Consider the following 57,671-nt stretch of genomic DNA (forward strand, 5'->3'; position numbering starts at 1 on the left):
GCAGGCCGGCCGCCGCGGCGCCCAGTCCCGCGCCGGCCATCTTCGTGGCCACCGCGACCGCCAGCATCACGGCGAGGCCGCCGAGGTGTGCCGCGCGGAACGTCGACAGGTCGACCCGGGTGCCCGCGATCACGAAGTAGAGGGGGAGCAGGATGCGGGTGGCGGACTTCTCCAGGCCGTCCATCACCGCCACCCGCATCCGTTCCTCGCTGCCCTCCCTGGGCATCACCGCGCCGAACACGAACGCCCCGAACACGAAGTGGATGCCGAGCCATTCGGTGGCCGCGCAGGAGGCCATGAGTCCGGCGACGACGAGGACGACGGCGCCCGCCGTGTCCGCGGTGCCGTGGGCGCGGCGGCGCAGGAACCGGGCGGCCAGCGGGCGTACCACCCCGAGCAGCAGGACGAGATACACCGGCAGGAACGCCATCCGCCACGACTCGGCGTCGCTGAACAGGGCGGCGACGACGGCGAGGCAGGCCCAGGCGATCAGGTCGTTGACGCCGGCCGCGGCCATGGCGATCCGGCCGACGGGCGTCCGGTTCAGCCGCTGGTCGGCGAGGATGCGGGCCAGGACGGGGAACGCCGTGACGGACATCGCCACGCCGACGAACAGCACGAACCCGCGGGTGCCCGAGGGTCCGTGGGCGGCGGCGAAGGGCAGGGCGACCAGGATGCCGCCGGCCAGCGGCAGCAGGACCGAGCCGGTCGCGACGCTGAGGGCGGTGCGGCCGCTGCCGCGCAGGAACGCGGGGTCGGTCTCGTAGCCGATGACGCACATGAAGAGGGCGAGGCCGACGTTGGCGAGCGCCCCGAGGAGCGGTTGGACGTCGTCGTAGGGGACGGCGTCGCGCACGCCCCAGGTCGGGGAGAGCAGGGTCGAGCCGAGCAGGACGCCCGCGACGATCTCGCCGACGACAGCGGGCTGTCCGAGGCGGCGGGCGCCCGCCCCGCAGAGCCTGGCCACCGCGAGGACCAGGGCGAGCGCGAGGAAGAAGACGGCGGTGCGGTCGTCCATCAGAGACTCCCTCCGGCCGGGTCGCCGCCCAGAACGGCCCGGCCGACGAGGTCGCGCATCACCTCGCTCGGTCCGGCCGCGACGGTGGCGGCGCGGGCGTCGCGGTGGGCGCGGGCGGCCGTGGACGTCTGCGTGTAGCCGTGCGATCCCTGGAGCTGGAGCGAGGTGTCGGCGAGGCGGCAGGCCAGTTCGGTGGTGTGCAGTTTGGCCATGGAGCACTCCACGGACGGCAGTTCGCCCTGCTCGTAGAGCCACGCGGTGTGGTGCACGAGGTGGCGGGCGGCGGCGAGTTCGGTGGCAAGGTCGGCGACCCGGTGCACGAGGGCCTGCCGTTGGGCGAGGGGCTCGCCGCCGACGTTCCGGGCGCGCAGGAAGGCGCGCAGGTCGTCCAGGGTGTGGTCCATGCCGCCGAGGGCGAGGACGGCGGCGACGAGGCGTTCCAGTTGCAGGCCGCGCATCAGGTAGTAGAAGCCGTGGTCGAGGCGGCCGACGAGCCGGTCGGCGGGGACCCGTACCGCGTCGAGGGTGACGGTGGCGGTGCCCGCCGAGCGCCAGCCGAGGGTGGGGTGCGGGGTGCGGTGGACGCCGGGCAGGTGGGTGTCGACGAGCAGCAGGGAGAGGCCGGTGGCGCCGCGCGGGCCGCGGGTGGCGGGGGCGGTGCGGACCGCCGTCACGAGGAAGTCGGCGGTCATGCCGTTGCTGACCATGGCCTTGGTGCCGTCGACGACGAAGTGGCCGCCGTCCCTGACCGCCCTGGTGGCCAGGGACGACAGGTCGGATCCCGCGCCCGGTTCGGTGATGGCGAGGGCCGCGACGCGTTCGCCGCGCACGGCGGGCCCCAGATAGGCGCGGCACAGGTCGGGGCTACCGACCCGGCTGAGGTAGGGGGTGGCCATGTAGGCGTGGACGGCGACGGCGGCCCGCAGTCCGCCGTAGCCGGTGCGGCCGAGTTCTTCGAGGAGGACCACGGAGGTGAAGAAGTCGCGGTCGGTGCCGCCGACGGCGCGGGGGTGCGCGAGGCCCAGGTAGCCGCTTTCGCCGAGGAGTTTCCAGCAGGCGGCGGGCACCGTGTCCTGTTCCTCCCAGCGGGCCGCGTGCGGCAGCACCTCGGTGGCCAGGAACGCCCTGACCTCCGCGCGGAACGCGGCGTGGCCGTCGTCGAAGTAGGGGGATCTCACGCGCGGTCGCTCCCTCGTGGTCGTCGTGTCGCGGCGGGCGCGGTCTCGTCGTCGAGCAGGTGGAGCAGGTGGCCGGTCCCGTCCTCGGGCGAGAACGGGAAGAAGTGCCCGCCCTCGACGGGCCGGGCGCCAAAGCCGTGCGGGGCGAGGTGCCGCCAGGCGGCCACCGCGTCGGGGGGCGCGACGTCGTCGGTGGTGCCCCAGAACACGGTGGCGGGCACGGGCAGCGGGTCGGGCGCGGGGTGGTGCCAGGTCTCGGCGAGCCGGATGTCGGCGCGCAGCACGGGTTCCAGCAGTTCCATGAGGGCGGGGCGGGCGAGGACGGCCGCCGGGGTGGCGGCCAGCCGGCCGAGTTCCGCGAGGAACCGCTCCGGGGGCAGTGCGTGGATGGCGGGCAGGGCGCGCGGCACGTGGGGTGCGCGGCAGCCGGACAGCAGGACCTTCTCGGGCGGTCGGGCGAGCGGTCGGCGGACGGTCTCGTAGACGAGCATCGCGCCCATGCTGTGGCCGAACAGCACGTAGGGCGCGGGGACTTGGTCGTCGAGGGCGGCGGCGAGGTCCTGGGCGAGCGTGGGCCAGTGGCGGGCGGGCGGCTCCCGCAGCCGGCTCTCCCGCCCCGGCTCCCGCAGCCGGCTCTCCCGCCCCGGCAGCCGTACCGCGACGAGTTCGACGTCGGGGGCGAGCCGTTCGGCCCAGGGGCGGAAGACGGCGGCTCCGGCGCCGGCGTGCGGGACGCAGACGAGGCGGAGCCTGGCGTCCGGCCGGGGCAGCGGGCGGTGGAACCAGCGGCCGGGCGCCGGCCGTGCGGTGCCGTTCGTCGCCCGCTCCCCCGCGGGCCGTCCGCCGCTCACGGCCGGGTCGTCCGCTGGGGCGCGGCGCTCGCCTCGACGGCGTCGGCGAGGGCGCCGAAGGTGCTGTCGGTGAAGATGAGGTCGGGGGTGAGGGCGTCCTCGCCGAGTTCGTCCTCCAGGGTCGCCATCAGGCGTACGGCGGTGAGGGAGTCGCCGCCGAGGTCGAAGAAGTCGGCGTCGGGCCGTACCGCGTCAGGGCCGAAGATCTCCGCCCAGATCCGGGCGAGCACGGCCGCCCGGGGCGAACCGGTGGTGTCCCGCCCGGCCTGCCGGGGCTTCGGACGGCTGTCGGTGAGGGCGGTGACGAGCGTGTAGCGGCGGGGTGGTGGCGTCGACGGGAGCCGCCTTGCGGTCAGTTCGCGCAGTTCCTCCTCCAGGCGGCGCAGGGTCGGGCCGCCGCCGGGCAGGGTGACGGGGGCCGCGCCGGTGGCGGCGCCTGGGCGCCTGGCGTAGACGGTGTGGCAGGGGGTGCGGGTCAGCCGGGGGTCCTGGTCGGTGCGGGTCTCGTAGCCGTGGGCGCGGAGTCTGGCGAGGACGGCGGCGAGCCGGCCGTCGATGTCGTGGACCTCCATGACGATCCGCTCGACGCGCGGCCACACCGTGTCGTCGATGCCGTCGAGGACGTCGGCCTCGGCCTTCTCCACGTCGATCTTCAGCAGGTCGACGCGGTCGAGGGCGTGCGCGTGGACGACGGCGGTGAGCGTGGTCACCGGGACCCGGCGGGTGTGCGCGGCCATCCGGTCGGTCACCAGGCGGTCCAGGTGTCCCGCGGGTGGCGCGTCCGGGGCGGTCAGCAGGTAGCCGCGCAGTACGTCGAGGTCCTCGGCCGGGTCCGCGAACCGGCCGGACATGACGCTGTTGCCGGGGTAGAAGGTGAAGGCCGTCTCGCCCTCCTCGCGGCCGAGGGCGGTGCGCAGCACGGTGGCGTCCACGTCGTGCAGTTCGGCGTTGAGGGCGACGGCGTCGGCGAGTTCGGTGACGGGTTCGACGGCGATGACGCGGGCGCCCGGACTGTGCAGGGCGGCGCGCAGGGTGAACATGCCGATGTTGGCGCCGACGTCGACGACGACGGCCGCCTCGGGCAGCGCGATGCCGTACCTGAAGTAGGCGTTGTCGGTGAAGATCTCGCGGTGCAGGAACTCCGTCTCGCTGCGGTTGAGGCCCGCGACCCGCAGGGCGCCCGCGGGTTCGTGCCAGCCGAGGCCGCCGAGCCGGCCCGCCGCCTCCAGCCGGGCGGACCGGTGCAGCACCCGGGCCGTGCCGGGGTCGGCGACCAACTGGGCGTGGCCGCCCGCGCCTTCGGGGTCTGGGGTGACCGTGGCCGCGGCGACCGCGGGGTGTTCGGTGAGCACCTCGGCCAGGTGCGGGTCGATGTCGTTCATGTGCCCTTCCGGTCGGGGACGGTCACGGAGCGCAGAAACTCCTCGGCCAGCGAGACGAGTTCGCCGCCCGCGTCGAAGGCGGTGAGGTGGTCGCCCTCGGGCAGTGTGCGCAGGCCGGCCCGGGGCAGGTGGCGGGCGACGAAGGCGGAGCCCGCCGGATGGGCGGTGGCGTCCCGGTCGCTGGTGACGACGAGGGTCGGTTGCGGGGCGTCGAGCAGCCGCCGGCAGTCGGCGGTCATCAGGGCGCCGTTCAACAGGCCGTAGCGGTGCAGGAGTTCGGGGGTGGCGTAGGGGTGGATGAGGTAGTGGGCGATGTCCGGGCGCAGCGCCTGGAGGGCGGTGGGCCGGCTCATCAGCCGGTGCATGGCGGCGGCCTGCGGGCGGCCCCTGGCGACGAGGGCGAGCAGGGACGCGATGTCGTGCTGGTGGGCCGTCTTGGGTGCTTCCGCGCCGAGTTCCCAGTCGCCGTGCCAGAGGCTGAGGGAGCTGACGCGGTCGGAGCGGGCGGCAGCCGAGAGGGCGATCACCGCTCCCCCGCACAGGCCGAGCGCGTGGGCGTGCGGGATGCCGAATCCGTCGAGGACGGCGAGCACGTCGTCGCTCTGGGCTTCGAGGGTGTGCGCGGGGGGCCGGCCTAGCCCGCTGCCGTCGTCGGCGGCGAACAGGCCGCGGCTCTCCCAGGTCACCACCCGGTAGGCGCGGGACAGGGCGGCCAGCCACGGTGTCGCGAGTCCGACGGGCATCCCGCAGGCGCTGACGACGATCACGGCCGGGGCGTCCTCGGGGCCCGCGGCCCAGCAGCGCAGGGGGGTGCCGTCCCGGCCGGGCAGCACCACGGCGGGTCCGGGGAACGCGGCGCGCGCGGCTCTGGCCGCCCGGTGCGGCTCGCCGTCGGCGAGTTCACCGGGCGCGCGCAGCGCGAGCCGTCTGCCGACGGCGAGTTCGACGGCGGTGGCTCCCTCGACCGCCGGGAGGACCGTCACCCCGGGCAGGCCGAGTTCGTCGGCGATCTCGTCGAGCAACTCCTGTGTCCTGGGCAGCTGTTCGGGCGGGATGGGCACGGCGGGGGTCACCCTCACCCGGTGCGGCAGGGCGCGGGTGAGGGACGCCGTGTCCAGCAGGGCGTGGGCGAGGGCGGCCGGTGTGCCGTCGTCGGCCGCCGTTCCCCTCGGCCTCACCTGCCGACCGGGGGCTGGGTGACGAAGGGGTGGTCGCGGGTGGTGCGTTCGGCGGTCTTGTTGTGTCCGTAGGTGTCGGCGCCGCTGACCAGGACGGTGCCGTACCGGTCGAGGCTGACCCGGCCGCCGTACTCCTCGATGGCGTCGGTGCCGGGGTAGACCTCGACGGAGGTGGGCACGTAGCGGGAGGCGAAGCCCATGCGCATGTCGCGGGTGCGGCCCTCGTGCGGGTGCGAGGCGTGCATGAGGGTGGACCAGAACATGATGAACTGGCCGGCCCGCATCTCCATGGAGACGGCCTTCGACTCGTCGGGCTTCCAGTCGGGGTCGATCTGGAGTTCCCGGTAGTCGTAGCCGAAGAAGCCGCGCCTGACGCCGTCCTTGTCGACGTCGTTGTTGCGGTCGGGCGCGTAGTGCATCCGCTTGGTCTCGTCGTAGTACATGGTGCGGTGGGTGCCGGGGATGAACTGGAGGCAGCCCATCTCGGCGCTCGCCTCGGTGAAGGCGCACCAGACGGTGATGGTGCCGCCGAAGTCGGAGCCGCCCGGCCACTGGATCTGCGGGGTGCCCGAGGCGTTGGCGAAGGTGTCCGCCTGGTGCCAGTCGGTGCCCTCGTCGCCGGGGTGTTTGGGGAAGAACTCGGTGCGCCAGCACAGCACGTCGGGGCCGAGGACGGAGGCGACGCGGTGCACGATCTCCGGACGGGTGATGTGGTCGGCCAGGAAGGGGTGGTCGAGGTGGCGGTCGTAGTTGGAGATGTTGGTGGCGGCGGAGACGGCGGCGTCCTCGCTGTACACGGCGGAGCCGCGGTCCAGGAGTTCCAGCCGGGTGCGGCCCCAGCCCTTCTTGATCTCCTCGGGGCTGTACAGCGTGAAGGGGCCCGCGTAGCCGTCGCGGTGGAAGGCGGCGAGATCCTCGGGGCTGAGCGAGAAGTCGGGCTGTGCGGTCATGCGTCCCTCCGGGGTGGGTGGGGTGGGGCGGGCCTCTCGTGCGGCGCTCACCGGGGGCCGGCGGCCAGGGCGGTGTCGACGTGGCGGGCCAGGGCGGCGACGGTGGCGCCGTCGATCAGCACGGTGATGTCGAGGTCGGTGCCGAACGCGGCGTTGGTCCTGGCGAACATGCGCAGCAGGGAGAGCGAGGTGCCGCCGAGGTCGAAGAAGTCGGTGTCGGTGCCGAGGTCGGGCAGGTCGAGGACCTCGCGCCAGATCCCGGCGATCCGCGCCTCGGTGGGGGTGGGTCCCGCGGCGCCGTCCTGGTCGGGGACGGCGACGGCGACGGGGGCGTGCGCGGTCGCGGTCCGCGGGTCGGGGAGCCGGGCGCGGTCGGCCTTGCCGTTGCGGGTGAGCGGCAGTTCGGGCAGGACGACGTAGGCGGAGGGCCGCATGTGCGCGGGCAGCACGGCGGCGGCACGGTCGCCGAGCCGGGGCGCGAGGTCGGCGGCGGGGGTGTCGGAGGCGACGTAGGCGAGAACGCGTACGTCTCCGTCGACGCCGCCGCCCCCTCCCTCGCTCTCGCCGTAGTCGTGCGCGACGGCGACGGCCGCGGAGACGGCGGAGTCGGCGAGGAGCACCGCCTCGATCTCGCCCGGCTCGACCCGGTAGCCGCGGATCTTCAACTGGTCGTCGGTGCGGCCGAGGTAGCCGTAGCCGCCGTCGGGGAGGGCGACGACGCGGTCCCCCGTGCGGTAGCAGCGCCGGACCGTGCCGTCAGCCCCGACCAGTTCGAGGAAACGTTCCTTTTCCAGCTCGGGGCGGTTCAGATACCCGCGGGCCAGCCCGTCGCCCGACAGGTACAGCTCACCGGGGGTGCCGTCGGGGACCGGTACGCCGTCCTCGTCGAGCACCTGGAAGGCGAGGTCGTCCAGCGGCACGCCGATCGGGCTGCCGGGCGCCGCGCAGTCGGCGGCGGTGAGCGGGCGGTGCGAGGCGTGCACGGTGGCCTCGGTGATGCCGTACATGTTGACCAGGCGCGGCCGTTGGTCGCCGTGCCGGTCGAACCAGCCCCGCAGCGAGGCGGGTTCGAGCCGCTCGCCGCCGAACACCACCCACCGCAGCCCGTCCAGGGGCGGTCCGTCGACGGCGGCCAGCCGGGCGAACGCGGACGGGGTCTGGTTGAGGACCGTCACGCGCTCCTCGCGCAGCAGCCGGTGCAGGTCGCGCGGCACCCGGGCGACCGCCTGCGGCACCACGACGAGCCGGCCGCCGGACAGCAGCGCGCCCCAGAACTCCCAGACGGAGAAGTCGAAGGCGATGGAGTGGAACAGCGCCCAGACGTCGTTCTCGTCGAAGTCGAACAGGTCCCGGGTGGCGTCGAACAGCCCCACCACCTGCCGGTGTTCGACCTGGACGCCCTTGGGCAGACCGGTGGAGCCTGAGGTGTGGATGACGTAGGCCAGGTCGGCGGCGGAGGGGGCGGCGACGGGGGCGCGATCGGCGGCCGGGTGGGCGGCCCGGCCCTCCCGCACGTCCTGCCCCGGCGCACGCCCCGGGTCCGCCCCCGTCTCCTCGTCCAGCACGACGATGTCGACGCCCGTTCCGGTGAATCGTTTTGCCAGTTCGGTCGTCGTGACGACGCTGGTGACGTCGGCGTCCTCCAGCGTCCAGTCGATCCGCTCCTCGGGATAGCCCGGATCCAGGGGGACGTAGGCGGCACCCGACCTGATGAGGCCGAGCAGCCCGACGGGGAGCGCACCGGTGCGCGGGAGCAGCAGGCCCACCAGGGCACCGGGGCCGGCGCCCGTCTCCCGCAGCCGCCCGGCGACCGCCGCGGACCGGGCGTCGAGGGCCCGGTAGGTGAGGTCGCGGCCGTCGGCCGTCACCGCCACCCGGTCGGGGAACCGAGCGACGACTCCTTCGAATAGCTCAACGAGTGTGCGTTGCCCTGACTCCACTCTGAATCCATCCTGTTCGACGGAACGAAAGGTGACACCGCGGACCCCGCCGGGGCGGGCACGCGCCGGAATGCGATGCGTTTCGGACGGGCGCACCACAAAATGGGCCGGGCATCCCACACATTTCGCGGGACGGGCGCCTCGGCCACGGTTGCTCATCTTCATCGGGCGGTACCACCTGTGCAAGGGGGCACTGCAGTAATTCCCTGTACCGCCGAAGTGATCGGCAATTCGAGCCACCTGGTCCGTAATTCCCCGCCCGACCAACGAGGCCGGTTGGCGTCGCCGTTACGGGTGTGAAAAGCTGTAACTCCTGGTGGCCGAGTCATCGGGCGCGACGACGATTTCACGCCGATCGGGCCTCTCGTCGATTCTGGCGAAATCAGGACTGCATTTGTTTCGCGCCACCGGAACGGAAAGCGACTTCTTCACCTCCGCCGTGAAAGCGCCCGTTCTCACCGGAGCGGGCGTGTCGTGCCGGGCGTCCCGCGCGCTCCGTGTCTGATGGTGCTGGCCGAGACCGATTGGTACGAGGGGCACAGGCCCGGAGGATGGTGGGGCATGGCGGCCCGCGAGAAGTCAGAACAGGACGCCCGGCCACCGGTCGGCGTCCGTGCTCTGGAGGAGCTGCTCGCGTCGCAACGCCGCAGGATCGGCTGGTACACCGCCCGCGCCGACCACCGGGCCCGGGAGGCTTTCCCGACGCCGCCCGCCGAGGGCGGGGACGACCGCTCCGACGTGCCGGCCGAGGTGGCGGCCATCGCCACCCGTGACCTCCTGGACGCGCTGCCGATGGCCGCGCTGCTGGTCAGGGTCGTCTGCGACGACGAAGGCCGGATCGTCGACTACCACTACGTCACCCAGAACGAGGCGGCCGTGCGGTACGCGGACGCCGTCATCCCGCGCGAGGCGCGTCCCCCGTCGGCCGGCCGGCCGGTGCCGCTGTTCGACCGGTTCCCGAGCATGGCCGACACGGCGGTGCCCCGGATGCTGCGGGACGCGTTCGGCGGCGGCGGGCCGCAAGGACCCGAACCGGTCGAGTGGTACCTGCCGCTGCCCGACGGGCAGGCGGTGCGCATCCACAACGAGCTGACCGTCACCCGCTGCGGCGAGCATCTGCTGCTGTGCTGGGAACGCGGCCACCGCACCCTACTGGCGCGCGCCGCCCAGCAGTTGGCGCAGGTGTGCTGGGCGGAGTGGAACCTCGGCGACGACTCGGCGCAGGGCTCGGAGGGACTCCAGCACGTCCTCGGACTCGCAGACGACGCCCCCGTCCCCTCCCTGCCGCGGCTCGCCGCGATGACCGACACGGCCGGTCAGGACAGGCTCTGCCAAGTCCTGTACGACGTGTTCGAGCACCACCGTCGCGCCGCGTGCGACCTGCGGCTCGAAGCCAGCGGGCAGGTGCTGAGCTGTGTCGCCGAGCCGGTCCGCCTGCCGGGCGGGCCGGTGTGGAGCGTGCGCGCGGTGATGATGGACGTCACCGGTGACCGCAGGGCGCGCGAGCGGGCCGCGCTCGCCGAGCGGGACGCCCAGGCGCAGCGGGCCCAGGTGCACGCGCTCGCGGACATCTCCGGAGCGCTGCGGGACGCCGTACTGCCGCATTTCGAGGGCGAGTTGAGCCCCTTCGGGCTGGAGGCGGCGGCGGTGTACCGGCCGGACTCGGGCTCCGGGGTCGGGGGTGACTGGTTCAAGGTGCGGGTCCTGCCGAGCGACCGGGTCCTCATCGCGCTCGGTGACGCGCGCGGCCACGGGCTCCAGGCGGTCACCCTGATGGCGAAGCTGCGGTACGCGCTGGCCGGGCTGAGCTTCACCGGCCGGAAGGTGGAGCAGCTCACCACGTGGCTGAACAACGTCGCGTGCGACGACGGCCGGGAGTCGACGGCCACCGCCGTCATCGCCCGCTACCACCCCGAGCGGTGCCTGCTGCGCTGGACCTGCGCCGGGCATCCGCGTCCCGTGCTGCTGCGCGGCGGCGAGGCGCGCGTCCTGGACGAGGCGCCCGGCACCGGCGGGCCGCCGCTCGGGGTGGTTCCGGACCTGCGCTACCGGGCGACGGAGACGACGCTGCGCGAGGACGACATCGTCCTGCTGTACTCGGACGGGCTGGTCGAGCGGCGCACCCATGACGCGGACGCGGACACCGCACGGCTGGTCGAGGAGGTACGGCGGGCCGCGGAGCCCGGGGTCGGCGCGGGCCCGGCCGGTCTCGAGGAGTTCGCCCAGGACGTGGTGCGGGCCCTGACCGGACCGCACCAGACGGACGACGCGACACTCCTCGTCTTCCGGCATCTGCACGGCGAGCCGGTCCGGCCGCGCTGACGCACCGCGCGGCCGGGTCCCACGCCGCCGGGGTCAGGCGCCCTTCGTGCCGGTGACCGACACCGGGCCCCTGAAGGTGTTGGCGGTGCAGCCGGGTCCGGAGAGGGTGACGGCGGAGCGGGTGCCGACCACCGACAGCGCGCCGGTGAGCGAACTCCCGCAGATCTGGACGGTGTCGGCGCCGACGGTCTGCACCGCGCCGGTGATGTCCGAGCCGCGCACCACCAGGCTCGCGCCCGAGGTGACGAGGACGACCCCGGTGAGGCGGGCGTTGTCGAGGCAGGTCGTGCCCGACGTCACCAGCAGGGCGCCCGCGCGCTGCCCAGTGACCGTGCGGGTGCAGGCGGGGGTGGCGGGCACCCGGGAGCGGTAGTCGAGGGCGAAGGCGAGCTTGCCCGGCTTGCTGTCGCTCAACGGCAGCGACAGGTCCCCGAACTCGCCCTTCGTCTCCTTCTTCCCGGCGTTCCACTCGGCGAGCCTGCCCAGCTCGTCGGCGGTGCGGCCGCCCGCGACGACGGTGTCGCCGGGGAGGTCGGTCATCGCCTTCGAGGCGTCGCGCACGGCGTCGAGGGAGGACGACAGGGACGTCAGGTCGTACCGGGACAGGTCGATCCGGTCCCGCAGCCAGCCGCCCCAGAGGAATTCGAGGAACTCGGCCGAGCCGTTCGCCTGTTCGTAGCCGATGCCCCGGGTGAAGTAGACGAGGCTGCGGTAGGGGTCGTCGTGGAAGCGGGACAGGCCGAGCCGGGTGGGGAGTTGGGACACCGTGATGGCGTCGCCCTTCTCGTCCTTGAGCCACACCCAGTTCTCGGCCCGCATCCGCTTCCAGAAGTCGGCGGTGGAGAGCCGGCTGAGGTTGGCGCTCACCCGCAGCCTGATGGGCGTCTTCGGACCGCCGTCGGCCGCCTCCCAGAACGAGGTCAGCGAGTGGTGGCCGTCCGTCAGGTACAGCGTGCCGCCGGGTCCGACGACCACGGTCTTCATCTGGGCGAGGCTGTCCTCGGTCTCCTGCCCGACCGGGATCGCGCAGGTGAAGGAGGACGGGTCGGTCAGCGCGGCGCCCGCGTCGACGGAGGCGGCCACGCCCTGGCCGTTGGTCTCGCACCAGTCGTCGAACCGCTTGTTGAACTTGCCGCGGTCCTCGTCCTTGCTGCTGCCGTAGCGGCCGAGCTTGTAGAAGATCTGGTCGTAGCCGAGCGAGGGCTGGGTGGGCCTGAGCTGGTCGAGGGTGACGTCGATCAGGTCGCCCGCCCGCGCGGACGTGACACCGGACGCCGTGCCCGACTGGGCCGCCGCCGGGGTACCGGTGAGGATCTGGCCGATCAGCAGCGAGCAGGTCAGCACCCCCGCTCCGCGCGCCAGGCCGCGCCGCCCGGGGGCGCGGGAGGCGACGGCGGATCTGGCGGGCCGGACGCGGGCCGAGCCGGTCATGAACACTCCTACTGCGGTCGGGAGGGGCACGAGACGGGGTGCGGAAGGGGTGGTTCGCGCCTCGGTGTCCTCATCCAGCCAGCCGAACCGTCCGGGGAGGTGGCACCGAGATGACTCGTCGGTGTCTACCAGGCGAACGTGCCCGTGGCATCGAGCATTTCGACATGCCCGGACGGGACCAGGTGGTCACTCCGCGGAGCGGTCGGTGTCCACCGCGGACCGTCGTCCGGATCGGCGGGGTACGGCGCCGGGGGCTGTCCATGGCGCGATGGGCGCGGCGGCCACGGAGACGGCGGCGAGGAGCCGGGCACACCGCCGCCCTCCGCACCGCCCGCGCCCGGCCGACTCTAGGTGAATCCCTAATTGTGGCGCGGGCGTTGAACACTTTCGGCGGCGGGCATCGTCACCGTTTCTCCACCAGGGCCGGATTGACTTTCGGTCAGTCGGGAACGGATGGTCCGCGCGGTGGCGGGGCGCCGTTCGCGCTCGGGCCTCCCGTTCCGCCGCTTGTGCCCTTTCCGCGGAGGAGACGTGGTGATCGGCGCACCTCCCCTCCATCGACCCGTACATTCACCGTCCGTGACCGGCGCATAGGATCCTGGCCGCCCCATCCCCGCCCCCTCCCCCGATCCCAAGGCGCCCTCGTGTCCGCGATGTTCAGCACCGGTTCCCGGGACGGAGCCGCCCCGTGAGAATCAACCGCCGTCTGGCCCTGCTCGTCACCGCGCCGCTCACCGTGGCCGTCGCCTTCTCAGGACTGGCCCTGGCGCCCGCGACGAACCACGCGCTCCAGGCGCACCGGCTGACCGCGATGGTGACCGCGGCGGCCGTCGGGGCGGACCTCGCCGACCGGGTGCAGCGGGAACGGGCGGCGGCGACCGCGCTGGTCTCCGGGCAGGGCGACGCGGACGCCTTCCGGACCGCCTCGGCCGCGACCGACCGGCGCGTCACCGCGTTCCGGCAGCGGGCCGCCGGCCTCTCCGGGGTCCCCGGCAACGCGCGGCGCGCGCTGGACCGGGCCGCGCGCTCCCTCGGCGCGCTGTCGTCGCTGCGCGCCCAGGTCCGCTCCGGCAGCACCACCGTCTCCGCGCTCGCCTTCCGCTACCGCATCGTCGTCGCCGACCTGGGCGGCTACCGCGAGGGCATCGCGCAGGCCGACGGGGTCGACGCCGGTATCGCCGACCGCGTCCGGGCCGCCGCCGCGCTCTCCGAGGCCGCCGAGTACACCGCCCAGCAGCAGGTCACGGTCGCGCGGGCGCAGGCGTCCGGCGGCTTCACGCCCGCCTCCCGCCGCGCCTTCGACGCCGGCCGGCTCGGATACACCGAGTCGCTCGGTGTCCTGTACGACCTGGGGCCGGGGCAGTGGCGGACCTGGCTGGAACGCACCCTCTCCGGTCCGAAGGCGCTGACGGTACGGCGGTACGAGGACGCGATCGGCCGCTCCGGGACCCGCGCGGACGTCGAGGTCACCCCCGGGCAGTGGCAGCGGGCCTCGGCCGACCGGCAGACGCTGCTGCGCTCGGTGCAGCGGCGGGTCGACGCCGACGTCCTGGCGACGGTCTCCGACACCCGGACGGCGCTGGTCAGGACGGCCTTGATCGAGGCGCTCGTGGTGGTGCTCACCCTGGTGGGTGCCGTCGTCCTCACCGTCAGGATCGGCCGTGTGATGGTCCGGCGGCTGCGCGCCCTGCGCGACGCAGCGCACCAGGTCGCCCACACCGGGTTGCCCGCCGTGATGAGCGAGCTGTCCCGGCCCGGCGCGCTGCGCGGCGCCACCCCCGAAGAGGTCGCCGAGCGGACCGGCGCCCCGGTGGCGGCCACCGGCGGGGACGAGATCGGGGAGGTCGGCGAGGCGTTCAACGCCGTCCACCACGAGGCGGTCCGGCTCGCCGCCCAACAGGCCCACGCGCACGCGCAGTTCGCCGAGACGCTGGTCGGGGTGGCGCGCAGGGGCGCGCAGTTGACCAGTGTCATGGTGTCCGAGCTGGACACCGTGCAGCGGGACGAGGCCGATCCGCGGCGGATGCAGCATCTGTTCGCGCTCGACCATCTCGCCGTCCGTATGGAGCGCAACACCAACAACCTGCTGGTGCTGGGCGGTTACGGGAACGCCCGGGTGCGCCCGGCCGACGTCGACTGCGCCACCGTCGTGGTGGCCGCCGCCCAGCAGATCGAACGGTTCGAGCGGGTCTCCCTCGGACTGATCGAGCCCGATGTGGCGGTCACCGCGCGGGCCGTCCACGACGTGGCGCACATCCTGGCGGAACTCCTCGACAACGCGACCCGGTTCTCCCCGCCCGAGACCACCGTCGGGGTCACGGTGTGGCGGCTGCGGGACCGGGCGGTCGTGCAGGTCGTCGACGAGGGTGTGGGGATCTCGGCGGAGCGCCGGGCGGTGCGGAACGCCGCGCTGCGCGAGCCGCAGGCGGGCATCGGGGACGTCCGTTTCATGGGGCTGCACGTGGTGGCGCGGCTCGCCGCACGGCACGGCATCGTCGTCGAACTGCGGGACTCCGCGGGGCCCGGCACCATCGCGGAGGTCACCCTGCCGGCGAGCGTGCTGGCCACCGTCCCGGTCGAACTCCCGGCGCAGGGAGGGGACATGGCGGAGGGGGCGCGGACCGCTCCGCCCCGGCGCAGGGCCGTGCCCGAGCGGTCCGGGCGACGGCAGGGTGCGGACGCCGGGGCGGCGCCCGACCCGGGCGACGGTCCACGGGAGCGGCACAACGAGCCGTCCGCGAGCCCCGAGCCGTCCGCGAGCGCCGAGCCGGGCTCCCGGGTCGCCGGGGTGAGCGCGTCGGGGCTGCCGGTGCGCAGACGCGACGCGCCGCAGCGCTGGCCAGGCGCCGGGCGGGACACCCCGCAGCAGCGGCCGGGCGGCGCCCCGGCGCGCCAGGCGCCGCGCCGCCGGGACTCCCGGCAGGTCTCGGACGTGCTGGCCGCCTACACCTCGGGCGTCAGCCGCAGCGCGCGGCGGCGCGAGCGCACCGCCGCCGACGACACCGAACGGAGCGAGTGATGAACCCTTCCGACCTCAGCTGGATCCTGAGCGACTTCGCCGGCCGGGTGCCCGGGGTGACGCGGGCCATCGCCGTCTCCGTGGACGGTCTCGCCCTGGCCCACGCCGGGGTGGACCGGGACGAGGCGGACCGGCTGGCCGCCATCGCCTCCGGCGTCGTCAACCTGCTGTCGGCTGCGGCGCAGTTGACGGACACCGATCCCGTCGAGCACAGCCTGACCGCGACGGAGGGCGGCTACCTGTTCTCGATGGCCGTCTCCAGCGGTGCGTCGCTGCTGGTCACCACCACGAGGGACGCCGACATCGGCGAGGTCAGCTACATGATGTCCGAGCTGATCAACCAGGTCGGCGACGCCCTGTCCCCGCAGACCCGGGCGCCGCACGCGCCGTTCGCGCGCTGAGCGCGGAACCCCCGCCAGGACCGGCCCCGTCACCGCCCGCCCGGATGAGAGCCCCCATGTTCCTCGACCCGTCCCCTCGTTCCTCCCGCGCGCCGCGGCTGTTCGGCGCGGTGGCGCTGGCCCTCGCGCTGACCGCCGTCACCGGGTGCGGCGGTCCTGGCGACGGCCCTGACGACCCCCTGAAGGTCGGTCTCGTCGCGTCCCTCTCCGGCACCTACAAGCCGGTCGGCACCGAGCTTCGGGACGGCTTCGAGCTGTATCTGCGTACGCACGGCGGCGAGTTGGGCGGGCGTCCGGCCGAACTCGTCGTCGCGGACGAGGGCGACGGCCCGCAGGCCGCCGTGCCCGCCACCACGCGGCTCGTCGAGAAGGAGAAGGTCGACGTCCTGACGGGCTTCGTCAGCGGTGGTTCGGTCAACGCGGTGCTGCCCCTGGTCGAGCGGGCCGGGATCCCGTTCGTGGGGTCCAACGCCCGCCCGGCCGTCAAGGACCTGGACCGGGTGTGGACGACGAGCTTCCTCTCCGACGAGCCGGGCCGGGCCATCGCCCCGTACGTCGAGGAGGCGGTCGACGGCCCGGTCTACGCGATCGGCCCCGACTACCAGGGCGGCTACGACCAACTGCGCGGCTTCACGGACGAGTTCGAGCGGCTGGGCGGGAAACTCGCCAACCCGGGCGGCGGGACGACCTGGACGCCGTTCCCGAGGACCACCGACTTCCGGCCGTACTTCGCGCGGATCGCCCGCTCGGACGCCAAGGCCGTCTACTGCTTCTACGCGGGCCGGGCCGCGATCGACTTCGCCCGCCAGTACGCCCGTTCCGAGATCGCCGACCTGCCGCTGTACACGGCGTTCGTCACCGAGGGCAGTGTCCTCGACGCGCAGGGCGACGCGGCCAAGGGCATCTACTCGGTCCTCAACTACGCGGCCGACCTGGACAACGAGGCCAACCGGCGCTTCGTCGCCGACTGGACGGCGCGGCACGACGCGCAACCGACCACGTACGCGATGTCGTCGTACGACGCGGCGGCCGTGCTGGACAAGGCGGTCGCGGACGCGGCGGCGCGGGGCGCGGTGACCCCGGAGACCGTCAACCGGGCCATCGGCGGGCTCGGCCAGATCGACAGCCCGCGCGGGGCCTGGGAGTTCGGGCGCCGGGAGCACTCGCCGGTGCAGACCTGGTACCTGCGCCAGGTCCGCCCGGACGGGACCCGCCTCGCGAACGTCATGGTCGAGGACCTGGCGACGCTCGGCGACTGATTCCCACCGGACGGCTGCCCGCCAGGCGGTTCGGTGAGCTCCGGGCGGTCACGTGAACCCCTGAAACCCCGGGCGGTCCAGGCCGTCCGCCCGGCTCAGCGGCCCGTCAGGCGGTGTCCGCCGAAGCCGCTGGTGCGGTCCGAGCCGTTGTTCTGGGCCTGCCACCAGGTGTCGAACTCCGGCTGCTCCATGGCCGACCAGTCCGGGGTGTTCACGACCTGCGCGGCCCCCATCCGGCGGGCCAGCGCCACCATCGCGGAGCCGATCGGGTGGCGGGCGGTGTCGTAGGCGTCCAGGATCCGCTGCCAGTCGCCGCCCTCCTCCCAGGCCGCCTGGAGAGCGGTGGCGTCCTGGAGCGCCTTCACGCTGCCGGCGCCGAGGTGCGGCCGGGCGATGCTCGCGGCGTCCCCGATGAGCGCCGTCCGGCCGACGGTGTAGCTGGGGACGTCCAGGTCGTAGATGGGCTGGACGAAGGTGGCCTCCACCGGGGTCCCCAGCAGCTTGGCGGCCCAGTACGGCGGGAAGGTGTCGGCCACCAACTCCCGCAGGGACGACGTCAGTCGCGCGGTGACGCGGCCCGGTGGCAGCGAGGTCGGGGTGCGCGGGTCGAAGTGGAGTTCCTCGGCGCCGGTGGGCGTGGTGTAGAGGATCCAGTTGAGCCGGTGGCCGCCGACGCCGTCCGGGATGCGGTACGCCATGCAGTGTCCGCCGGGGAAGACGATGTTGTGCGCGTCGAGCCCGTCCGAGGGCAGGTCGGCGACCTCGGGCGAGGTGCCGCGCCAGCCGATGTAGCCGGCGTAACTCGCCGTCGCCTCCGGGTACATGGCGGCGCGGACGACGGAGCGGTAGCCGTCGGCGCCGATCACGAGGTCGAAGCGCTCGCGGTGTCCGTCGCCGAGCCGCAGGGTGACACCGTCGGCGTCGGGCTCCACACCGGTGATGACGGCGCCCGAGCGGTAGTCGACGCGGTCGGGCACCCGGTGCCGCAACTCGCCCCACAGGGAGCCCCAGTTGTAGGCGCGGAACGGGAACGGCTGCTCGCCGACGGGCCGCCCGTGCCGTGCGTCGCCGTCCCGCACGCTCCACACGCGGCGGTTCAGGGGCGCCCAGGGCATCTCGGAGGTCAGATAGCCGGCGTCGCGCAGTTCGGCGAAGCGGTCCTCGTGCAGGCCGATCCCCACGCCCCGGTCGCGGAGCCCGGCCTGGGCGCGCTCGAAGACGGTGATCCGGTCGGCTCCGCCGCGCGCCGCGGCCAGCGCCGCCGCGCACCCCGCGATGCTGCCGCCGACGACCGCTATGGTGCCTCCGCTCACGTGCAACTCTCCGCTTCGCCGGTCCTGTTGGCTGTTCCCGCCCCGGTGCGCGCCTGGGTGACCTGCGGTGGGGGGCGGTAGGGATGCTACCGAGGAGAGCGTTGCGGAGGAGTAGGGCATCTCCTAGAAGGCACGGGGAAGAGAAGGTCTGTACCTGGAGCCGGAGCCGGTGCCGATAGGTCCGTACCTGCCTCTTGACGCCGGCCCGCTTCCCTTCCTAGAAACGGAGGGAAGCATTCCCCCCACGGAAGGCCGACCCATGAACTCCGCACGCCTGTTGCGCAGATGTCTCTTCACCACCCTGTCCGTCGCGCTCGTCGCCAGTGCCGCCGTGGCCCCCACCCACGCGGCACCCCGGTCGGCGGCGGCCGTCACCTTCTCCGACACCTTCGACGGAGCCGCCGGATCAGGCGTCGACCCCGCCAAGTGGCAGACCGAGACCGGCGACAACGTCGACAACCACGAGCGGCAGTACTACACGCAGGGAACCGACAACGCGCGCCTCGACGGCCAGGGGCACCTGGTGATCGAGGCCCGCCGCGAGAACCCGGGCAACTACCAGTGCTGGTACGGGAGCTGCGAGTACACCTCGGCGCGGCTGAACACCTCGGGCAGGTTCACCGCCACCTACGGGCATGTCGAGGCCCGCATGAAGATCCCGCGCGGCCAGGGGATCTGGCCCGCGTTCTGGATGCTCGGCCAGGACATCGGCGACGTCGGCTGGCCCGAGTCGGGTGAGATCGACGTGATGGAGAACGTCGGCTTCGAGCCGTCGACGGTCCACGGCACCCTGCACGGGCCCGGCTACTCGGGTTCGGGAGGGATCGGCGCCGCGTACACGCTGCCGAACGGGCAGGCGTTCGCCGACGACTTCCACACCTTCGCGGTGGACTGGGCGCCGGACAGCATCACCTGGTCCGTGGACGGCACCGTCTACCAGACCCGCACCCCGGCCGACCTCGGCGGCAACCGGTGGGTCTTCGACAAGCCGTTCTTCCTGATCATGAACCTCGCGGTCGGCGGCTACTGGCCCGGCGACCCCGACGGATCGACGTCCTTCCCGCAGCAGTTGGTGGTCGACGAGGTGACGGTCACGACCAGCGGCTGACGCCGCCTCCGGGCACTGCCGCGTCCGGGTCCCGGGCGCGGCAGCACCCGGTCACAGCGGGTCGGCGGGCAGCGAGCGGTAGGTGTCGGCGAGCCGGCTCAGCACCGGGTGGACGGCCGGGTACGCGCGTTCGTCGATCCGTACCACGGGCCGCACCCCGGTGACCGCGTTCGTCGCGAACACCGCCTCGCAGTCGCCGAGTTCGGAGACCGACACCAGGTCGGTGACATCGTCGCCCGCCCGCCGCAGGAGCTGCCGGGTGGTGCCGGCCAGGATGTCGCCGCCCGGCCACACCACCTCGCCGTCGCGCACCAGGCCGATGTTCCAGGTCCCGCCCTCGAGGACCGCGCCGTCGGCGCCGGTGAGCAGGACGTCGTCGTAGCCGTCCCGCGCGGCCCGGCGGCGCAGCCGCAGGGTGGCGGCGAGGCCGACGGACTTGACCTCGGGCAGGTCCCTGAGGTGGACGGCGGTCCGCACCCGCAGCGGTCCCGGGTCGGCGGCCGGGGCCGGCCGCGCGGTGACCAGGACCCGGGGGTGGGCGTCGGCGGCCATGGTGGCGAGGCCGAGCGCCGGGTCGAAGACCGTGACCCGGACGACCCGGCGGCCGCGTTCCGGGGCGGCGCGGCGGGCCAGGGCGCGGACCCGGTCGGGGTCGAGCGGGGTGCCGAAGAGGAGCCGGCAGTCGCGGATCAGCCGCTCCAGGTGGAGGTCGAGTCCGCGGACGGCGCCGTCCTCGACCAACAGGGTCGTGAAATGGCCGTAGTTGGTGACTGCCAGGGCGATCAGGTCGTCGGGGGCGGCTGGTTCGCCGTCCAGCTCGATCATGGCGTCACCGTCAGGGGGAGGGCCGCCGGGTGCGGTGTGGACCGGGGCGGGCGGCGTGAGCGGGCGGGGCGGTGCGGCGGCCTGGCCCTCGAAGGCGTCGGCGTGAGGGCATCGTCTCACTTGATGAAGTCCTCGACGACCCGGGGCGGCCAGGTGCCGACCTTGAGGACGCCCATCGAGTAGGCGCGGGAGACGAGGGCGGCCCGGTTGGGGACCTTCAGGGCGCGCAGCAGCCCGGTGACGTGGTACTCGACGCCCTGCCTGCTGAGGTAGAGGCGGGAGGCGAGGGGGATGGTGGAGACGCCGGCGGCTATGCCTTCGAGGATGCGGGCGTCGATCTCGCTGAGGAGCCGCTTGCGCGGCGCGACGGCTGCCGCCGCCTCGGCCTTCTCGCCCGCGGCGGACATCACCACGAGGATGGCGGCGACGTCGGGGGTGTGGGCGCCGCGCACGGCCATGGCGCTCAGCGGCAGCATGGACGCGGCGCTCTCCTGGCCGACGGCGATGACCTCGGTGGCGAACCGGTGGCGCTTGCCCTCCAGCATCCGCGCGAACTGCCGCAGCAGCGGCTGCTGGACGCTGGGGTGGACGAGGTCGCAGAAGTGCTTGCCGCAGAGGTCGGCCGCGGGGCCGCCGAAGCGGCTGTCGAACTCCCGGTTCACCTGCTGGATGGTGAGGGCGGGATCGAGACAGGCGACGTAGGCGTCGGGCCGGTCGAAGTCCTCGGTGAGACCGGCGACCTGTTCCGGTGAACCGGCGGGTGCCGGGGTCTGCGCGCGGTCCATGAGCGTGGTGTGGGGGGTGGGCGTCAAGGAACTCGGAACCCTTCTTCAAGAGCACTAACGGTGGCGGGAAGCAGGGATCCCACGAGCGGGACAGAGCCCTGCCATGAGCCTTGTCGAAAAAGGCGGTGCGTTGAAGCAGATGATTTGGATATTACGAAGGCGGGGAAGCACGGGTCAACGCGGGTCGGGCCTGACCTGCCAATCCTGTGGTATCTCCTTCGGTAGGTACGGTCCCGTACCGAAGGGGTTCGGTAGGGAGGGGTTCGGTGTTCGGTACCGCACCCCTCCACCAGTTCACGACCAGCAGAAACACCCCGCAGTCGACGAAATCACCCATCCCGCGGGAGTGAAAGCGCTTGCGCCCGGTCGGCCGCGCCGTACGGTCCCGCAAAGAGATGACAGAAGTTCAGGTATTCCCCGCCGGGCGGCCCGCCGTCACAGCGAGGAACCGCAAACGGAAACGCCCGGACGCCCCCCGTAATATTCCGGGAGAAAGTCCGGGCGTCTTCCTCGTGTATTACTTGGGGGCATCCCCGATTTCCGTGCCGGATACCAGCCCGATGAGTTCACGGCGGCCCGCGATGCCCACTTTCCGGTAGACATGCGTGAGGTGCTTCTCGACGGCGCGCGAGCTGACCCGCAGCTCCCCCGCGATCTCCTGGTTGGTCAGCCCCCGGCAGGCGAGACCGGCCACCCGCCGCTCGGTCGGGGTGAGCAGATGGTGCGGGAAGGCCACCGGGGTGTGCCGGTCCCCGGTGCCGCCGACGGCGCGCTCGGCGAGGAAGGGCGCTCCGCAGGCGGTCGCCAGGGTGGCGGCCTCCCGGGCCAGCGCCTCCGACTCGGGCCCGCCGCCCAGGCGTTCGGAGAGCGACAGCAGCGCGCGGGCCAGTTCGAGCTGGTTGGCGGAGACCCGCAGCACGGTGACCGCCTCGCGCAGCAGGGCGATGCCGCGGCCGCCGTCCTCCAGGCGTCCGAGCAGCCGCATGGCGCGGCCGACGCCGACGGGCGCTCCCCACTGCTCGGCGCGGGCCAGCTCCTCCTCGGCGAGGGCGCGGGCGGTGCGGTGGTCGCCGAGCCTGCGGTGGACGCCGACGGCCCAGGAACGCCAGGGGAAGAGGACCGGGTTGTGCCAGCCGGCCGCCTCCAGTTGGCGGCCGCAGGACCTGAGGGAGTCGAGGGCGCCGGTGTGGTCGCCTGCGGCGATCTCGCGGGTGGCTTCGAGCAGGCGGAGGATGCCGGTGAGGGTGAGGCCCTGCGGGCGGATGCGGCTCGCGCGGCGCAGCACCCGTTCGGCGAGGGCGGGGTCGCGGGACTCCAGGGCGACGATGGCGTGGGTCATCGTCGCGACGGTGCCCAGGGTGTGGTGGTCGGACTCGGTCATGCCGAGGGCGGTCTCGGACTGTTCGCGGGCCTGGGCGAGCCGGCCGCGGCCGAGGTGGACGAGGGCCTGTTCGATGTGGGCGAGGGCGTTGGCGGGGGCGGTGCGCCGGGTGTGGGCGCGGTGTTCGACGGCGAGCCAGGAGTCGACGGCCTCCACCGAGTCGGCGGCGATCATCGTGATGATGACCAGGGGCAGGGTGGAGTGGATGCGCGCGGAGGTGGCGGGTTCCCGGTCGAGGACGCGTTCGGCGAGCCGTACCACCTCGTCGGCGGGCATCCGGCAGCCGAGGGTGACGGCGCCGAGCAGGGCGATGGTCAACTCCCGTTCGGCGGCGGTGTCCAGGGGCGGTTCGGGGCCGAGTTCCCGCAACCGGTCGGCGGCCGCGGCGAGTACGGCGGGGTCCTCGTGGCCGCAGTGGCGCAGTCTGGCCTCAAGGCGCAGCGCGAGGTCGCGGTCGGCGCCGGTGAGCAGGTCGGCGGGGCCGAGTCCTTCGGCGGCCTGTCTGAGCAGTTCGACGACGGTGAGCAGGGCGGGGCCGAGCGGGGTGGGTGAGATGCGCAGCGCGGCGACGGCGCGGTCGCGGGGTTCGGGCAGCAGGGTCATCGCCTGGGCGATGTGCCGTTCACAGGCGAGGGGGTCGAACCCCCTTTCTGCGGTGGCGAGTTCGACGAGGAGGCGGGCGCGTCCCACGCCGTCGGCGGGGCTGTCGAGCAGGGCGCGCTGGAGGTAGCGGGCGGCGGCGTCGGGGGCGCCGCGGCGCAGCGCGGTGTCGGCGGCGGCGCGCAGGACGTCGACGGCCCACGGCTGGTGGCGGGTGACGACGGCCATGAGCTGGGCGGCGACCTGTTCGGCGGGGGCGCCTGCGGAGTAGAGGAGGGCGGCGGCCTCGTCGTGCAGCCGTTCCCGCTGGACCATGGTGAGGGTGGACTCGGCGGCGTCGCGGACGGCGCGGTGGACGAAGCGGGGTTCGTGGGCGGTGCGCGGTCCGTGGGCGGCGGCGAGCATGCCGAGGGCGCCGAGGGCGCGCAGGGCTCCCGAGTAGCCGATTGCGTCGAGTCCGGCGAGCCGGGCGAGCGCCTCGGGGGTGCCCTGTTCGCCGAGGACGGCGATGGCGGCGGCGAGGTCGCGGACCGCGGGCGGCTGGGTGCGCAGGATGCTGGCGATGCGTTCGCGCAGTTGGGAGGGGGCCAACCCGCGTGCCACGGCGGCGTGTTCGGCGAAGGGGCGGCGGCCGAGGACCTCGGTGCCGATGAGGGTCGACATGAGGAACAGGGGGTTGCCCGCGGAGACTTCGTGGCAGGCGACGACGAACTCCTCGTCGCCGGGCTCCCCGAAGCGTTCGCGGACCAGGGCGTGGGCGGCGGTGAGGCTGAGGGAGGCGGGCCGCAGGGTCTGGGTGGCGGCGTCGCGGACCTCGCGGATCAGGGTGTGGTGGGTGCGGGGGTCGCCGTCGCGCAGGGCGCAGACGATGACGGCCCGCAGTCCGTGCAGCCGTTTGGCGAGGTAGGTGAGCCAGCGCAGGGAGGGCACGTCGGACCACTGGAGGTCGTCGACGAGGATGAGCAGCCGGTTCTCGGTGCTGACGTTGGCGATCAGCGAGAAGAGTCCGTGCAGGACGGCCTCGGTGGCGGCGATGGCCTGGTCGGCGCCGGGTGAGGCGGCGTCGTCGGCGAGGACGTGCCGGGCGAAGGAGGCGTGGGCGTCCATCCAGCGGTCCCTGGCGTCCTCGGGCGAGTCGCTCAGCAGCGTCTCGAAGAGTTGCCGTACGACGCCGAACGCGAAGTCCTGTTCCATGGAGGCGGCGTTGGCCCGCAGCACCCGGATGTCGTCGTGGCCGTCGGCGAGTCCGGACAGCCGCTGAAGCAGGGCGGTGCGGCCGATCCCGAGCGGTCCGGTGAGCAGGACCAGGGAGGACCGTCCGTCGGTGGCGGCGCCCAGGGCGGCGTCGACCAGGGCGATCTCGGTGTTGCGCTCCAGCAGCATATGGTCAGCTGCCCTCCGATCCTTGGGCCAGTGCGCGCAGTTCCTCACGTCCGCGGATGCGGAGTTTGCGGTAGACACCGCTCAGGCGCAGTTCGACGGTGCGGGTGGTGACCGAGAGGATCGTGGCGATCTCCCGGTTGCCGAGGCCGCGGGTGGCGAGGACCGCCGCCTCGCGTTCGGCGTCGCTGAGGCCGCGCCAGGCGGCCGGGACCCGGGTGTCCTGGCGCGGGGTCGGGTGGGGCGCGGTGGTTGCCTGGTGGCGGGCGGTGGCGTCCCTGGCGGAGGTGTCGGTGCGCAGGGTGGCGGCGATGTCCCCGGGCAGAATCGAACCGGCGGCGTTGAGGGAGACCACCGATCGGCGGTCGGCCTCGTCGCGTTCGGCGGAGGCCAGTTCGATGACGGCGCGGGTGTAGTCGGTGCGGGCGGGGGCCTCGCTGAGGGTGGCGACGGCGGCCCGCAGGTGTTCGACGCGCTGGTCGGCGACCACCATGGCGAGGCCGAGTTCGGCCCGCCCGAGCGGGCTGCTCGCGCCCCAGCGGCGGGCCAGGCTCAGCTCCTCGCGGGCCAGCCGCTGCGCCTCGTCGCCCGCGCCGAGGATGTGGGCGGTCTCGGCGGCGAACGAACGCCAGGGCACCTCGGCGGGGTTGACGCAGCCGAAGCGCAGCAGCCAGCGGCCGGCCGCGCGGAAGTACTCCCTTGCCTGGTACGGCTCGTCGCGGACGTGGGCCAACGCCCCCTGGGCGAACAGCAGGTAGGCGGTGGTGGCGCACTCCTGGGCGAGGCGCGGCACCGGCCGGGCGACGGTCTCGGCGGCGCGGTCGATGTGGCCGCGCTGGATGTCGGAGATGACGCTCAGCGCGATCCAGTACGGCATGAACAGCGGATGGCGTCCGGCGGGCGGCAGTTCGACCTCGGCGGCGGCCAGGTCGCGGGAGGCGGCGTCGGGGCGGCCGTGTCTGATGTGCAGGTCGGCGCGGACGGAGAGGATGTGCGCGACGGCGAGGGAGGAGCGCTCGCGGTGGGCCTCGGAGAGCATCTCGGCGAGGTGGCTCTCGACCTCGTCGCCGTCGTCGGTGAGGAGCAGCGCGCGGCAGGCGAAGAGGCGGGGCACCACGAGCGGCGGGCGGCCCGCCGGGTCGGGGGCGAGGGCGGCCCGGCCGAGTCTGCGGGCCTCGTCGATGTGGGCGCCGGCCACGGCGTGCTGCCAGGCCCGCAGTCCGGCGACTGCGGGGCTGTGCGAGTGGTCGGGGAGCGCGGGGGTGGGGAGGATGTCGAGTTCGGTGCCGTCGTGGCGCAGGCAGTCGCCGATCCTCAACAGGGCGGCCATCTCGTGCTGTTCGGCCACCGTGGGGCCGGTGCCCTGGCCGGCTCCCGCGGGTGTGTCGGTGGTGCAGTGGGCGGCGGCGTGGGTGCCGGGCGACTTGGGGGGTGTGAGGGGGGCCGCGTCCGGGCGGCCCCGGTGCGGGCGTCTGCTCGGGACGCCGTCGCCGGGGAGTGCGGAGAGGTCGCCGGACTCGGCGAGGGCGAGGCGGGCGGAGCGGGTGTCGCCGCCGAGGAGGCACAGGTCGACGGCGCGGGAGCGCAGCCCGGTGCCGGGGGTGCGGATCAGGCCGTGCAGCCGGCGTTCGGCGGCGGCGGGCACGGAGAGCATCTCCACGGAGGCCAGTTGGTACTCGACGCGGGCCCGGGTCTCGGCGTCCAGGGGTTCGTCGAGGGCGCGGGCGAGGTAGCCGGCCGCGCGGTCGCGGTCTCCGCCGCGCAGGGCTGCGGTGTAGCCGCGGCGCAGGGTGTCGACGGCCCAGGGCGCGCCGACCGGGCGGGCCAGCATCAGCAGGTCGGCGATGCCCTGGTCGTCGGCGGCGACCCGCTGGGCGAGCCGGGCGGCGCGGGCGTGGAGGTCGGCGCGGTCGGCGGCGGGCATCTCTTCGAGGACGCGGGCCCGGACAACGCTGTCAGGGATGTAGGGGGCGCCGTCCTTCAGGGTGGTGAGGCCGCTGGCCTGGAGCGCGGCGCGCAGCCGGGCCTCGGGTACGGCGTGCGGTCCCGCGAGTCCGCAGACCAGCGGGAAGTCGAGGAGGTCGCCGCAGACGGCGAGGGCGCGCAGGGCGTCGACGGCGGCGGGGTCGCGCAGTTCGCTGAGCGCCTTGGCGGCGTGGTCGCCGACCACTTCGGCGGTGAGGGCGCGCAGCTGTCCGACGGACTCGGCGAGCGGGCGGTGCCCCTCGCGGGTGAAACGTTCCAGGGCGTCGTGCAGGACGGCCGGGTTGCCGCGGGTGGCGTCGGCGACGGCGGCGGTGAAGGCGGGGGCGCCCGGGGTGCCGCAGACCGCGCGGACGGCGTCGGCGGTGCCGCTCGCGGTGAGCGGCGGCAGGGCGAGTTCGATGGTGCTGACGACGCTGGTGAGGGAGGTGCCGACGCTCCACTCGGGGCGGGTGATGGCGGCGCCCGTGCTGCTGGTGAGCAGCGCGAGCGGGACCCGGGGCAGCCGTCTGACCAGGGCTTCGAGCCAGCGCAGTGAGGCGACGTCGAGCCACTGGACGTCCTGCACCACGAGGAGGGTGGGGCGGTCGCGGGCGGCGGTGAGGAGTCCGCCGAGGCCGGGCAGTCCGCCGGACTGGTCCTGGGAGAGGAAGAGGCGCGGGGCGAGGTCGCGGTCCTCGCCGGTGAGGAGCTGGGCGACGACGCCGTAGCGGAGTTGGTCCTCGGCGGGGGTGGCGCGGGCCGTCAGGACGCGCAGGCCGGCGCTCGTCGCCTGTTCGGCGGCCCAGCGCAGCAGGGCGTTCTGTCCGAGTCCGGGTTCTCCGGTCACGGTGACCACGGCGGGGCGCGCGGACCGGAGCTCGCCGATCATGGCCGAGAGCACAGCCTGCTCGCGGTCGCGCTCCAGGAGCGGGAACTCGGGGGACGGCATAGAGGTGATCATATATTTCCGCGAGAACACGGGAGCTACATGTAACCTGTTGTTCTTTTTGTTGGCTTTTCTCCTTTCTGTTGTGCGATGTCGACGGAGCGCGCGGCGCTCAGGGTCCCGAGGCGGACAGAACGGGCGGCGGCGGTCCGCCCGTGCGCAGGGCCTCCGTCAGGTCGGCCCGCCGGTTCACCCCCAACTTCCGGTACACGCTGGTCAGATGGAGCTCGATCGTACGCACCGTCACGAAGAGGGACTCCGCGACCTCCCGGTTGCCCGCCCCCGCGGCGACCAGACCGGCCACCGTGCGCTCGGTGCCGGTCAGCATGTCGAGCGGGGACGCGGTGATCTCCCGCATCCGGCCGCCGGCCGCCACCAGGTCCTCCCTGGCCTGCCGGGCGAGGGCCACACAGCCGCTGCGCCGGGCGAGCCCGACGGCCTCCCGCAGATGGTCGCGCGCCTCCCGCACCGCTCCGCCGGCCAGCACCGCCCGCCCGAGCAGCAGCAGCGCCCGCGCGTGCTGGACGCGCGCGGGTGAGGACTCCAGCAGGGCGACCGCCTCGCGCAGCGGCCCCGCCCCGGCGGGCCCCGGTGCGGCGGCGCCGCGCGCCAGCAGGGCGTACCCGTGGGCGCGCGGGGTGTCCCAGCGGGCGGCGAGCCGGGCGCCGTGCTCGGCGGCCTCGCGCGCCTCGGCGGTCCTGCCGAGTCCGCCGAGCAGACAGGCGGCCTCCAGCCACCAGGGCGCGAAGACGGGGTTGCCGAGCCCGGCCGAGGCCAGCGAGTCGCCGCAGCCGCGGAACGTGTCGAGGGCGCCGTCCAGGTCGCCCCGTGCGGCCCGTACCCGGCCCCGCGCCATCAGGTACCAGTGGTACTCCCAGGCGAAGCGGTCCAGGTGGGGCCGTTTGATCGCGGCGAGGGCCTCCTCGGCGCGGGCCACCTCGCCGCGTTCGGTGAGGGCCGCCGCGTAGGCGGTGTGCGGCATGGTGGTGCTGTCGCCCCAGCGTTCCTGCCCGAGGATCTCCAGCGAGGTCTGGGCGTCCGCGAGCGCGTCCGCGACCTCGCCGTTCTCCAGGCGGTACAGGGAGCGGGTGGAGAGCGCCAGGACGTACGTCCAGACCGCGGCGGAGTCCCGGCTGCCGCGCAGCACCGTCTCCAGGGCGTCGTCGGCGGCCTGGTTCTCGTCGGCGAGGGACAGCGCGAGGGAGGCGGGCAGCAGCGACCACGCGCCGAGCGGGACACCGGGGGCGCGCAGCGCGCGGCGGGCCCGCCGTACGCTCTCGGCGGCCGGCCGGCCGTCGACGGCGCCGAGCACGCTCAGCATGGCGAGCTGCTGCCGTTCGGCGGGGGTGTCGCCGGGCGGCGGGGTGAGGTCCCTGGTGCGGCGCAGCACCTCGGGGAGGGTGGACTTCTCGTCGGCGCCGACGATCAGCAGGGCCGACTCGGCGAGGGTGCGCAGTTCGCGGTCGGCGGGCTCGGGGTCGGCGCCGAGCCCCGCGTCGAGGTCGGCGAGCGCGTCGGCGAGCACCCGGGTGCCGTCGGGCGAGCGCTGCACGCTGAGGCAGGTCAGGGCGAGTTGGACGGCCGTCGCGGTGCGGGCGCGGAGGTCGGTGGTGAGGGTGTGCGCGTCGTGCAACAGGCTGACCGAGCGGCGCGGGTCGGTCTCGGCGAGGGCCTTGCCGAGCCGGGTGAGGACGTCGGGGTCGTCGGGTTCGGCCTCCCTGACCCGTTCCAGGTAGCGGGCGGTGGCCTCGGGGGCGCCGCGCTGCTCGGCCTGGGCGGCGGCGGCCCGCAGCACGGAGGTGGCCCAGGCGTCGACCGGTCCCGGCACGGCGAGGATCTGGGCCGCGGTCTCCTCGGGTGAGCGTCCGATGTCGGAGAGCAGCCGGGCGGCGCGCAGCCGCAGCGCGGCCACCCCGGCGGCGCCGAGCGGGTCGAGGACGGCGGCGCGCACCAGGTCGTGGACGGGTTCGCGGCGGCTGCGGTGGACCAGGCCCGCCTGCCGCAGGATCTCCACGCCCTCCTCGACGTGCAGGGCGGACACCCCGACGAGGGCGGCGAGGTAGGCGGTGTCCTCGTCGCCGAGGACGGCGAGCGCGAGCAGCACCTCGCGCACCCAGCCGGGCTGGTCGACGAGGGTGCCCTGCACGGACGCGGCGACGATCCGCCCGCCGACCTCGGCGATCTGCCGGGTCCCCGCCTCGTCAGGGCCGAGGCCCGCGGTGCGCAGGTCGCGCAGCAGCCGTACGGCGTCGAGGGGGCTGCCGCCGGTGACGGAGACGAGCCGGGTGACGAACCCGGGCTCGGGCCGCTGTCCCGGGAAGACCCGGGCGACGAGTTCGGTCACCTCGGCGGTGTCCAGCGGGCCGAGGCGCAGCGAGGCGGGCAGGTGGTGGGCGGCCAGGTCGGAGAGGGCGTCGGGGGCGCCGAGTCCCGCCTCCGTGCGGTGCGCGGCGACCACGAGGAGCGGCAGCCCGTCGGCGCGGCGCAGCAGGAAGTCGAGCCAGCGCAGGGAGCGTTCGTCGCACCAGTGGGCGTCGTCGAGGACCAGTACCAGGGGGCCTTCGGCCATCAGGTTGACGGCGAGCCAGTACAGGCCCTGGAGGACGGAGAAGGTGCCCTCGGGGGCGCCGAGTCCTTCGAGGGTCTCGGGGTCGGCGGCGAGTGCGGGCAGGGCGCGGCGGGCGCCGCCGTCGAGGAGGTGGGAGGCGCGGCCCTTGCGGCTGGTCAGGCCGAGCCGGGCGCAGAGCGCGCGGACCCCGCTGTAGCCGGTGCCGGCGTCGACGGCGCGGCAGCCGCCGTGCAGGACGGTCATGCCGGCGAAGGGGCCGCCGTCGGCGACGGCGGCGCGCAGCAGGGCGGTCTTGCCCGCGCCAGCCGGACCGTCGACGAGGACCAGCCGGGGCCGGCCCGCGCGGGCGGCCTCGGCGTGCCGGGCGAGGGCCTCGAGGTGGCGGGCCCGTCCGACCAGCGGCGGTGCGGAGGGGGCGGTACGGGCCCGTTCGCTCACTTGCTCTCCCTCGCGTCGTACAAGGCCGGGACGGCGGCCGGCGGTCACCGGGGCGGGCGCGTTCGCATCGGCCGGTGGCGATCACCGTCCCGGGTCGCACCTGCCCCGCCTGAACCTCATCTACGCACATTCGGGGGGCTCGACGGCGGCGGGGGCGCGATGTCTAAGGATTTCCCCGGTAGCTGCCATGAGATCAAGTGAGGGTGCCCCCGGCGACGCCTGTGACGGAGTCGGCCGGCACACCGCACACCGCACGACTGTCCCCGCGCCCGTCCACGTGTGACCGGCGGACCGCGGCCACCCTCGGCGCCACCTCGTGAAAGGGCATCCCACCCATGGACTCCGCCGCCCGGCCGATCCTCTTCGTCAGCCTCCCCGAGAGCGGCCTGCTCAACCCGTTGCTGGTGCTGGCGGGCGAGCTGGCCCGCCGCGGTGTCCCCGACCTGTGGTTCGCGACCGACGAGAGCCGCCGCGAGGAGGTGACGGCGCTCGGCGCCGCCTCGCCGGTGTCGTTCGCGTCGCTGGGCGCGACGGTGTCCGAGCTGTCCGCGGTGACCTGGGACGACGACGTGTACCGGGAGGTCACCCAGTCGTCCCGGTTCAAGGCGCACCGCGCGGTGGTCAGGCAGTCCTACAAGCCGGCGCTCCAGGCCCGCAAGTACCGGGAGCTGGAGAAGGTCGTGGACGAGGTGCGGCCCGCGCTGCTGGTCGTGGACTGCGTGGCCGGTTTCGCCGTCGACCTGGCGCTGACCCGGAACATCCCGTACGTGCTCAATGTGCCGTTCGTCGCGAGCAACGTGCTGACCTCGCACAACCCGTTCGGCGCGTCGTACACCCCGAAGAACTTCCCGGTCCCCAACTCCGGGCTGCCGCTGGCGATGTCGGCCCGGCAGCGGCTGGCCAACACGCTCTTCAAGTGGCGCACCCTCGGCATGTTCCTCGGCCCGCGGATGGGCAAGGTGCTGCGGGAGGACGCGGCGATCCGCAAGGAGCTCGGCATCACCCCGCCCAACGCGATGACCCGCGTCGACCGGGCGGCCGCCGTGCTGTGCGCGTCGATCGCCGAGCTCGACTACCCCTTCGACATCCCCGCGAAGCTGAACCTGGTGGGGGCCGTGCTGCCGCCGCTGCCCGAGGCGCCGGACGACGACGAGGTGTCGGACTGGCTCGACGGGCAGTCCTCGGTGGTCTACATGGGCTTCGGCACCATCACCCGGCTGACCCGCCCGGAGGTCGAGGCGCTGGTGGAGGTGGCGCGGCGGATGGCGGACACCCACCAGTTCCTGTGGAAGCTCCCCGCCGAGCAGCAGCATCTGCTGCCGCCCGCCGCGTCGCTGCCGGCGAACCTGCGGGTGGAGAAGTGGGTGCCCTCGCAGCTCGACGTGCTCGCCCACCCGAACGTGTCGGCGTTCTTCTCGCACGGCGGCGGCAACGCCTACCACGAGGGCGTCTACTTCGGGAAGCCGCAGGTGGTGCGCCCGCTGTGGGTGGACTGCTTCGACCAGGCGGTGCGCGGCCGGGACTTCGGCATCAGCCTGACCCTGGACCGGCCGCACACCGTCGACGTCGACGACGTCGTCGACAAGCTGACCCGTGTCACCGCCGAGCCGTCGTTCCGTGAGCGGGCCGAGCGTCTCGGCGCGCTGCAGAGGGCGGCCGGTGGCCGCAAGACCGCCGCCGACCTCGTGCTCGGCCTGCTCCCCGCGGCGTGAGCGCCCCGCGCCCGCCCGCCCCCATCCCGCGTCAGCCAAGCGACAGCAGCGAGGACTTCATGGCCTTCACCCATCCCGTCTCCCGGCCGAGTCTGGACGGCCGCGAGCTGGAGTACGTCACCGACGCCGTCTCGGCCGGCTGGATCTCCTCCCAGGGGCCCTACGTCCAGCGGTTCGAGGAGGCGTTCGCCGCGTGGAACGGGGTCGCCCACGGCGTCGCCTGCTCCTCGGGCACCGCCGCCCTGACCCTGGCGCTGCGCGCGCTGGGCATCGGTCCCGGCGACGAGGTGATCGTGCCGGAGTTCACGATGGTCGCCTCCGCGTGGGCGGTCACCTACACCGGCGCCACGCCCGTCTTCGTGGACTGCGGCGACGACCTGAACATCGACGTGGCCCGCATCGAGGAGAAGATCACCCCGCGCACCCGGGCGATCATGCCGGTGCACATCTACGGGCGGCGCTGCGACATGGACGCCGTGATGGACCTCGCCCACCAGTACAACCTGCGGGTGGTGGAGGACTCGGCGGAGGCCCACGGGGTGCGTCCGGTGGGTGACATCGCCTGTTTCTCGCTGTTCGCCAACAAGATCATCACGGCCGGCGAGGGCGGCATCTGCCTCACCGAGGACCCGCGGCTGGCACGGCAGTTGGACCACCTGCGGGCGATGGCCTTCACCCGCGACCACAGCTTCCTGCACAAGAAACTGGCCTACAACTTCCGGATGACGGCGATGCAGGCCGCCGTCGCGCTGGCCCAGGTGGAGCGGCTCGACGACATCCTCGCCGCCCGTCGGGAGATCGAGGCCCGCTACGACGCGGGCCTCAAGGACATCCCCGGGATCACCCTGATGCCGGCCCGTGACGTGCTGTGGATGTACGACCTGCGGGCCGAGCGGCGGGAGGAGCTGCGCGCCCATCTCGACGCGCGCGGGGTGGAGACCCGGCTGTTCTTCAAGCCGATGAGCCGCCAGCCCGGCTACCTCGACCCGGTGTGGCCGACCCTCAACGCCCACCGGCTCAGCGAGGACGGCCTCTATCTGCCCACCCACACCGGGCTGACCGCGGCCGACCAGGAGTACATCACCGGCGCCGTCCGGGAGTTCTACACCGGGGGCTGACCGGGGGCCCGCCGCGGCGGGCCGCCGCACCCGCCCGCCGCCGGGCCCGACCGGGCCCGGTCCGCCGACCGCAGGACGATGAACAAGGAGCGGACATGACGACCAGCCCCGGCCCCACGGTGGTCGACTTCCCGTTGCGCACGCCCGAGGAACCGCTGCCGCTGTCCCAGTACGCGAGCCACCGGGAGCAGAGCGGACTGGTCAGGTCCCATCTGCCGAACGGCGTGCCGATCTGGCTGGTCACCCGGCACGAGGACGTGCGCGCGGTGCTCACCCACCCGAAGATCAGCGCCAACCCGGACAACGAGGGGTTCCCCAACGTCGGCGCGACGATGGGCGTGCCCAAGCAGGACCAGATCCCCGGCTGGTTCGTGGGCCTCGACTCCCCCGAGCACGACCGGTTCCGCAAGGTCCTCATCCCCGAGTTCACCGTGCGCCGGGTCAGGGAGCTGCGGCCTGCCGTGGAGCGGACCGTGGACGAGCGCATCGACGCCATGCTGGCCGGCGGCAACACCGCCGACCTGGTGGAGGACTTCGCGCTGCCGGTGCCGTCGCTCGTCATCTCCTCGCTGCTGGGCGTGCCCTCGGCCGACCGTGACTTCTTCGAGTCGCGTACCCGCACCCTGGTCGCCATCCGCACCTCGACCGACGAGCAACGCGCCATCGCGACCCGGGAGTTGCTGCGGTACATCAACCGTCTCATCGCCATCAAGGAGAAGTGGCGCGGCGAGGACCTGATCAGCCGGCTGCTGTCGACGGGCCAGCTCAGCAACGAGGAACTCTCCGGCGTCCTGCTGCTCCTGCTGATCGCCGGCCACGAGACCACCGCGAACAACATCGGGCTCGGCGTGGTGACGCTGCTGTCCAACCCGGAGTGGATCGGCAGCGACAAGGTCGTGGAGGAGCTGCTGCGGCTGCACTCGGTGGCCGACATGGTCGCGCTCAGGGTGGCCGTCGACGACGTGGAGATCGCCGGGCAGCTGATCCGCAAGGGCGAGGGCATCGTGCCGCTGATCGCCGCGGCCAACCACGACACCGAGGTCTTCGGCTGCCCGCACGCCTTCAACCCGGAGCGCGCCGAGCGCCGGCACATCGCCTTCGGGTACGGCGTCCACCAGTGCCTGGGGCAGAACCTGGTCCGGGTCGAGATGGAGATCGCCTACCGCAGGCTGTTCGAGCGCATCCCGACCCTGGAACTGGCCGTCCCGATGGACGAGTTGGCGTTCAAGTACGACGGGATCCTGTTCGGCCTCCACGAGTTGCCGGTGCGCTGGTAGCCACCGGCCGCGGGTGCCGCCGGACGGTCCCGGCGGCACCCGCGCATCCCCGGTCCCCCACCACCCCAAGGAGCCAAGGATCATGCGTGTCACCGTCGACAGGGAGAGCTGCGTCGGAGCGGGCCAGTGCGTGCTGAACGCGCCCGACGTCTTCGACCAGGACGACGACGGTTTCGTCGTCCTGCTGGCGGAGGAACCCGGCGACGCGGACCCGGGCGCCGTCCGCGCGGCGGGCGACCTGTGCCCGTCCCGCTCGGTCACCGTCCACGAGGACTGACACCCGCCCGCCCCACGGCCGGCGGGACCCCGCCGGCCCGCACCACTGAAGGGACACACACCGTGACCACCGCTGCTGACGAGATCGCGGCCCGCTGGCTGCGGCGCTACCACCCGGCCGACGCCGACGCGGTCCGGCTGGTCTGCTTCCCGCACGCCGGGGGCTCCGCGAGCTTCTACCACCCGGTCTCGGCGCGGTTCGCGCCGTCCGCCGAGGTGATCTCGCTCCAGTACCCCGGCCGCCAGGACCGGCGCAAGGAACCCTGCGTCGCGGACCTCGGCACCCTCGCCGACCTGATCACCGAGCAGCTGCTCGCCCTCGACGACCGCCCGACCGTCTTCTTCGGGCACAGCATGGGCGCCGCACTGGCGTTCGAGACGGCGTGGCGGCTGGAGCAGAAGGACGCCGGACCGCGCGAGATCCTCGCCTCCGGGCGCCGCGCCCCCTCCACCACCCGCGCCGAGGAGGTCCACCTCCGCGACGACGACGGCATCGTCGCCGAGATGAAGCGCCTCAACGGCACCGCGGCCGGTGTCCTCGGCGACGAGGAGATCCTGCGGATGGCGCTGCCCGCGCTGCGCGGCGACTACCGCGCCATCGAGACGTACTCCTGCCCGGCCGACCGCCGGGTGCGCTGCGACATCACCGTCCTCACCGGCGACGCCGACCCGCTGACCACGGTCGCGGAGGCCCAGCGCTGGCAGGACCACACCAGCGGCGCGTACCGGCTGCGGAGCTACGAGGGAGGCCACTTCTTCCTCGTCCAGCACCTGGCCGCGGTCCAGGCCGAGATCGCCCGCGCCCTCACCCCGGCCTCCTGAGCGTCCGGCCCGGGTGGGTGGCGGGACCACCCCCCGGGCAGGCGCTGGAGCCGTGACCGAAGCACGCCGACCGGCATCGTGCCTGAGCACGTCCGCCGCGGCCGGGGCCGCCACGCAGCAGGAGAACCGTCCACGGCCGGACGGCACCCCCGTCCGTCGCCTCCCACGTCACTTTCCGCTCACGCGCCTCCTGGACAAGGACACCATGCGCACACTTCTCGTCGACAACTACGACTCCTTCACCTACAACCTCTTCCACTACCTGTCCCGGGTCAACGGGCAGGAGCCCGAGGTCATCCGCAACGACGACCCCGGCTGGCGGCCCGGCCTGCTCGACGCGTTCGACAACGTCGTCCTCTCCCCCGGCCCCGGCACCCCGCACCGCCCCGCCGACTTCGGCCTCTGCGCGGAGATAGCCGCCGAGGGCCGCCTCCCGGTGCTCGGCGTCTGCCTCGGCCACCAGGGCATGGCGCTCGCCCACGGCGCGCGCGTGGGCCGCGCCCCCGAACCGCGGCACGGCAGGACCTCCGCCGTCCGGCACGACGGCACCGGCCTCTTCGAAGGGCTGCCGCAGCCCCTCGAAGTGGTCCGCTACCACTCCCTCGCGGTCACCGACCTGCCGCCGGAGCTGGAGGGCACCGCGTTCTCCCCCGACGGCGTGCTGATGGCGCTGCGCCACCGCACCCTGCCGCTGTGGGGCGTGCAGTTCCACCCCGAGTCGATCGGCACCCGCGAGGGGCACCGGCTGCTGGCGAACTTCCGCTCCCTCACCGAACGGCACGGCCGCCCCCGGGTCCCCGCGGCGGCGCCCACCGTACGTCCGGTCACCCCCGCCGAACCGGCCACCCCGGTAAGGACGTTGCGGGTCCTCGTCGAGCAACTCCCGGCCCGCTGGGACTCCGAGGTCGCCTTCGACACCCTCTTCCGGCGCGGCGAGCACCCGTTCTGGCTCGACAGCAGCAGGACGGGCGACCGGCTCGGCCGGCTGTCCGTGCTCGGCGACGCCTCGGGCCCGCTCGCCAGGATCGCCAAGGCCGACGTCACCGCGGGCACCGTGACGGTCACCGCGGGCGGCGCCACCAGCACCGTCCACAGCCCGTTCCTGACCTGGCTGGAGAACGACCTGGCCGGTCTGCGCACCGAAGTGCCCGAGCTGCCCTTCGAGTTCGCCCTCGGCTGGGTCGGCTACCTCGGCTACGAGCTGAAGGCCGAGTGCGACGGCGACGCCGCGCACCGCTCCCCCGACCCCGACGCCACCCTCGTCTTCGCCGACCGCGCCCTGGTCCTCGACCACCACACCGGCACCGGATACCTGCTGGCGCTGGCCGAGGACGGCGCCGAGGACGCCGCGCGCGCCTGGCTCACCGAGGCCGCCGGGACCCTCGACGGCATCGCGGGACAGCCGCCCGCACCGTGCGCGCGGACCCCGCGGGGCACCACAGGGCCCGTGGAGCTGCGCCACGACCGGGACGCCTACCTCAAGCTGATCGACGTCTGCCAGCAGGAGATCGCCGCGGGCGAGACGTACGAGGTCTGCCTCACCAACATGGCGGAGGCCGACACCGACCTCGACCCCTGGCAGAGCTACCGGGCGCTGCGCCGGGTGAGCGCGGCACCGTTCGCCGCGTTCCTGCACTTCGGCCGGGTCGCGGTGCTCAGCAGCTCCCCCGAGCGGTTCCTGCGCATCGACCGGCACGGCGGCATGGAGTCCAAGCCCATCAAGGGCACCCGGCCGCGCGGCACCACCCCCGAGGCCGACGCCCGGCTCGCCGAGGACCTCGCGACCTGCGAGAAGGACCGCGCCGAGAACCTGATGATCGTCGACCTGGTCCGGCACGACCTGGGCCGGTGCGCCGCCGTCGGCTCGGTCGTCGCCGACCCGGTGTTCCAGGTCGAGTCGTACGCGAGCGTGCACCAGCTGGTCAGCACCGTGCGGGCCGGACTGCGCGCGGACCGCAGCCCGGTGGCCGCCGTGCGGGCCGCCTTCCCCGGCGGGTCGATGACCGGCGCCCCGAAGATCCGCACCATGCAGATCATCGACCGGCTCGAAGGCGGCCCCCGCGGTGTCTACTCCGGCGCCATCGGCTACTTCTCGCTGACCGGCGCGGTGGACCTGTCCATCGTCATCCGCACCCTGGTCCTCAGCGGCGACCGGCTGCGCTACGGCGTCGGCGGCGCCGTCATCGCGCTCTCCGACCCGGCGGCCGAGTTCGAGGAGACGGCCGTCAAGGCGACCCCGCTGCTGCGGCTGCTCGGCACCGGCTTCCCCGGCCGCGACGCCCCGGGCGAGGGCCCCGCCGACCCGGCACCGCCCACCGCGGCCGCCGCGGCCGCCGGGGATCTCTAGGGAAAACACGGCCCGCGCGGCAAGAGTCTGGAGCGGTTCTCTCTCCATGACGGCGACGCTCGACACCCGGGAGTGATGGTGCCCGTCCACACCCACGACTACCTGATCGATCCCCCCGGCAGCACCGGCCGCGCCCTGGACGGGCTGACCCTGCCCGAGGTGTTCGGCGCGGCGGTGCGCAGGGGCGGCGACGCGGTCGCCCTGCTCGCCGGGGGCCGCGCCCTGACCTGGAACGCCTGGCGGGCCGAGGTGGACGCGCTGGCGCGCGGCCTCCAGGCGGCCGGGGTGGTCCCCGGTGACGTGCTCGCCCTGCACCTGCCCAACTGCTGGGAGTACCTGACGCTCCATCTGGCGGCGGCGGCGGTCGGCTCGGTCACCCTGCCGGTGCACCAGGGCAACGCGCCCGCCGACGTACGGGCGCTCCTGGAGCGGGTCGGGCCCGCCGCCGTCGCGCTGCCGCCGCGCACCCAGGACGGCGCGGGCCCGCTCGCCGCGACCGCGCTGCGCGAGGCGCTGCCCTCGCTGCGGGCCGTGCTGGTCGCGGGCGACACGGCCGCGCCCGGCGCGCAGACCGTGACCGGGTTCCTCGATCAGTGGACCGGGCAGCGGCCCGAACCGGTCGATGTGCGGCCCGAGTCGCCGTTCGTGCTGCTGCCGTCGTCGGGCACCACCTCGGCGCGGCCGAAGATCTGCCTGCACTCGCACGACGCGCTGCTCACCAACTCCCGGGTGGCGACCGAGGACTCCGCCGACGCGTACGCGGGCACGGTGCTCACCGCGTGCCCGCTGACGCACTGCTTCGGCCTCCAGTCGGTGTACGCGGCGTTCTTCCGGGCCGGCCGCCATGTGCTGCTGCCCACCTGGGACGTCGAGCGGTTCATGGAGCTGGCCGGGCGGCACGACCCGAGCGTGGTCGTCGCGGTGCCCGCGCAGCTGCACGACATCGTGACCAGGGCGCGGGAGCTGCCCGACCGCGGCGGGCTGCGCCCCGCCCGCATCCTGACGGCCGGGGCCGCGCTGCCGCCCGCGCTGGTGCGCGAGGTGCGCGAGACCCTGGAGACCACGCTGGTGGTGGTGTGGGGCATGTCGGAGGCCGGCAACGGCACCAGCAGCCTGGCCGGTGACCCGCCCGAGGTCGCCTCCCGCAGCGTCGGCCGGCCCATCAAGGACTCCGAGATGCGGGTCGTCGACGAGGACGGCCTGCCCTGCCCGCCCGACGAGCCCGGCCAGTTGCAGTACCGGGGCCCGAGCCTCTTCCGCGGCTACTTCGGGGAACCCGAGCTGACCCGCTCGGTGGTGACCGAGGACGGCTGGCTGCGCACCGGCGACCTCGCGTCGATCGGCGCGGACGGCCTCGTCGCCTTCCACGGCAGGTCGGCCGAGCTGATCAACGTGGGCGGCCGGAAGTTCAACGCGGTGGAGATCCAGACGCTGCTGGCGGAGCTGCCCGGCATCGGCCCGCTCGCCGTCGTCGCCAAGCCCGACCCGCGGCTGGGCGAGTACCCGGTCCTGGTGGTCACCGAACGCGACGCCGGCACCGGGAGCGCCACCGGCACCGAGGGGGACCGCGCGTCTGGTGCGCCCGCCGTCCGGGGCGGGCCGCGCGGCACGGTGGGGCTGCGCGAGGTGACGGCGTACCTGCGGGCGTCGCAGGTCGCCGAGTACAAGATCCCGCTGGAGGTGGTGGCGCTGCCCGCGCTGCCCCGCACCCCCGCCGGGAAGATCAACAGGCGGGCCCTCGAACAGCACCTCGCCGAGACCGCCGACCAGCCCGCGCCCGCCCCCGCCCCGGTGCCGCGCCCGGCGCTGCGGGACGCGCTCGGCCTGGTCGTCACCGCCGTCACCGACGTGCTGGCCGCCGTGCCCGGCAAGGACGCGCCGGCCGAGCCGATCGGACCCGACGTCACGTTCCGCGCCCACGGCCTCGACTCCGTCGCCTCCGTGCGGCTGCGCAACGCGCTCGCCGAGGCCACCGGGCTCTCCCTGCCCGCCGGACTCGCCTTCGACTTCCCCACCCCCGAGGCGCTCGCCCGGGAACTCGCCGGCCTCAACACGCCCCAGGACACCGGGCCCGCCCGGCGCCACGGACCCGGCGACGAGCCCGTCGCGATCGTCTCCATGGCCTGCCGGCTGCCCGGCGGCGCCACCTCCCCCGAGGCCCTCTGGGAGCTGCTGCGCGACGGCACCGACGCGGTGTCCGGCTTCCCCGAGGACCGCGGCTGGGACCTCGACGCCCTCTTCGCCGACACCCCCGAAGGCGCCGACACCCCCGGCACCTCGGTGGCCCGCGAGGGCGGATTCCTGCGCGACGCCGCCCACTTCGACGCCGGGTTCTTCGGGATGTCGGCACGCGAGGCCCTCGCCACCGACCCCCAGCAGCGGCTGCTCCTTGAGACCGCGTGGGAGGCCGTGGAACGCGCCCGGCTCGACCCCGCGACGCTGCGCGGCAGCCGCACCGGCGTGTTCACCGGCGCGATGTACCACGACTACGCGGCGGGCGCGGCCGACCCGACGGGCGAGCTGGAGAGCCTGCTGCCGGTGGGCACCGCGGGCGGCGCGCTCTCCGGCCGGATCGCCTACGCCCTCGGGCTCAGCGGCCCCGCCCTCACCGTCGACACCGCCTGCTCCTCGTCCCTGGTCGCCCTGCACCTGGCGTGCCGTTCGCTGCGCTCGGGCGAGTCGGACCTGGCGCTCGCCGGCGGGGTCGCGGTGATGTCGACCCCGGCGGCCTTCGTCGGCTTCTCCCGGCTGCGCGGCCTCGCCCCCGACGGCCGCTGCAAGTCCTTCGGCGACGGCGCCGACGGCGCCGCCTGGTCCGAGGGCGCCGGCCTGCTCGTCCTCGAACGCCTCTCCGACGCCCGCCGCAACGGGCACCCGGTCCTCGCGGTGATCCGGGGCTCCGCCGTCAACCAGGACGGCGCCTCCAACGGCCTCACCGCACCGCACGGTCCCGCGCAGCGCCGGGTCGTGCGTGCGGCCCTCGCCGACGCCGGGGTCCGCGCCGACGAGGTGGACGCCGTCGAGGCGCACGGCACCGGCACCGCGCTCGGCGACCCGATCGAGGCCGAGGCGCTGCTCGACACCTACGGGCGCGAGCGGCCCGACGGACGGCCGCTGTGGCTGGGCTCCGTCAAGTCGAACCTGGGCCACACCCAGGCCGCCGCGGGCGCCGCCGCCGTCATCAAGATGGTGCTCGCCCTCGAACACGACCTGCTCCCGCGCACCCTGCACGCCGACACCCCGACCTCGCAGGTCGACTGGAGCCCGGGGACCGTGCGGCTGCTGTCCGAGGCCCGCCCCTGGCCCCGCGAGGACGGCAGGCCGCGCCGGGCCGGGATCTCGTCGTTCGGCATCAGCGGCACCAACGCCCACCTGGTCATCGAGGAGGCGCCCGGCGCCGAGGCGGACGCGACCGCCACCGCCGTCCCGGACGACGACAGCGCCGCCGGGCCCGTCACGCCGTGGCTGGTGTCCGCGAAGGACCCGGACGCCCTGCGCGGGCAGGCCAGGCGGCTCGCCGGGTACGCCGCCGCGCATCCGGAGGTCTCCGCGCGGGACATCGCCCACTCCCTCCTCACCACCCGCACGGTGCACCCGCGCACGGCCGTGCTGACCGGAGCCGACCGGGCCGGGCTCGTCGCGTCGGCCGAGGCGTTCGCGCGCGGCGAGGCACCGGGCAGCGCCGGGCGCGGTCCCGTCGGCGGCGACCGGCAGACGGCGTTCGTCCTCACCGGGCAGGGCAGCCAGCGCCCCGGCATGGGCCAGGGGCTCGCCGCCGCCTTCCCGGTCTTCGACGCCGCGCTGCGCGAGGTGTGCGCGGTCCTCGACCCGCTCCTCGACCGGCCCCTGACCGACGTCATGTGGGCGGCCCCCGAGAGCGAGGACGCCGCGCTCCTCGACCGCACCGGATACGCCCAGCCCGCCCTGTTCGCCTTCGAGGTGGCCCTGTACCGGCTCCTTGAGTCCTGGGGTGTCGTACCGGACCGCCTTGTCGGGCACTCGGTGGGCGAGATCGCGGCCGCCCAGGTGGCCGGCGTGCTGTCGCTGCCCGATGCCTGCGCCCTGGTCGCCGCGCGCGGCCGGCTGATGGAGGCGCTGCCGCCGGGCGGCGCGATGGTCGCGGTGCGCTGCTCCGAGGCGGAGATCGGGCCGCTGCTCGCCGGGCACGGGCACGAGGTCGCGGTGGCCGCCGTCAACGGGCCGCGCTCCGTGGTGCTGTCCGGCGCCGAGCCGGCCGTCGCCGCGCTGGCCGCCGAGGCCGCCGCGAACGGCCACAAGACCCGCCGCCTGGTGGTCAGCCACGCCTTCCACTCGCCGCTGATGGAACCGATGCTCGACGCGTTCCGCGCGACGGTCGCGGAGCTCGCCTTCGCGGCGCCCGCGCTGCCGGTGGTCTCCGGTGTGACCGGCAGGCCGCTCACCGCCGAGGAGGCGGCCGACCCCGAGCACTGGGTGCGGCACGCCAGGGACACCGTGAGGTTCGCCGACGCGGTCAGCCACCTCGACGCCGAACACACCGCCGTCTACGTCGAGTTGGGCCCGGAAGCGGCACTCACCCCGATGGTCGAGGAGTGCCTGGGCGAACGCGACCCCGGCACCGGGCCCGCCGTCGTGCCGGTGCTGCGCGGCGGCACGGACGAGGCCGGCGCCGCCCTGACCGGCGCGGTGCGGCTGCACGCGCTGGGGCTGCCGGTGGAGTGGCGGGCCGCGCTGCCCGGCGCGGCCGCAGTGCCGCTGCCCACGTACGCGTTCCAGCACGAGGCGTACTGGCTGGCGTCGGTCCCGGCGTCCGCCGTCGCGACCGGACCGCTCCTCGCCGGGCCGGCAGCCGCCGCCGGGGGCCCCGAGCTGGCGGAGCGGCTCGCCGGGCTCTCCGACGCCGAGGCCGAGAGCCTGGTCACCGAGCTGGTCCGCGCCGAACTCGCCGCCGTGGTGGGCGGCCGGCTCCCGGCGGACGCCGGCCCCGACCTGGCCTTCACGGAGCTGGGCGTCACCTCCGTCACGGCGGTGGAGCTGCGCAACCGGCTGACCGCCGTGACCGGTGTCCGGCTGCCGCCGACCCTGGTCTTCGACCACCCCTCCCCCGGGGCGGTGGCCCGGCTGGTGTGCGACGCCCTCCGGGACCACCGGCCGCGGCGCCGCCGTGACCCGGCCGAGCTGCTCGACGAGCTGGAGACGCTGCTCCTGTCGGGCGCGACGGTCGACTCGGGCACCGGGGCCAGGCTGCGGGCCCTCGCGGGCCGCTGGGCGCCGTCGCGCGGTGGCGCCGCCGAACAGGGCGCCCCCGTCATGGACGTGGCCGACGCCTCCGACGAGGAGCTGTTCCGCCTCATGGACGGCGACCCGGCGTGACGCGAGCGCGACCGACCGGCCCCCAAGGGGCTTGTCTCGCGGGGCGGTTCACCCGCTGCCCCGAACGCCCTTGCACCTCAGGAGGGTTCGGCCACTCCCCCGGACAACGGTCCCAGCCGGCCGTCCCGTTCCGGCGGGGGCGGCCCGGCCCCCTCAAGAGACGGCCGGTCCTCCACCGGCCGCAGACCCACGAGCGGGAGTACATCGCATGAGCGGGCTCGTCACGCCCCCTGTCACCCGGCCGGGACCGGCGCCGGGCTCCGGTCCCGGCGACCTGATGATCGAGGCGGCCGGCGTCACCAAGTCGTTCGGCTCGGTCCACGCCCTGGACTCGGTGAGCGTCGCCGCCCCGCGCGGCACGGTCCTCGGGCTCCTCGGCCACAACGGCGCCGGGAAGACCACTCTGGTCAACATCCTCACCACGGCGCTGCCGCTCACCTCGGGGCGGGCCAGGGTCGCGGGCTTCGACGTCTCGCACAAGCCCGTCGAGATCCGCCGCCGGATCGGCCTCACCGGCCAGTTCGCGTCGGTCGACGGCCAGCTCAGCGGACGCGACAACATCGTCCTCATCGCCCGGCTGCTCGGCGCCGGACGCCGGGCCGCCGCGGCGCGCGCCGCCGAACTCCTCGAACTCTTCGGCCTGACCGATGTCGGCGACCGCCGGGCGAGCGGCTACTCCGGCGGTCTGCGCCGCCGCCTCGACCTCGCGGTGTCGCTGGTCGGCGCCCCCGAGGTGCTGTTCCTCGACGAGCCGACCACCGGACTCGACCCGACCAGCAGGCTCAACCTGTGGGAGATCGTCGAGGGCCTGGTCCGCCAGGGCACCACCGTGCTCCTGACGACGCAGTACCTGGAGGAGGCCGACCGGCTCGCGGACACCATCACGGTGCTGTCGGCGGGGCGGGTGGTGGCCGCGGGGACCGCCGCCGAGCTGAAGGCGACCATCGGCCGCCGCACGGTCACCCTGACCCTCGACACCGGCGAGGACCGCGCCACGGCGGGCGCGGCCCTGCGCGGCGCTGGCTTCGCCGCGGTGGTCGGCGAGGACGAGGCGCGGACCGTCGTCGTCCCGATCGACGCCACCCGGGAGATCGCGGACGTCATCAGGACCCTGGACCAGGCGGGCGTCGAGGCCGGCGAGCTGACCTTCGGCGAACCCAGCCTCGACGACGTGTACCTGGCGCTCGCCGACCGGTCCGCGGTCCGGACCCCGGCGTGAGCGCCCTGGGCCCCGGCCGCCCAGGACCCGCCGGACCCCGCGCCACCCCGGCGGACGCGTCCGCCCACCGACGCCCCCCGTGGAGGACCCGATGACCACCCAGCTCACCCAGGCGACCGGAGCGGCCTCCCGGGTCGCGGGCGCGCAACCGCCCGTGTTCGGCGGGAGTTCGCTCCTCACCCAGATCCGGGTGCTGACCGGGCGGTCGCTTCGCGCCATGGTGACCGACCCGGGCATCGTGCTGTTCGGCCTGATCCAGCCGGTGGTCATCCTGTTCGTGCTGACGCAGGTCTTCAGCAAGATGGGCATGCCGCCGCACTTCCCGAACGGTGTCAGCTACCTCGACTACGTGCTGCCCGCCGTCCTCGTGGACAACGCCGCGCAGTCCGCGATGCAGTCGGGGGTGGGGCTGGTCGAGGACCAGAAGAACGGGATGGTCGCGCGGCTGCGGTCGCTGCCGGTGCACCCGGGGGCGCTGCTGGCCGCGCGCAGCCTGGTCGGGCTGGTGCGCAGCGCCGTCCAGGTGCTGGTGATCATGGTGCTGGCGATGACCGCCCTCGGGTACTCGCCGCACGGCGGTGTCGCCGAACTGGCGCTCTCCGCCGGGCTGACGCTGTTCATCAGCTTCTCGCTCGGCTGGGCGTTCATCGCGGCCGGGGCCTGGCTGCGGCGGGCCGAGCCGTTGCAGAACCTCGCCCTGATCGTCATCTTCCCGCTGATGTTCGCCTCCAGCGCCTATGTGCCGGTGGAGGACCTGCCCGCGTGGCTGCGGGTGGTCGCGAGCGTCAACCCGCTGACGTACGCGATCGACGCGACCCGGGCGCTCGCCCTCGACGTGCCGGGGCTCGACCACGCGTTCCCCGCCCTGGCGATCTGCGCGGTGATCGCCGTGGTCGGCATGGTGGCCGCCCTGCGCGGCTTCCGCCGGCCCCTCTGACCCCCCGCGCGGACTCCCCCCACGCGTGCGGGGGACGAGGCCCGTGGACGCCCATCCTCAGCGTCCACGGGCCTCTTCTCATGCCCGGACGCGGAGACGACCGTGAGGCCGCGCGCAGGCCGTCGGGCCGCCACTGACGGCGTGCACGGGCGCCGGACACCGGACGCCCTGCCTGGACTGGACGCCTGACCCTCCTGTTACACCGCGCGCGGGCGTCGGCCTGACGCCGCGCCCCGCCCGTCGAGCCGCCGGCACCCGCGCCCTGACGGCCCGGCCGGGGCTCACCGGTGCTGCCCGTTCCGGTCAGCCGGGTTGGCGCAAACAGTCACCGCGGGCGCGCACATCAAGCCATGGGCTGGCTCGGCGGGAGACCTGTCCGTTTCCGTACGTTTGAAAGCGGGCGCGGCGGGACGGAGAACGGGCGGAGGGGCGTGCGCGCGGGGAGACGGCGACGCCCCGCCCGGTGGAGTGGACCCCGCGCACCGGACGGAGCCGGCCCACCGCAGGCGCGCGGCCCGCGAGGGCGGGGGCGGAGAGCCCTCGGGGCCCGGTGCGCGGGGTGCGGCACCGGGCCCCGAGGGCTCGCGGGCGGGGCGGGACTCGGTCAGCGCCCCAGTTCGTTGTCGAGCATGTCGAACATGTCCTCGTCGGAGGCGGAGTCGAAGTCGAAGGACTCCTCCTCCGTCGCCCCGCCGTGCCCCGCGACGGCCTCGGCGCGCAGCGACTGCCACTTGCCGCGCAGTACTTCCAGCCGTCCCGCCACCTGGTCGAAGAGTTCCGCTCCGACCTCGACGCCGGTGAACGCCCGCTCCAGCCGGTCCAGTTCGGCGAGGACCGCCTCGGGCCCCTCGGTCGGCGCCGGGGCGACCTTGGCCCACAGGTGGGCGACGAGTTCGCTGGGCGTCGGGTAGTCGAACAGCAGGGTGGCCGGCAGCCGGACGCCGATCAGGGCGCCGAGCCGGTTGCGCAGCTCCACGGAGGTCAGCGAGTCGAAGCCGAGGTCCTGGAAGGCGCGGGTCGGTTCGACGTCGGCGAGTCCCGCGTGGCCGAGGACGGTCGCGATCTGGCCGCGGACCAGGTCGAGCAGGACCTCCTGGCCCTCGCCGGGGGTGAGCCCGGCGAGGCGCGCGGTGAGGTCGGCGGCCGCGGCGGCGCCCCCGGCCGTGGCGGTGCGCCGTCCGGTGACCCGGATCAGCGACCTGAACAGCGGCGGCACCTCGCCCCGCGCGCGCAGGGCGGCCAGGTCGAGCCGGGCCGGCATCAGCGCCGGGGCCCGCTCGCCCGCCCCGGTGACCGTGTCGAAGAGGGCGAGGCCCTGTTCGGGGGTCATCGGGGGCATGCCCGCCCGGGTCATCCGGGCGATGTCCGCCTCGGTCAGCTGCCCCGTCATGCCGCTGCCCCGGGTCCACGGACCCCAGGCGAGGGAGACGGCGGGCAGTCCGCGCTCGCGGCGGTGGCGGGCCAGCGCGTCGAGGAAGGCGTTGCCTGCCGCGTAGCCGGCCTGTCCGGCGCTGCCGAGGGTGCCGGCCACGGAGGAGAAGAGGACGAAGGCGTCGAGCGGGAGCCCGGCGGTCGCCTCGTGCAGGTGCCAGGCGGCGTCGGCCTTGGGCCGCAGGACGTCCGCGAGCCGTCCCGGGGTGAAGGAGTCGAGGACTCCGTCGTCCAGGACACCGGCCGCGTGGATCACGGCGCGCAGCGGACGGTCGGCGGGGACGTCCGCGAGCAGCGCGTCGACGGCCGTCCGGTCGCCGACGTCGCAGGCGGCGACGGTGACGTCGGCGCCCGACTCCCGCAGGGCGGCGACGAGTTCGCCGGCGCCCTCGGCGGCCGGGCCGCGCCTGCTGACCAGGAGCAGGCTGCGGACGCCGTGCTCGTCGGCCAGGTGGCGGGCGACGGTGGCGCCGAGGCCGCCGGTGCCGCCGGTGATCAGGACGGTGCCCCGCGGGTCCCAGACCGGGGACGCGGCGTCGGCGGGCGCGGTCGCCCCGGACTCGGTCGCCCCGGACTCGGTCGCTCCTGATCCGGTCGCCCCGGACCCGGTGGCCCCGGTCGTCGTGGCGCGGACCAGCCTCGGTACGAGCATCTGCCCCTCACGGAACGCGAGTTGCGGTTCGGCGGAGGCCGCCGCGGCCTGGAGGGCCTGCCGGACGTCGGCGTCGGACGCCAGGTCGAGGAGCGTGAACCGGTCGGGGTGCTCGGCCTGCGCGGCGCGCACCAGGCCCCAGACGGCGGCGGCCGCCGGGTCGGTGCCGTCGGTGGCGCCCCGGGTGACGACGGTCAGGCGGCCGGCGGCGAACCGCTCGTCGCCGAGCCACTCCTGAAGGGCCGTCAGCACCCTGGTGGTCGTGGAGCGGGCGGCTTCCGCCGTGTCCGTGCCGGTGCCGACCGGCAGCAGCACCACGGACGGCACCTCGACGAGGTCGGCGGACGCGGCGACCGTCCGCACGCCCAGGCCGGCGAGGTCGCCGGTTTCGCCGAGGAGCGCGGCGTCGGGCCCGATCACGGTGACCGAGGTGGCCGTGCCGTCGGCCGCCGGGTCCTGGGTGTCCTCGGCCGGCAGCCAGTCGAGGGTGAACAGGGAGTCGCGGTGGGCTCCTTCGCCCGCGCCGAGCTGCTCGGCGGAGATCGGCCGGGTCACCAGGGAGCCGACCTCGGCGACCGGGGTGCCCGACGGGTCCGCGACGGCGATGGCGAGGGTGCCGTCGTCGGCGCGGGAGAGCCGCAGCCGGACCGTGGAGGCGCCCACGGTGTGCACGGACACCCCGTTCCAGGAGAACGGCACGCTGCCACCGGACCCGCTGTCGCCGTCGCCGTCCCCGGCGAGGGCGGTGGCGTGCAGTCCGGCGTCGAACAGCGCGGGGTGCAGGGTGAACGCGCCGCCGTCGGTGCCGTCGGGCAGGGCGGCCTCGGCGAACACCTCGCCGTCCTTGCGCCAGGCGGCCCGCAGGCCCTGGAAGACCGGGCCGTAGACGAATCCGGCGTCCTCGAACCGCTCGTACAGTCCGTCGACGTCGAGGGGTTCGGCGTGCTCGGGCGGCCACACGGTGGCGTCGAAGCCGCCGCCGGGCGCGTCGGCGGGCCCGCTGGTGAGGGTGCCGTCGGCGTGCGAGGTCCAGGGCGCTGACGGGTCGTCAGCGGGCCGGGAGTGGATGGCGAGGGTGCGCAGGCCGGTGTCGTCGGGGGCGCCGACGCCGACCTGGATCTGGACGGTGCCGCGCTCGGGCAGGACCAGCGGCGCGGCGAGGGTGAGTTCCTCCACCCGGTCGCAGCCGAGGACGTTGCCCGCGTGCACGGCGAGTTCCAGCAGGGCGGTGCCGGGCACCAGGACGGCGCCCATCACCCGGTGGTCGCGGAGCCAGCCGTGGCTGCCCTGGGAGAGGCGTCCGGTGAAGAGGTGTCCTTCGGTGCCCGCGACCTCCACGGCGGCGCCGAGCAGCGGGTGGTCGGCGGACCCGAGGCCGGCGGCCTCGGCGCCCGCGCTCCGCGCCATCAGGTCCTCGGGCCAGAAGCGGCGCCGCTGGAAGGCGTAGGTGGGCAGGTCGGCGCGGCGGGCGCCGAGTCCGGCGAAGAACGCCGTCCAGTCGACGCGGACGCCGTGCCCGTGCAGGCGGGCGAGTGCGTCCACCAGCGCCTCGTCGCCGGGTCCTGTGCGGCGCTGCGCGGCGACCGTGACGGCGTCCTCGGGCAGCGACTCGCGGGCCATGGCGCAGGCGACACCGTCGGGGCCGAGTTCGAGGAACCGGGTGGCGCCCGCGGCGCGCAGGGTGGCGACGCCGTCGGCGAAGCGGACCGCCTCGCGGACGTGGCGCACCCAGTAGTCGGCGGAGCACAGTTCGTCGGCGCTCGCGGTGGCGCCGGTCAGGTTGGAGACGACGGGCAGCGTCGGCGGCTGCGGGGTGAGGCCGGCGACGACCTCGCGGAACTCCGCCAGCATCGGTTCCATCAGCGGGGAGTGGAAGGCGTGCGACACCCGCAGCGCGGTGGTGCGGCGGCCCTGGTCGCGCAGGATCGCGGTGATCTTCTCGACGTCCTCCGCGGTGCCCGACACCACCACGGACGTCGGTCCGTTGACGGCGGCGACGGAGACCCCGTCGGTGAGGTACGGCAGCACCTCGTCCTCGGTGGCCTGGACGGCGGCCATGGCGCCGCCCGCGGGCAGCGCCGCCATCAGCCGGCCGCGCGCGGCGACCAGGGCGCAGGCGTCGTCGAGGGAGAACACGCCGGCGACGTGCGCCGCGGTGATCTCGCCGATGGAGTGCCCGGCGACCAGGTCGGGGGTGACGCCCCAGGACGCGGTGAGCCGGTGCAGGGCGACACCGAGCGCGAACAGGGCGGCCTGGGCGTACCCGGTGTCGTCGAGGGCGGCTCGGTCGTCGCCCCACATCACCTCGCGCAGCGGGCGGTCCAGGTGGGCGTCGAGTCCGGCGCAGACCTCGTCGAACGCCTCGGCGAAGACCGGGAACCGCTCGTGCAGGTCGCGGCCCATGCCGAGCCGCTGGGAGCCCTGGCCGGGGAAGAGGAGCGCGAGCAGTCCCTCGCCGACCGTGGTGGTGGGTTCCTCGCCCCGGGCGACGGCGCCGAGCGCGGCGAGCAGGTCGTCGCGGTCCGAGCCGGTGACGGCGACCCGGTGTTCGAACGCGGCCCGGCCGGTGGCGAGCGCGCTCGCGACGTCCAGGGGGCGGGCCGCGCTGTCGTCGGTGAGCCAGCCGCGCAGCCGCTCGGCCTGGGCGCGCAGGGCGCCCTGGTCGCGGGCGGAGAGCAGCCACGGCACGACGGGCGCCGGGGCGCCGGGGGCGGGGGCCTGGCGGGCGGCGGGGGGTGCCTGTTCGACGATGATGTGCGCGTTGGTGCCGCTGATGCCGAACGAGGAGATGCCCGCCCGGCGCGGGCGTCCGCCGCCGGTCCAGGGGCGGGCCTCGGTGAGCAGTTCCACCGCGCCCGTGCTCCAGTCGACCTGGTCGCTCGGCGCGTCCACGTTGAGGGTGGCGGGCAGCAGTTCGTTGCGCAGCGCCATCACCATCTTGATGACTCCGGCGACGCCCGCGGCGGCCTGGGTGTGACCGATGTTCGACTTGATCGAGCCGAGCAGCAGCGGCCGTCCCGGCTCCCGGTCCTGGCCGTAGGTGGCGAGCAGGGCCTGCGCCTCGATCGGGTCACCCAGCGTGGTGCCGGTGCCGTGCGCCTCGACGGCGTCGACCTGGTCGGCGGCGAGCCGGGCGTTGGCGAGCGCCTGCCGGATGACGCGGCGCTGCGAGGGCCCGTTGGGCGCGGTGAGCCCGTTGCTGGCGCCGTCCTGGTTGACGGCGGAGCCGCGGACCACGGCCAGGACCTCGTGCCCGTTGCGTACGGCGTCGGAGAGCCGTTCGACGACGAGGAAGCCGGCGCCCTCGGAGAAGCCGGTGCCGTCGGCCGCGGCGGCGAACGACTTGCAGCGGCCGTCGGGGGCGAGGCCGCCCTGCCGCCCGAACTCGGCGAAGACGGCGGGCGTCGACAGCACGGTGACGCCGCCGGTGACCGCGAGGGAGCAGTCGCCCTGCCGCAGCGCCTGCACGGCGAGGTGCAGCGCGACCAGGGAGGAGGAGCAGGCGGTGTCCACGGAGACCGCGGGGCCCTCGAGGCCGAGCTTGTAGGAGACGCGCCCGGTGACGACGCTGCCGTTGCCGTCGCTGCCGGGGTAGTCGTGGTACATCACGCCGGCGAAGACGCCTGTCCTGCTGCCCTTGAGGGTGTGCGGGTCGATGCCGGCACGCTCCAGGGCCTCCCAGGACATCTCCAGGGCGAGGCGCTGCTGCGGGTCCATGCCGAGGGCCTCGCGGGGCGAGATGCCGAAGAACCCGGCGTCGAAGTCGGCCGCGCCGTCGAGGAAGCCGCCTTCCCTGGCGTAGAGGCCGTCGGGGTGCTTGGCCTCGGGGTCGCGCAGGATCGACAGGTCCCAGCCGCGGTCCTCGGGGAACGGCACGATCGCGTCGTCGCCTGTGGTGACGAGGCGCCACAGGTCCTCGGGGGAGGCGATGCCGCCCGGGTAGCGGCAGGCCATGCCGACGATGGCGATGGGTTCGTGGAGGGTCGCGGTGAGCCTGCGGTTGTCGCGGCGCAGCCGGGCGGTCTCGGCGCGCAGGGCGTCCGAGCCGGGCGCGGTGGCGTCGTCTGCCGCCGGTTCCGCGCCCTCCGGCTGGTCGTGGCCGTCCTCGTCGTCGAGGGTGGCCAGCAGGGCGTCCCGGTCGGTGCTCGTCAACTCGCCCGCCTCACCTGCGAGTTCGAGCAGGGTGTCCATGAGGCCGGCGTCCCGCAGGCGCCGGGTGGGGATGGCGGACAGGGCGCGGCGCACGCCGTCGTCCTCCCCGGTACCGGTGCCGTCGGCGCCCGCCGTCGGGTGGGCGGCGGCGAGTTCCTCCTCGATGACCTGCGTGACGGCGAGGGCGTTGGGGTGGTCGAAGACGAGGGTCGCCGGAAGCCGCAGCCCGGTCTGCGAGTTGAGGTGGTTGCGGAGTTCGGTGGCGGCCAGGGAGTCGAATCCCAGCTCCTGGAAGGCCCGTTCGGCGCCGATCGCCTCGGCGGAGCCGTGTCCGAGGACGGCCGCGACCTGCGACCGCACCAAGTGAAGCACCGCGCGGTGCCGTTCGGCCGCCGGGAGCGCCGCGAGCCGCGCCGCGGGCGAGGTCTCCTGGCCGGTTCCGGCGGTCGCGACGGCGGCGGTGGAGCGCCGTGCCGGTGCCAGACCGCGCAGCAGCGCCGGGGTCTCGTCGGTGCGGGTGCGCAGGGCAGCGGTGTCGACCCGCAGCGGGACGACGGTCGCCTCCACCCGGTCGAGCCCCGCCGCGAACAGCGCGAGACCCGCGTCGTACGAGAGCACCGGAAGCCCCTGCGACGCCATCCGCCGCCGGTCCACATCGGACAGGTACTGCCCAAGTCCCGCGCCGACGTCCCAGAACCCGAAGGCCATCGACGTCGCCACCAGACCCGACGCCCGACGGTGAGCCGCCAGAGCGTCGAGGAACACATTCGCCGCGGCGTAGTTGCCCTGCCCGGCCGTCAGCACCAGACCACCCGCCGACGAGAACAACACGAAGGCCGCGAGGTCGAGTTCGGCCGTCGCCTCGTGCAGCCACCACGCGGCATCCGCCTTCGGACCGAGCACCCCGTCGAACCGCTCGGGCGTGAGGGCGCCGATCAGTCCGTTGTCGCCGACCCCGGCCGCGTGGACGACCGCGAGCAGCCCGCGGTCCGCGACGAGGGAGCCCACCAGGGCGTCGAGCGCGTCACGGTCCGCCAGGTCACAGGCCACCACGTCGACGGTGGCACCCAACTCGGTGATGTCACGGACGAGTTCGTCGGCGCCGGGGGCGTCGAGCCCACGCCGCGAGGTGAGCACGAGATCACGGACCCCACGCTCGGCCACCAAGTACCGCGCCACGACGGCACCCAGACCACCGGTACCGCCCGTGATCAGCACGGCACCATCACCGTCGAGCGCCGGAACAGCGTCCGCGCCCTCCGCCAACCGGACCAGCCTCGGCACCAGCACAGCGCCGTCCCGCACCGCCACCTCGGACTCACCCGAGTCCACGGCGGCGACCGCCAGCTTCAGCGCGTCAGCTGAGTCGTCCAGGTCGGCGATAGCGAAGCGGCCCGGGTTCTCCGCCGAGGCGGCCCGCACCAGACCCCACACCGGGGCCTGCACCACATCACCGGCACCGTCCACCGGCATCGCGTCACGCGTCACGACCACCAGCCGCGACCCAGCGAACCGCTCCTCGGCCACCCACCGCCGCACCACATCGAGGACCTGGTCGAGCACCGACCGCACACCCACCGGCACCTCAACACCCGCCTCGGCCAGAGCAGTCAGCACCACCACACCCGGCACCTCACCGCCGGACTCCGCCACCTCGGACCAGTCGGCCCACACGGAGCCGCTGTCGCCCGAGGCGGCCACCGGCACCCACTCGGTGCCGTACAGCGCGCCCGATTCGGGGGACGCGGCACCGAGTTGGCCGGCGGAGACCGGGCGGCTCACCATGGAGCCGACGGTGAGGACGGGGGCGCCGGTGACGTCGGCGACGCGGATGTCCATGCCGCCGTCGTCGGCGGTGGCGATCCGGACGCGGACGGCGGAGGCGCCGACGGCGTGCAGGGTGACACGGTTCCAGGCGAACGGGATCACGGTCGTGCCGTCGGCGGAGTCGCCGCCGCTGCCGCTGTTGCTGTCGTTGAGGATGGCGGCGTGCATCGAGGCGTCCAGGAGCGCCGGGTGCAGACCGAACCGGCCCGCGTCGTCCGACGCGGACTCCGGGAGCGCCACCTCGGCGAACAGCTCGTCACCGCGACGCCAGGCGGCCCGCAGCCCCTGGAAGACAGGACCGTAGCCGTAACCCCGGTCACGGAACACGTCGTACGCGTCCGCCACCGGCAGCACCTCGGCACCCACTGGCGGCCACTCCACCAGCTCGGACCCGGCGGAGACGGCGGAGACGGCGGCCTCGGCGAGGAAGCCGGTGGCGTGGGTGGTCCAGTCCTGGTCGGTGCCTTCGGGGCGGGAGTAGACGGCGACCGTGCGGCGGTCGGCGGCGCGGGGTCCGACGATCACGCGGACCTGGACGCCGCCCCGCTCGGGCAGCACCAGCGGCCCGGCGAGGGTCAGTTCGTCGAGGGCCGCGCTGTCCACCGACTCGCCTGCCGCGAGCGCCAGTTCGACCAGGACGGCGCCGGGCAGCAGTACCCGCCCGAGGACCATGTGGTCGGCGAGCCACGGCTGTGCCTCCACCGAGAGCCGACCCGTCAGGACGACACCACCGGAGTCGGGCAGTGTCACGACCGCGCCGAGCAGCGGGTGGTCGGCCGCGTCGAGTCCGGCGCTGCCTGCCGCGGGGGCTCCGTCGGTCGCGGTGAGCCAGTAGCGCCCGCGCTGGAAGGCGTAGGTCGGCAGGTCGACGGCGCGGGCGCCGGTCCCGGCGAAGAAGCCGGACCAGTCGACGGCCGTTCCCGCGGTGTGGAGTTGGGCGACCGCGGTGAGCAGGGCGTCGTGCTCGGCGCGGCCCTTGCGGGCGGCCGGCACCAGCAGCACGCGGGTGCCGGCGTCGCCGTCCTGGTCGTCGTCGAGGCAGGTGCGGGCCATGCCGGTCAGGACCGCGTCGGGGCCGATCTCGACGCAGCGGTCCACACCCGCGGTGCGCAGTGCGTGGACGCCGTCGGCGAAGCGGACGGCGGCGCGGACGTGGTCGACCCAGTAGTCGGCGGTGGTGAGTTCGCCGCCGCGCGCGACCCGGCCGGTCACGTTCGAGACGACGGGCAGCCGCGGTTCACGGTAGGAGAGCCGCAGCGCGACCTCACGGAACTCCGCCAGCATCGGTTCCATCAGCGGGGAGTGGAAGGCGTGCGAGACCCGCAGCCTGCTGACCCGCCTGCCCTGCTCGCGGAAGACGTCCGCGACCGACTCGACGCTCTCCTCGACGCCCGAGACCACTACCGAGGCAGGCCCGTTGACGGCCGCGATCGACACGTCGTCCACGGACTCCAGGTACGGGAGCACCTCCGCCTCGGTCGCCTCGATCGCCGTCATCGCGCCCCCGGCGGGCAGCGCCTGCATCAGGCGGCCACGGGCGGCGACCAGAGCGCAGGCGTCCGCGAGGGAGAACACCCCGGCCACGTGGGCGGCGGCGATCTCACCGATGGAGTGTCCCGCCACCAGGTCGGGGGCGACGCCCCAGGAGCCGAGCAGCCGGTGGAGGGCCACCTCGAAGGCGAAGAGGCCGGCCTGCGCGTACGCGGTGCCGTCGAGGACGGTCGCGTCTTCGCCCCACACCACCTCGCGCAGCGGCCGGTCGAGGTGTTCGTCGAGAGCCGCGCACACCGCGTCGAACGCCTCGGCGAACACCGGGTGGTTGTCGTGCAGTTCGCGGCCCATGCCGAGCCGTTGCGAGCCCTGGCCGGTGAAGAGGAACGCGGTGGTGCCGACGGAGCGTGCGGTGCCCGTCAGCACGGCTGGCGTCTCCTCGCCCGCTGCCAAGGACCGCAGGTTGGCGAGCAGTTCGGCGCGATCGGCGCCGAGCACGGTGGCCCGGGACTCCAGCGGGGTGCGGGACGTGGCCAGCGAGTGGGCGACGTCCAGGGGGAGTTCGTCGGGCCGCTCCTCCAGGTGCGAGACCAGCCGGGCTGCCTGGGCGCGCAGTGCCTCGGGGGTGGCGCCGCTGACGGTCCACGGCAGGAGCGCGGGAGCGCGGGTGCCCTCGTCGGCCGGGGTGCGCGGTTCGCCGGCGGTCGGGGCGGGGCCCTGTTCCAGGACGACGTGCGCGTTGGTGCCGCTGAGGCCGAACGCGGAGACGCTCGCCCGGCGCGGCCGTCCCGTGACCGGCCACGGCCGTTCCTCGGTGACCAGTTCGGCGCTGCCCTCGGACCAGTCGACGTGCGGCGACGGGCGGTCGACGTGCAGGGTGCGCGGCACCGTGCCGTGCTCCATCGCCATGACCATCTTGATGACGCCCGCGACACCGGCGGCGGCCTGCGCGTGCCCGATGTTCGACTTGATCGAGCCGAGCAGCAGCGGCCGTCCCGGCTCCCGGTCCTGGCCGTAGGTGGCGAGCAGGGCCTGTGCCTCGATCGGATCGCCGAGCGTGGTGCCGGTGCCGTGCGCCTCGACGACGTCGACCTCGGCGGCGGCGAGCCCGGCGCCCTGGAGCGCCTGGCGGATCACCCGCTGCTGGGAGGGGCCGTTGGGCGCGGTGAAGCCGTTGGACGCGCCGTCCTGGTTGACGGCCGTGCCCTTGACGACGGCGAGCACCCGGTGCCCGTTGCGTACGGCGTCCGACAGCCGCTCGACGAGGAGCACGCCAACGCCCTCGGACCAGCCGACGCCGTCCGCCGCACCCGCGAACGCCTTGCAGCGGCCGTCGACCGACAGGCCGCGCTGGCGGCTGAACTCGACGAACATGCCGGGCGTCGACATCACGGTGGCGCCGCCCGCGACGGCGAGCGAGCACTCGCCCGACCGCAGGGCCTGCACCGCGAGGTGCAGCGCCACCAGGGAGGAGGAGCAGGCCGTGTCGACGGTGACGGCCGGGCCCTCCCAGCCGTAGGTGTAGGAGAGCCGGCCGGAGACGACGCTGCCGCCGGCGGTGCCGGAGGGCGAGACGTTCAGCGCGTAGTCGTGGTACATCACGCCGGCGAAGACGCCGGTCCTGCTGCCCCTGAGCGTGGCCGGGTCGATGCCCGCCCGCTCCAGGGCCTCCCACGAGGTCTCCAGCAGCATGCGCTGCTGCGGGTCCATGTACAGGGCCTCGCGGGGCGAGATCCCGAAGAACCCGGGGTCGAACTGGGCCGCGTCGTGCAGGAAGCTGCCGCGCCGCGTGTAGCTCTTGCCCTCCTTGCCCGGCTCCGGGTCGTAGAGGCCCTCGATGTCCCAACCTCGGTCGCCCGGCAGGTCGGTGACGGTGTCGACGCCGTCCATGACCAGGCGCCACAGCTCCTCGGGTGTGGTCACCCCGCCCGGGTAGCGGCAGGCCATGCCGACGATGGCGATGGGCTCGTCGTCGACGCGGCTCTCCCGGCCGCCACCGACCGGTTCGGCCGGCCGGGTGCTCTCACCGCCGAGCCTGGAGGTGATGTGCTCGGTGACGGCGAGGGCGTTGGGGTGGTCGAAGACGAGGGTCGCGGGGAGCCGCAGCCCGGTGAGGGAGTTGAGGTGGTTGCGGAGTTCGGTGGCGGCCAGGGAGTCGAATCCCAGCTCCTGGAAGGCCCGTTCGGCACCGATCGCCTCGGCGGAGCCGTGTCCGAGGACGGCCGCGACCTGCGACCGCACCAAGTGAAGCACCGCACGGTGCCGTTCGGCCGCCGGGAGCGCCGCGAGCCGCGCCGCGGGCGAACCGTCGAGCGCCGACCCCGCCGTGACGACGGCGGCGGCTGCCCGGCGCGCGGGAGCGAGGGACCTCAGCAGCGCCGGGGTCTCGTCGGTGCGGGTCCGCAGGGCGGCGGTGTCGACCCGCAGCGGGACGACGGTCGCCTCCACGCGGTCGAGCCCCGCCGCGAACAGCGCGAGACCCGCGTCGTGCGAGAGCACCGGAAGACCCTGCGACGCCATCCGCCGCCGGTCCACATCGGACAGGTACTGCCCAAGTCCCGCGCCGACGTCCCAGAACCCGAAGGCCATCGACGTCGCCACAAGACCCGAAGCCCGACGGTGAGCCGCCAGAGCGTCGAGGAACACATTCGCCGCAGCGTAGTTGCCCTGCCCGGCCGTCAGCACCAGACCACCAGCCGACGAGAACAACACGAAGGCCGCGAGGTCGAGTTCGGCCGTCGCCTCGTGCAGCCACCACGCGGCATCCGCCTTCGGACCGAGCACCCCGTCGAACCGCTCGGAGGACAGCGAGTCGATCA

29 protein-coding genes (2 of these 29 running past the window's edge) are annotated in these 57,671 nt (G+C 74.6%); 14 read left to right on the plus strand and 15 right to left on the minus strand.

The window, feature by feature from the left end:
• The 7 genes in view from DDJ31_RS05065 to DDJ31_RS05095 are tightly spaced (at most 47 nt apart) and all read right to left on the minus strand, a layout consistent with a single transcriptional unit that may run on beyond the window.
• Positions 1-1,018: the 5' portion of a cation:proton antiporter domain-containing protein gene (locus DDJ31_RS05065; RefSeq protein WP_127181490.1), read on the minus strand. 251 nt of this gene lie to the left of the window's left edge; 1,018 of the gene's 1,269 nt are visible here — the first part of the coding sequence; it begins with the start codon at positions 1,016-1,018; its stop codon lies beyond the left edge, outside the window.
• Positions 1,018-2,196: an acyl-CoA dehydrogenase family protein gene (locus DDJ31_RS05070; RefSeq protein WP_127181489.1), complete on the minus strand. Its 1,179-nt coding sequence runs from the start codon at positions 2,194-2,196 to the stop codon at positions 1,018-1,020. The genes DDJ31_RS05065 and DDJ31_RS05070 overlap by 1 nt, the downstream gene beginning before the upstream one ends.
• On the minus strand, positions 2,193-3,047 hold the full coding sequence (locus DDJ31_RS05075) for a thioesterase II family protein (RefSeq protein ID WP_127181488.1): 855 nt from the start codon (positions 3,045-3,047) through the stop codon (positions 2,193-2,195). Before DDJ31_RS05075 ends, DDJ31_RS05070 begins: the two co-directional genes overlap by 4 nt.
• Positions 3,044-4,429 (minus strand): FkbM family methyltransferase, encoded by a 1,386-nt coding sequence (locus tag DDJ31_RS05080; protein WP_127181487.1) that lies wholly within the window; start codon positions 4,427-4,429, stop codon positions 3,044-3,046. Before DDJ31_RS05080 ends, DDJ31_RS05075 begins: the two co-directional genes overlap by 4 nt.
• On the minus strand, positions 4,426-5,607 hold the full coding sequence (locus DDJ31_RS05085) for an alpha/beta fold hydrolase (RefSeq protein WP_127181486.1): 1,182 nt from the start codon (positions 5,605-5,607) through the stop codon (positions 4,426-4,428). The genes DDJ31_RS05080 and DDJ31_RS05085 overlap by 4 nt, the downstream gene beginning before the upstream one ends.
• Positions 5,604-6,557: a chlorinating enzyme gene (locus DDJ31_RS05090; protein WP_127181485.1), complete on the minus strand. Its 954-nt coding sequence runs from the start codon at positions 6,555-6,557 to the stop codon at positions 5,604-5,606. Before DDJ31_RS05090 ends, DDJ31_RS05085 begins: the two co-directional genes overlap by 4 nt.
• 47 nt (positions 6,558-6,604) lie before the next feature.
• Positions 6,605-8,497 carry a non-ribosomal peptide synthetase gene (locus tag DDJ31_RS05095; RefSeq protein ID WP_276319322.1) on the minus strand — a complete coding sequence of 631 codons (1,893 nt, stop codon included), beginning with the start codon at positions 8,495-8,497 and terminating at the stop codon, positions 6,605-6,607.
• A 561-nt stretch (positions 8,498-9,058) separates the two neighbouring features.
• Here DDJ31_RS05095 and DDJ31_RS05100 point away from each other — a divergent pair.
• Positions 9,059-10,819: a PP2C family protein-serine/threonine phosphatase gene (locus DDJ31_RS05100; RefSeq protein ID WP_127181484.1), complete on the plus strand. Its 1,761-nt coding sequence runs from the start codon at positions 9,059-9,061 to the stop codon at positions 10,817-10,819.
• Positions 10,820-10,852: 33 nt separating this feature from the next.
• Here DDJ31_RS05100 and DDJ31_RS05105 read toward each other — a convergent pair whose 3' ends face one another.
• Entirely contained in the window at positions 10,853-12,250 is a 1,398-nt protein-coding gene (locus DDJ31_RS05105; RefSeq protein ID WP_127181483.1) for a ParB/Srx family N-terminal domain-containing protein, read from the minus strand.
• 688 nt (positions 12,251-12,938) lie between these two features.
• Between DDJ31_RS05105 and DDJ31_RS05110 the strand changes: the two genes are divergently transcribed.
• From DDJ31_RS05110 to DDJ31_RS05120, 3 genes are read left to right on the plus strand one after another with little or no spacing between them, the layout of a single operon-like run.
• On the plus strand, positions 12,939-15,269 hold the full coding sequence (locus DDJ31_RS05110; protein WP_127181482.1) for a sensor histidine kinase: 2,331 nt from the start codon (positions 12,939-12,941) through the stop codon (positions 15,267-15,269).
• Complete coding sequence (locus DDJ31_RS05115) at positions 15,266-15,670, plus strand: roadblock/LC7 domain-containing protein (protein WP_127181481.1); 405 nt, start codon at positions 15,266-15,268, stop codon at positions 15,668-15,670. Before DDJ31_RS05110 ends, DDJ31_RS05115 begins: the two co-directional genes overlap by 4 nt.
• A gap of 56 nt (positions 15,671-15,726) precedes the next feature.
• The gene (locus DDJ31_RS05120; RefSeq protein ID WP_127181480.1) at positions 15,727-16,929 is read left to right on the plus strand and encodes an ABC transporter substrate-binding protein; all 1,203 of its coding nucleotides are present in this window, start codon (positions 15,727-15,729) and stop codon (positions 16,927-16,929) included.
• Positions 16,930-17,024: 95 nt separating this feature from the next.
• Here DDJ31_RS05120 and DDJ31_RS05125 read toward each other — a convergent pair whose 3' ends face one another.
• Positions 17,025-18,242: an FAD-dependent monooxygenase gene (locus tag DDJ31_RS05125; protein WP_127181479.1), complete on the minus strand. Its 1,218-nt coding sequence runs from the start codon at positions 18,240-18,242 to the stop codon at positions 17,025-17,027.
• A gap of 259 nt (positions 18,243-18,501) precedes the next feature.
• Between DDJ31_RS05125 and DDJ31_RS05130 the strand changes: the two genes are divergently transcribed.
• A complete protein-coding gene (locus DDJ31_RS05130) occupies positions 18,502-19,350 on the plus strand; it encodes a glycoside hydrolase family 16 protein (protein WP_127181478.1) in 849 nt (282 codons plus the stop codon).
• A 51-nt stretch (positions 19,351-19,401) separates the two neighbouring features.
• Here the strand turns inward: DDJ31_RS05130 and DDJ31_RS05135 are convergent, their stop codons facing one another.
• The 5 genes from DDJ31_RS05135 to DDJ31_RS05155 all read right to left on the minus strand — a co-directional run bounded on the left by DDJ31_RS05135 (position 19,402) and on the right by DDJ31_RS05155 (position 30,239).
• A complete protein-coding gene (locus DDJ31_RS05135) occupies positions 19,402-20,175 on the minus strand; it encodes an aminotransferase class IV (protein WP_127182944.1) in 774 nt (257 codons plus the stop codon).
• Between the two features lie 116 nt (positions 20,176-20,291).
• On the minus strand, positions 20,292-20,987 hold the full coding sequence (locus DDJ31_RS05140; protein WP_127181477.1) for a PAS domain-containing protein: 696 nt from the start codon (positions 20,985-20,987) through the stop codon (positions 20,292-20,294).
• Between the two features lie 490 nt (positions 20,988-21,477).
• The gene (locus DDJ31_RS05145; RefSeq protein ID WP_127181476.1) at positions 21,478-24,324 is read right to left on the minus strand and encodes an ATP-binding protein; all 2,847 of its coding nucleotides are present in this window, start codon (positions 24,322-24,324) and stop codon (positions 21,478-21,480) included.
• Positions 24,325-24,328: 4 nt separating this feature from the next.
• Positions 24,329-27,235 (minus strand): helix-turn-helix transcriptional regulator, encoded by a 2,907-nt coding sequence (locus DDJ31_RS39620; RefSeq protein ID WP_127181475.1) that lies wholly within the window; start codon positions 27,233-27,235, stop codon positions 24,329-24,331.
• Positions 27,236-27,344: 109 nt separating this feature from the next.
• Positions 27,345-30,239 carry an ATP-binding protein gene (locus DDJ31_RS05155; RefSeq protein ID WP_127181474.1) on the minus strand — a complete coding sequence of 965 codons (2,895 nt, stop codon included), beginning with the start codon at positions 30,237-30,239 and terminating at the stop codon, positions 27,345-27,347.
• Between the two features lie 335 nt (positions 30,240-30,574).
• Between DDJ31_RS05155 and DDJ31_RS05160 the strand changes: the two genes are divergently transcribed.
• The 9 genes from DDJ31_RS05160 to DDJ31_RS05200 all read left to right on the plus strand — a co-directional run bounded on the left by DDJ31_RS05160 (position 30,575) and on the right by DDJ31_RS05200 (position 45,299).
• The gene (locus DDJ31_RS05160) at positions 30,575-31,951 is read left to right on the plus strand and encodes a glycosyltransferase (RefSeq protein WP_127181473.1); all 1,377 of its coding nucleotides are present in this window, start codon (positions 30,575-30,577) and stop codon (positions 31,949-31,951) included.
• A gap of 59 nt (positions 31,952-32,010) precedes the next feature.
• Entirely contained in the window at positions 32,011-33,069 is a 1,059-nt protein-coding gene (locus DDJ31_RS05165; protein ID WP_127181472.1) for a DegT/DnrJ/EryC1/StrS family aminotransferase, read from the plus strand.
• A 95-nt stretch (positions 33,070-33,164) separates the two neighbouring features.
• On the plus strand, positions 33,165-34,346 hold the full coding sequence (locus tag DDJ31_RS05170) for a cytochrome P450 (protein ID WP_127181471.1): 1,182 nt from the start codon (positions 33,165-33,167) through the stop codon (positions 34,344-34,346).
• Positions 34,347-34,428: 82 nt separating this feature from the next.
• Complete coding sequence (locus DDJ31_RS05175) at positions 34,429-34,623, plus strand: ferredoxin (RefSeq protein WP_127181470.1); 195 nt, start codon at positions 34,429-34,431, stop codon at positions 34,621-34,623.
• 62 nt (positions 34,624-34,685) lie between these two features.
• Positions 34,686-35,444, plus strand: a complete 759-nt coding sequence (locus DDJ31_RS05180; protein WP_127181469.1) for a thioesterase II family protein — start codon at positions 34,686-34,688, stop codon at positions 35,442-35,444.
• A 205-nt stretch (positions 35,445-35,649) separates the two neighbouring features.
• Positions 35,650-37,791, plus strand: a complete 2,142-nt coding sequence (gene pabB / locus DDJ31_RS05185) for an aminodeoxychorismate synthase component I (RefSeq protein ID WP_127181468.1) — start codon at positions 35,650-35,652, stop codon at positions 37,789-37,791.
• A 75-nt stretch (positions 37,792-37,866) separates the two neighbouring features.
• Positions 37,867-43,143 (plus strand): type I polyketide synthase, encoded by a 5,277-nt coding sequence (locus tag DDJ31_RS05190; RefSeq protein ID WP_127181467.1) that lies wholly within the window; start codon positions 37,867-37,869, stop codon positions 43,141-43,143.
• Between the two features lie 208 nt (positions 43,144-43,351).
• On the plus strand, positions 43,352-44,362 hold the full coding sequence (locus tag DDJ31_RS05195; protein ID WP_127181466.1) for an ATP-binding cassette domain-containing protein: 1,011 nt from the start codon (positions 43,352-43,354) through the stop codon (positions 44,360-44,362).
• Positions 44,363-44,453: 91 nt separating this feature from the next.
• Positions 44,454-45,299 (plus strand): ABC transporter permease, encoded by an 846-nt coding sequence (locus tag DDJ31_RS05200; protein ID WP_240678271.1) that lies wholly within the window; start codon positions 44,454-44,456, stop codon positions 45,297-45,299.
• A gap of 604 nt (positions 45,300-45,903) precedes the next feature.
• Here the strand turns inward: DDJ31_RS05200 and DDJ31_RS05205 are convergent.
• A protein-coding gene (locus DDJ31_RS05205) for a type I polyketide synthase (RefSeq protein ID WP_127181465.1) crosses the window boundary here: on the minus strand, positions 45,904-57,671 show its 3' end. It continues 19,915 nt past the right edge of the window; 11,768 of the gene's 31,683 nt are visible here — the last part of the coding sequence; the start codon falls outside the window, past its right edge — the gene reads right to left on this strand; it ends in the stop codon at positions 45,904-45,906.

Source organism: Streptomyces griseoviridis (assembly GCF_005222485.1).
Taxonomy (GTDB): domain Bacteria; phylum Actinomycetota; class Actinomycetes; order Streptomycetales; family Streptomycetaceae; genus Streptomyces; species Streptomyces hintoniae.

Bases quoted from the DNA above. Each gene is read 5' to 3' on its own strand.
- DDJ31_RS05080 (WP_127181487.1), bottom strand. From the start codon at position 4,429: ATGAACGACATCGACCCGCACCTGGCCGAGGTGCTCACCGAACACCCC.
- DDJ31_RS05090 (WP_127181485.1), bottom strand. From the start codon at position 6,557: ATGACCGCACAGCCCGACTTCTCGCTCAGCCCCGAGGATCTCGCCGCC.
- DDJ31_RS05100 (WP_127181484.1), top strand. From the start codon at position 9,059: ATGGCGGCCCGCGAGAAGTCAGAACAGGACGCCCGGCCACCGGTCGGC.
- DDJ31_RS05105 (WP_127181483.1), bottom strand. From the start codon at position 12,250: ATGACCGGCTCGGCCCGCGTCCGGCCCGCCAGATCCGCCGTCGCCTCC.
- DDJ31_RS05120 (WP_127181480.1), top strand. From the start codon at position 15,727: ATGTTCCTCGACCCGTCCCCTCGTTCCTCCCGCGCGCCGCGGCTGTTC.
- DDJ31_RS05130 (WP_127181478.1), top strand. From the start codon at position 18,502: ATGAACTCCGCACGCCTGTTGCGCAGATGTCTCTTCACCACCCTGTCC.
- DDJ31_RS05135 (WP_127182944.1), bottom strand. From the start codon at position 20,175: ATGATCGAGCTGGACGGCGAACCAGCCGCCCCCGACGACCTGATCGCC.
- DDJ31_RS05145 (WP_127181476.1), bottom strand. From the start codon at position 24,324: ATGCTGCTGGAGCGCAACACCGAGATCGCCCTGGTCGACGCCGCCCTG.
- DDJ31_RS39620 (WP_127181475.1), bottom strand. From the start codon at position 27,235: ATGCCGTCCCCCGAGTTCCCGCTCCTGGAGCGCGACCGCGAGCAGGCT.
- DDJ31_RS05160 (WP_127181473.1), top strand. From the start codon at position 30,575: ATGGACTCCGCCGCCCGGCCGATCCTCTTCGTCAGCCTCCCCGAGAGC.
- DDJ31_RS05165 (WP_127181472.1), top strand. From the start codon at position 32,011: ATGGCCTTCACCCATCCCGTCTCCCGGCCGAGTCTGGACGGCCGCGAG.
- DDJ31_RS05170 (WP_127181471.1), top strand. From the start codon at position 33,165: ATGACGACCAGCCCCGGCCCCACGGTGGTCGACTTCCCGTTGCGCACG.
- DDJ31_RS05175 (WP_127181470.1), top strand. From the start codon at position 34,429: ATGCGTGTCACCGTCGACAGGGAGAGCTGCGTCGGAGCGGGCCAGTGC.
- pabB (WP_127181468.1), top strand. From the start codon at position 35,650: ATGCGCACACTTCTCGTCGACAACTACGACTCCTTCACCTACAACCTC.
- DDJ31_RS05190 (WP_127181467.1), top strand. From the start codon at position 37,867: ATGGTGCCCGTCCACACCCACGACTACCTGATCGATCCCCCCGGCAGC.
- DDJ31_RS05195 (WP_127181466.1), top strand. From the start codon at position 43,352: ATGAGCGGGCTCGTCACGCCCCCTGTCACCCGGCCGGGACCGGCGCCG.
- DDJ31_RS05200 (WP_240678271.1), top strand. From the start codon at position 44,454: ATGACCACCCAGCTCACCCAGGCGACCGGAGCGGCCTCCCGGGTCGCG.